Raw genomic sequence first — 42828 nt, 5'->3', positions numbered from 1 at the left:
CACCCGCACCCCCGACCGCCGCACCCGCGACGCCACCATCAACATCCAGATCCACAACTTGACCCCCGAAGCCGACACCTAACCGAACGGCGTTGGGGTTAGGGGAGGCGCCAGTCGACCGGGTCGGCGCCTTGCTCGGCGAGGAGGGCGTTGACCCGGCTGAAGGGGTGGGAGCCGAAGAATCCCCGGTCCGCGGACATCGGGCTCGGATGCGCGCTCTCGACGTACGGCGTGCTGCCCAGCATCGGCTTGAGCGTCTGGGCGTCGCGGCCCCAGAGGATCGCGACGAGCGGGCCGCCGCGGTTCACCAGCGCGTGGATGGCCTGCTCGGTGACGCTCTCCCAGCCCTTGCCGCGGTGCGCGCCGGACTTGCCCGGCTGCACGGTCAGCACCCTGTTGAGCATCAGTACGCCCTGGTCGGCCCAGGGGGTGAGGTCACCGTTGGACGGCGCCGGTACGCCGACGTCCGCCATCAGTTCGCGGTAGATGTTCGCGAGACTGCGCGGAATCGGCCGTACGTCGGGGGCCACCGAGAAACTGAGCCCGACCGGATGGCCCGGGGTCGGGTACGGGTCCTGCCCGACGACGAGCACCTTCACCTGTTGCAGCGGCCGGTGGAACGCCCGCAGCACGTTCTCCCCGGCCGGCAGGTAGGCCCGCCCCGCGGTGATCTCCCCGCGCAGGAACTCACCCATCTGCGTCACAGTGCCTTCGACCGGAGCCAACGCCTCAGCCCAGTCCGGCGCCACCAGATCCGACAACGTCTTAGGACTCACCCGCCACAGTCTCGCAGTACTGCGGCTCGCTTTGCACCTCGGGTTGTCGCCCGTTGTTTGCGTGTCGCTCAAACGTTGGTGTGGCTGCAGACGGTACAAAGGTCGCGGCCCCGCACAGGTATGAGCTCTGCGGGGCCTTTGCTATGGGCCTATGCGGCGAGGCGGCGGAGGGCTGCGGTGTAGCGGGTGGCGGCGTAGTGCTGGGCCTTGCGGGTAATGGGACCGGCCAGGCGGGTATACCAGCTGGCCGGGCGGCTGTAGGCGCGGATGGTGGCGTGGACGCCGTCTGGGTCGCGGGTGATGAGGAAGGACTCCTCGCCGGCCTCGGGGTGGCCTTCCAAGGTTCCGTACGCGAACCCGACGCGGTCCGGTTCGTTGACGACCCAGACGACGCGGCAGGGGACTGGCAGGCCTAGTTGGGTCTGCGTTCGGAGCCGTGGGATCAGCATGCCAGGTCCCAGACGGCCCAGCGAGTCGGTGCCGACCTGTGGTGGCGTGGCGGTCGCAGTCACCGGTATGCCGGCCGCGCGGTGCATGCGCCACGTCAGCAACGCGTCAGCAGCCCGCTGGAACACCTCGTCCCCGGCGCCGATCCGCTCCCGGTACTCCAACCGGTGGTATCCCTCGGGCGTCTCGTCGTACTGCGTCGACCCCACCTCGTCGTACGTGAACCGCAACCCCGCAAGGTCTTCCAGCTTCATCGGACCCCTTCCCGTCGCATCGCCAGTACGCCGCACAACGCAAACCCAACCGCATTAGCCACACCGTGCGTAGCAACCATCCACTCCAGCGGCAGGTACGGCGTGTCCACCACATGCCCCAGCGCCCAGCTCACCGCGAGCAGCATCGTCAACACGAGCACGGACCCGGACACCATCAACAGGATCGCCGTAGTCCGATCCGCGCGCCGCGACCGCTTCCACAGATTCCAGCCGACCAGCCACATACCTGCGGTCAGTACGACGGCTCCTGCGAGCTCCACCGGGTCCCCGAGGAAGAACCCGAGCAGAACGATCGCAGTACCCAGTGGAACGCTCACGGCTGCCAGACCGTCCGCAGCGAGGTAGGCCATCAGTGCGGCCGCGAAGCCCGCGAAATGGAAGTGGGCGACCGTCAGCGACAGCACGGTCAGGTTGAAGCCGAACAACTCGTACGACGAACGCTCGGCGACCAGTGCGAGTGCTGCGATCGACGGCGTGACAAGAGCGGTGTAGAGCGCCACCTGTCCCGTGCTGATGGTCCTGTGCTGGAAGAAGTGCCGCGCGGCCAGTGCGATCAGGACGAGCGTGCCTGCGAAGTAGACGGCCGCGAGGACGATCGACACAGCACCGCGTGGCAGCCAAAGAGCTACCGAACCAGGAACGGCGAACGCGAACCACCAGCGGTTGCTGGTGGTTCGCGTTGGCAGGATGGTGAGTCCGAGGGGTACGACGACGAGCATCCCCAGGCTCACCACCGCGTGGACGAGGACGGTCAACTGGCCTTGAGGCCGGTGGTGTTGTCTTCCTTGAGCGCGTTGAAGAGCGCCGTCGCCTTGGCGGTGTCCCACTTCACCGCGTCACCCCGGTTGCAGCACAGCTTGAAGTTGTCGTTGCTGGTCGGGACACTCAGTGCGACGCCGCCGCTGCCGGAGATCGCCTGCATGCCGCGGGCGAACTTGACAAAGTCGAGCAGGCTCATGTCCTTGTCGACGGTCAGCGCGTCGACACCCTTGGTCGCGACGTTGTAGTAGCGGATCGGGTTCAGGAACGTGGACGGCGAGGCGGCCTTCTTGGCGACGGCACCGACCATCTGCCGCTGCCGCTCGGTGCGGCCGAAGTCGTTCTTGCCGTCGGCGTGCCGGGACCGGACGTACCCCAGCGCGTTCACGCCGTCGAGCTGCTGGCACCCAGCCGGCAGGTTGATGTGCGCCTTGTCGTCATTCATTGCCTTCGGCAAGCACATCTTGATGCCGCCGACACTGTCGATGACGCTGGCGAAACCGCCGAAGCCGACCTCGACGTAGTGGTCGATGCGCAGTCCGGTGTTGCCCTCGATCGTCTGGATCAGCTTCGCGGGCCCCTGGTTGAAGGCGGCGTTGATCTTCTGCTTGCCCTCGACGCCGGGGATGTTGACGGCGCTGTCGCGCGGGATGCTGATCAGCACCGTCGGTCCGGACGTCGGGACGTGCATCAGCATGATCGAGTCGGTCCGCGGCGGGCCGGCGTTGCCGCCGGTGTGCAGCCGGGCGCGCTCGGCGCGGCTGAGGTTCTCGCGAGCGTCCGATCCGACCATCAGGTACGTCGTACCGGGGGTCGCGGCCGGCCGTTCGCCGGTGGGCATCGCGTCGAGCTTGTCGATCCGGCTCCAGGCGTAGAGCGGGACGGCGATCAGCATCAGAACGAACAGCAGGACGATCAGTCCGACGGTCCGGAGGAACCAGTTGCGGCGCTTCTTCGGGCGGCGCGCCGGGTTCGCTGGTCGCGGGTCGATGGGCTGCGTTTCACTCATAGCCATGACCGTATCGGTGCCCGGCCGCCGAACACGTCACCCCAGTGAATGGTTTTACACGTCGGAAAGTCGATGGCACCTCCTTCAAAGGGAGGAAATCCGCCCCGAGATCGAACCGGAGCGCCGGAACGCGATCGGCGACATCCCAACTCTGGCGGCGAACAGGCGACTGAAGTACGCCGGGTCGTCGTACCCGACCCGCCGCGCGACCGCGGCCACGGACAGGTCCTCCTCGGCGAGCAAAACCTTTGCAGAGCTGAGCCTGGTGCTCAGAACCAGCTCATGTGGAGTTGAGCCTGTCGTACGGCGTACTGCGTCGCGCAGCTGGTTCACGGTGAGTCCTAGCTCACTGGCGTAGTCCTGAATGCTCATCGGCGTACACGCGAGTTCAGCGAGCCGTGCGGCGACTCCGTCACCAGTACTCGTTCCAGCCTGACCGATCAGGTCGTAGAGCGCTCCCGTGAGCTGTACGGCGTTGTGCTGCGTGCTGACGCGGAGGAGCCGAGTGAATGCGCGGTCGATCGCACGCGGGTCGGCGTACCGGCGGACTGGTTGGCTGGGATCGAGGTGGCCGAGTGAGGTAAGTGCTGCGGTCGCAGGTCCGCTGAACAGGGTCCAGACCTGACGCCAGCGTGTTGCGGGGCGGTAGCCGTGTAGGACGCCGGGGAAGAGCCAGAGCATCGCAGGCGCGCGTACCTCGTGCAGCTGACGGTCGGGGCCGTGCAGCAGGTGGCCGCGTCCTTCTCTCAGCCAGACGAGGGCGTGACATCCGAGGGCGCGCTCCGGTGCGGGCTCTGGGCCGTGCGTCTGTTCGCCGGCGCCGAGACAGAAGAGTCCAAGTTGGCTCTCGACAGCGCCTGGTGTCAGGTAGATCGACCAGTTCTGCACGGATACAAGAGTCCAAGAAGCCGGGGCGGGTGTCCATTCTGCTGAGCGCCGTACGCGGATGGAATGGAGGTGTGCTGACGTCTAACGGATACGTGCTCGATGAGCGGCGGTTGGGTGAGCTGGTTGCGGTGCCTGAGGCGGAGCGGGGTGATCGGGCGCGGCTGCGCAGGCGGTTGCAGCTGGACGGGTACCTGTTTCTAACCGGGCTGCTGGACCCTGCGGTGGTGTCGGCGTTCCGCGAGTACTACTTCGGGTTGACGGGGGCTGCTGCGGACAGAGCGGCGTACCGGAAGGTGCTGTTCGAGGAGATCGTGCCGGGGACCGAGTACGCGGCCTTCTGTGCGCAGCCGGCGTTGAAAGGCTGGTTCGAGTGGTTCCTCGGTGATGAGCCGTTCCTGCACCGGCGGAAGATCATCCGGCAGACGGCGCCGGGCGAGAACGGCATCGGTACGGCGACGCAGGCGCACTACGACCTCGTGTACCTGCGCGGCGGCAGTGACCAGGTGCTGTCCGCGTGGATCCCACTGGGCGACTGCCCGGTCAGCCTCGGCGGACTGACCTACCTCGAGGGCAGCCACCACAGGGTGCTCGAGGAAGAGGCAGCCGGCCGACTGAAGCGCCCAGCAGCGTCCATCACCGCGGACCTGCCCGCTCTGGCGACGCAGTACGACGCCAACTGGCTGGTCACGGACTACGCGGCCGGAGACGTCGTCGTACACACCGCCCACACCGTCCACGCCGCCCTCGACAACGTGTCGACGGAGCACCGCCTCTCGACCGACATCCGCTACCAGCGCGCGGCAGACGCGATCGACACCCGCTGGCAGAACCACTGGCACGACCAGGACGGCTTGTGACGGTATGACCGGTATCCGGATGCTTCTCGCTAACGACAATCATTTCGGTTAAGGTGCGGATCGGAAGGTTGAACCGAGTCTGAGGAGAGCCGTGAACCGGAACGAACTGATCGCCGGCGTGGCGCAGAAGGCGGGGATCCCGCGGGGCCAGGCCGAGAAGGTCATCGACGCACTGGGTGACGTCGTCACCGAGGCCGTGCAGCGCGGCGACAAGGTGTCGCTGACCGGCCTGCTCAGCATCGAGCGGGTCCTGCGCGCCCCGCGCACCGGCCGCAACCCGCAGACCGGCGAGCCGCTCGACATCCCGGCAGGCTACTCCGTCCGCCTCTCCTGCGGAAGCCGCCTCAAGGCCGCAGCCCGAGGCGACCTCCGCACCGTCCGCTGACCCTCAGCGACGGACAGCCGTTGCCCAGTACGGCGTCGTCGGGGTCGGCGGCGTACTGAACCGGGCATCGACCAGATAGAGCCGGTTCCCGAACGGGGCCGCGGTCGTCGGGATGTCGAAGCCCGGATCGGTGATGGTCCGCGTCTGCGTGCCCGACGTCCCGGCCCGGTCGAGGTTCACCACCGCGACCTGGTTGGAGAAGTTCTGCACGACGTACAGCGTGCGGTCGAGCAGCAGCATGCCGTCACCGTTCGTCATCAGCGTGCCGCCGAGGTCGACGCGCTTCGTGACACCGGTCTGCGGATCGACCCGGAACAGGAATCCGGTCGACGACTGCACGAGGATCACCGCGCGACCGTCCGGCGTCAGCGTGATGCCGTTGCCGTTGAACCCGGTCGGATCGTGCACGTAGTCACCGGTCAGCGGCACGGTCCGCATCTGGTTCAGCAGCTGGCCGTTGCGGCCGATCGGCACCTGGTAGACGACGGGCCGGCTGGAGTCCGTGAACCATGCGCTGGTCTCGCCCAGCACGACATCGTTCACGAACGTCGCCGGCTCGGTGGTCAACTGGTAGCTCTTCAGGATCTTCCCGGTGCGGATGTCGACGACGCGCGCCGTACCGCTGACGCCGCCGGCGATCCACAGCCGCCCGCGTTCGTCCGCCTTCAGCCCGACCGACGGCGTACCGGGTCCCTGGCTGATCACCTTTCCGTGCCCGGTGCGCAGTGCGGCGGCGTGGATGTCGCCGTCGGCCAGCGAGCCGAAGTACGCCGTACTGCCGCTGATCGCAATGCCTTCCGGCTGGAATCCGTCCGGCAACCCGATCCGCGCCGGGAACACCTCGGACTGCTTGTCCGTTGCCGGTCCGAACCGGATGCGATCGCACGGGCTGTCGTAGACCGAGTGCTTGACGACGGCGGGTGCCTGCGCGGGCGGGGCGGTGGCCTCGGCTGCCGACGTGGTGACGAGGCCCAGCATGAGCGCCGGCAGCCCTATCAGTGCTGTGATGTTTCGGATGTTCATGATTCCTCCCGTCGGCTCACCGTAGGACGGGCGGTGGCGGTCGGGAACGGCTCAGCGTTCGATACCCGGTCCTGTGGATAGTTCGGAACGGCGGATTCGCGAACCGGGTATGTTCGCTGGCAGCAACTCGACTTGGGACAAGGGGTCAGGATGACAGCAGGAATCGAGGACTTGGGGACCGTTCGCCCGCAGGACGATCTGTACCGGTTCGTGAACGGGACGTGGCTGGCGGAGCACGAGATTCCCGCGGACAAGGCGATCTACGGTGCGTTCCACGCGCTCTGGGACACCGCCGAGCAGGACGTCCGCGCGATCGTCGAGAAGACCGTCGCCGCCGGGCACCCGGAAGGCAGCGAGCCGCGGAAGATCGCCGACCTCTACGGCAGCTTCATGGACGCCGAGACGGTCGAGCGGCTGGGCGCCGAGCCGATCGCCGAGCAGCTCGCCCTCGTCGCGGGCGTGACCGACCTGGCCGGGCTGGTGTCCGTCCTCGGGCAGCTCGAGCTGCAGGGGGTGCCGGGTGTCTTCCATTACTGGGTCGACGCCGACGCGAAGAAGTCCGACGAGAACATCGTCCACCTGACCCAGGGCGGCCTCAGCCTGCCCGACGAGTCGTACTACCGCGAGGACAACTTCGCCGAGATCCGGACGGCGTACGTCGAGCACGTGTCGACGATGCTGGAGCTCGCCGGGTTGTCCGACGGGACTGCCGCCGCCCAACGGATCCTGGAACTGGAGACCCGGATCGCCGGCGCGCACTGGGACCGGGTGAAGGAACGCGACGTCCAGCTCACCTACAACAAGCTCGACCGGGTCGGGCTCGAGGAGCTGACGCCCGGGTTCGACTGGGCGACCTGGCTGACCGGTGCCGGCGTACCGGAGAGTGCGTTCGCGCAGGTCGTGGTCCGCGAGCCGGACTTCCTGACCGCCGCCGCGGCCACGCTGCAGGAGGTCGACCTCGACCGGTGGAAGGAGTGGCTGAGCTGGCGGATCGTGCACAGCGCCGCGCCGCTGCTGAGCCAGGCGTTCGTCGACGAGAACTTTGCGTTCTACGGCAAGACCCTGACCGGCGCGCCCGAGCTGCGCGAGCGCTGGAAGCGCGGCGTCGGCGTGGTCGAGCAGGCGCTCGGTGAGGCCCTCGGCAAGCTGTACGTGGCCGAGCACTTCCCGCCGGACGCCAAGGCCCGGATGGTCGAGCTCGTGCAGAACCTGGTCGCCGCGTACCGGCAGCGGATCGAGGCGCTGGACTGGATGGGGCCGGAGACCCGGCAGCGGGCGCTCGAGAAGCTCGGCACCTTCGACCCGAAGATCGGGTACCCGGACGAGTGGAAGGACTACTCGGCCCTCGAGATCGACCCGGCCGACCTGTTCGGCAACGTCCGCCGGTCGGTCGCGGTGGAGACCGCGCGGGACCTCGCCAAACTCGGCAAGCCGGTCGACCGGAACGAGTGGCGGATGACGCCGCAGACGGTCAACGCGTACTACAACCCGCGGATGAACGAGATCGTCTTCCCGGCCGGCATTCTGCAGCCGCCGTTCTTCGACCTGGTCGCCGACGACGCCACCAACTACGGCGCGATCGGCGCGGTGATCGGTCACGAGATCGGCCACGGCTTCGACGACCAGGGCTCGCGGTACGACGCCGACGGCAACCTGAACGACTGGTGGACCGACGCGGACCGCGCCGCCTTCGAGCAGCGCACCGACAAACTCGTCGCGCAGTACGACGCACTCGAGCCGGCCGAGACTCCCGGACAGAACGTCAACGGCAAACTCACCCTGGGCGAGAACATCGGCGACCTCGGCGGCCTGTCCATCGCGTACGTCGCCTACCAGCTGTCCCTGGACGGCGCCGAGTCCGACGACGACCAGGCCGGCAGCGAACGTTTCTTCGCCGCCTGGGCGCACGCCTGGGCGAACAAGACCCGCCCCGAAGAAGCGGCCCGTCGCCTCGCCATCGACCCGCACTCACCCCCGGAGTTCCGCTGCAACGCGGTGGTGAAGAACATCGACGAGTTCCACAACACCTACAAAACAACGGACACCGACGGCATGTGGCTCGCCCCCGAGGACCGCGTCCGCATCTGGTAGCGCGAGGCCGCCCCGCACGCGTGCGGGGCGGCCTGTTCCACTTGCTCGACAGGCGGTTCGGGCGCGGCATATCGTCCGGGGATGCGTAGATCGTCGGATTTCACGGCGCGGCTCGTGCGGACTGCGGCCGCAGCGGGAGAGATGCCGCCGGTCGAGAGCGATCTGCGGCATGCCATCCTGACCGGCGATCAGCCGCCCGGGACGTCGGTGCCGATCGACGAGGTGGCGGCGTTCTTCGGTGTCAGCGCGATTCCGGTGCGTGAGGCGTTGAAGACCCTGTTCGGGGAAGGCCTGGTGGAGCATCGCCCGCACGTCGGGTACCGGGTGGCGAAGCTGACGTTCCTGGAGTTCCGCGAGCTGTACGACGTACGGCAGGCGCTGGAGTCCGCGGCCCTGCGTGCGGCCGCCGTCAACGCGACCGCGGTCGACCACAACCGGATCCGCGACGCCCACGGGTCGCTCGCCGATGCGAACGCCGCGGGTGACCGTGAGTACGCCGCCGCGACCCGGCGCTTTCACTTCGCGCTGATCGAGCCGTCGGGGATGCACCGGCTGATCCGGATGTACGAAACCGCGTGGAACATCACCGAGCCGGCCCGGCCGATGTCGCGGGTCCGGGCGCACGAGCGGGCCGGTTTCCACGCGGACCACGAGCGGCTGATCGCGGCGTACGTCGCCCGTGACGTCGAGACGCTGGTCGCCGAGTCGGAGCGGCACTACGCGCATCTGAAGAGCGCGATCTCGGAGTTCGCCGACGACCCGGAATGCTTCGCCGACCCGGCCTGACATCGGTTTCCTATATTTGCAGCGCTTTTCCTATATTTGAACGGAAACCGGCCGTTCACCATGGACGTCATTCCGCGAAACACGTTATTCCTAGCTTCGGTTCACTGGTCGCGCGATCCGCCCGCGGCCCAGGCCGGAGGAGCACAGCATGGTGACCCAACCCCGCGCGCCCGGTGACATCGTCGAAGCGGCCGGCTACCCGACGAGCCCGGCCGCCGCGCAGCGCGACTACCATCCGCGGCTGACGAACGCGGACCTCGCGCCGCTGAAGCAGCAGACCTGGCGCAGTTACAACATCTTCGCGTTCTGGATGTCCGACGTGCACAGCGTCGGCGGTTATCTCACCGCCGGTAGTTTGTTCGCGCTCGGCCTGACCAGTTGGCAGGTATTCGTCTGCCTGATCGCCGGTATCTGCATCGTGCAATTCTTCTGCAACCTGGTCGCGAAACCGAGCCAGCTCGCGGGCGTTCCGTACCCGGTGATCAGCCGAGTTTCCTTCGGCGTCCTGGGCGCGAACATCCCCGCCATCATTCGCGGCCTGATCGCCGTTGCCTGGTACGGAGTACAGACCTTCCTGGCCGCGGAGTCGCTGAACATCGTCTTCCTCAAACTCTGGCCAGGACTGGGTCCGTGGGCGGACAAGGACGTGCACGGTTTCGCCGGCCTGTCGGTGCTCGGCTATGTCAGCTTCGCGATCCTGTGGGTCGCCCAGGCCGCACTGTTCTGGCGCGGGATGGAGAGCATCCGGAAGTTCATCGACCTCGCGGGTCCGGCCGTCTACGTGACGATGCTGCTGCTCTGCGCGTACCTGCTGGTCAAGTCCGACTTCACCATCGACCTCAACCTGTCGAACCACAGCCTGTCCGGATGGGCCACGATCGGCACGATGCTGAGTGCGATCGCCCTCGTGGTCTCGTACTTTTCCGGCCCGATGCTGAACTTCGGCGACTTCGCCCGCTACGGCCGCAGCTTCAAGAGCGTGCGGAAGGGCAACTTCTGGGGTCTGCCGATCAACTTCGTCTTCTTCTCGCTGCTCACCGTGCTGACCGCAGGCGCGACGGTTCCCGTGTACGGCGAACTTCTGACAGACCCGATCAAGACGGTGGAGCGGATCGACAACACGTTCGCGATCCTGCTCGGCGCGGCGACCTTCGTCACCGCGACCGTGGGAATCAACATCGTCGCGAACTTCATCTCGCCGGCGTTCGACTTCTCGCACGTCAGCCCGCAGAAGATCAGCTGGCGGATGGGCGGCATGATCGCGGCGGTCGGCTCGGTGCTGCTGACACCGTGGAACTGGTACAACAACGACACGGCGATCCATTACACGCTGGGCATCCTCGGTGCGCTGATCGGCCCGCTGTTCGGCATCCTGATCGCGGACTTCTACCTGATCCGCCGGCAGAAGGTGATCGTGGACGACCTGTTCACGCTCGACAAGGACGGCGCGTACTACTACCGCAAGGGCTACAACCCGTCCGCCGTACAGTCCGTGATCACGGCAGGCCTGATCTCGGTCGCATCGGTCCTCGTGCCCCGCTGGGTGGGCGCCGGTCTCTGGATCAGCGACTACAGCTGGTTCATCGGCTGCGGGGTCGGCTTCGCCGTCTACACAGTCCTGGCGAGGCGAGCCGGCATAGCGGCCGAGCAGGTGGCGTGAGAGCAATGCGCATCAAGGTCATCAACCCCAACACCACAGCGTCGATGACCGCCATGATCGGCGAGTGCGCCCGGGCCGTTGCCGGTCCGGGTGTCACCGTCGACGCGGTCAGCCCTCGCCAAGGGCCGGCCGCCATCGAGAGTCATGTCGACGACGCACTCGCCGTACCGGGCCTGCTTCAAGAGATCGCGGACGGCGAATCAGCCGGGTACGACGGTTACGTCATCGCGTGCTTCGGCGATCCGGGGTTGAAGGCGGCGCGAGAGCTCGCCCGCGGGCCGGTCGTCGGGATCGCCGAGGCCGGCATGCGTACGGCGTCGTACCTTGGCCGCGGGTTCAGCGTCGTCACCACCCTGGCCCGGACCGTCGGCCACGCGCACGACCTGACCGAGGAGTACGGCGTCGCGCGGCAGTGCCGGGGGATCCACGCGTGCGAGATCCCGGTCCTCGCCCTGGAGACGGATCCGCATGCCCGGGCGACCATCCTGCGCGTCTGCGAGGAGGCGCTCGCGCTCGACGGATCGGACGCCATCGTGCTGGGCTGCGCGGGCATGGCCGACCTGTGCCACGACCTGTCGGCCGCGCTCGGGGTGAGTGTGATCGACGGCGTGGCGGCGGCGACCGCCACGGTCGAGATGCTGGTCCGGATGCGGCTCCGGACCGGCAAGCTGGGTGAGTTCGCCCCGCACCACCGCCACGAGCGCGTCGGTTAGGAAGCCATCCAGTCCTGGATGCCCTCGACGGTGCGCGGCATGGCCTCGGAGAGATTCTCCGGCGCGCCGTCGGTGATCAGGATGTCGTCCTCGATGCGGATGCCGATACCGCGGAGGTCCTCGGGGACGGTGAGATCGTCGGACTGGAAGTAGAGGCCGGGCTCGACAGTGAGGACGTACCCGGGCTGCACCGGGCCCTGGCGGTAGGTCTCGTTGCGGGCCGAGGCGCAGTCGTGGACGTCGAGGCCGAGCATGTGGCTGACGCCATGCAGCGTGTACCGCTGGTACAGGCGGCTCTCGGGGTCGAGCGCCTCCTCGGCCGACACCGGCAGCAGCTCCATCGCGTCGAGGCCGCGGACGATGACCTCCATCGCCGCCTCGTGCCCGGCGCGGAACTTCGCACCCGGCGTGAGCGCGGCGATTCCGGCGTTCTGCGCGTCCAGCACCAGCTGGTACAGGTCCCGCTGGCGCGGCGTGAACTCACCGTTCACGGGCAGCGTCCGGGTGATGTCCGCGGTGTACAGCTGCCGGTTCTCGACGCCCATGTCGAGCAGCATCAGCGTGCCGTCGTTCACCGGGCCGTCGTTCTCGATCCAGTGCAGTGTGGTCGCGTGCGGACCGGCCGCGGCGATCGACGTGTACCCGACATCGTTGCCCTCGGCACGGGCCCGGCGCCAGAACGTGCCCTCGATCCAGCGTTCGCCGTACTGCCGGACCTTGTCCATCTCGGCGAGTACGTCGGAGAACCCGCGGTGCGTGATCGCGACCGCGTCCCGCAGCTGCTCGAGCTCGTACGCGTCCTTGACCAGTCGCAGCTCGGACAGTGTCGCGGCCAGCTCGCCGTCCTTGAGCTGGTCGATCTGCGCGCCGCTCAGCAGCGACACGATCGACTCGTCCTCGCCCCGCCGTACCCGCGTCGGTACGTCGCTCTTCAGCGCGTCGGCCAACTGGTCGACGTGCCGCGTCTCGATCCCGAACTCCTTGCCGGTCTCGGTCAGCGACGGGCGCCGGCCGGCCCACAGCTCGCCGTACATCCGGTCGCGCCAGAACTCCTCGCCCTGCGAGCGGTCGGCGCGCGGGCGGAAGTACAGCACCGCGTCGTGGCCGGCGGTGCCGTTCGGCTCCAGGACGAGCACCGCGTCGGAGGTCTGGTTGCCGGTCAGCCACACGTAGTCGGTGTGCGGGCGGAAGACGTAGTCGGTGTCGTTCGAGCGGACCTTGTAGGTGCCGGCCGGGATCACCAGCCGCTCGCCCGGGAACGCCTGCGACAGCGCATCGCGGCGCTTCGCCGCCCACACACCGACGTCGCTCAGCGACAGGTCGTGCCGCTCGGAGTCCGCCCAGCCGGAGTTCATGAACGCGCGCAGCTTCGGGCTCGGCTCGTTGTCGTGCGACGCGGTCTTGGGTGCGACGGTGTCAGCAGTGTTCTCGGTCATCCTCGACCTGTCCTCGTCTCAACGCGGGGTGTGCAGTTGGTCCCCGCGGAGCGTGCCGCTGTTTGGCAGCGCCGCGGCGGGGTCGGAACCGATGCGGGTGATCGCATTGTCCTCGTCCACGAAGACTACGCTCGGCTCGAAGATCTTCGCCTCGGCGGTGTCGAACATCCCGTAGGCGATCAGGATCACCAGGTCACCCGGGTGGATCAGGTGCGCCGCGGCCCCGTTGATGCCGACGATCCCGGACCCGCGCGGCCCTTCGATCAGGTACGTCGACAATCGCTGACCGTTGGTGATGTCGACGATGTCCACCTTCTCGCCGGGCAGCAGGTCGGCCGCCTCCATCAACGCCGCGTCCAGCGTGCACGATCCGACATAGTCCAGATCCGCCTGCGTCACCGTCGCCCGGTGCACCTTCGACTTCATCATCTCGCGCCACATGGCGGCTCATGATCCTCGCACCGCCACCACCTGTCAGTGGCGGCTGTCACGGTGGCGCGGATCGCCAGGCAGGCAGAACCCACCCGATCCGCCCGTTTGATCGTTCGAATCCGGGGTTCTGCCTGCGTTCACGTTCACGAGACCAGTTCAGCCTCGCGCGGAGCCGGCCGGAGGGAGTCGCCTTCGACGTCGACGTTCGGGAGCAGGCGGTCGAGCCAGGCGGGGAGGTACCAGGCGTGCCGCCCGAGCAGCGCCATCACCGCCGGTACGACGGTCATCCGTACGACGAACGCGTCAAGAGCGACCGCGAGGGCCAGCCCGAAGCCCATCTCGCGGATCAGCGTCTCGCCGGACAGGATGAACCCGGAGAACACCGCGGTCATGATCACCGCCGCCGCGGTCACCACCCGCGCGCCGTGCGCGAACCCGTCGACCACCGCCGCCCGCGGTGCCGCGCCGTGGACGTGTTCCTCGCGCATCCGCGTGACCAGGAAGATCTGGTAGTCCATCGCGAGTCCGAACACCACCCCGATCAGGAAGATCGGCAGCATGCTGATCACGGGCCCGGTCTGTCCCGAGATCCCGAACAGCCCGGCCAGCCAGCCCCACTGGAACACCGCGACCAGTGCGCCGAACGTCGCCACGACGGTGAGCAGGAACCCGAGCGTCGCCTTCAACGGCACCATGATCGAGCGGAACACCAGCAACAGCAGCAGGAACGCGAGCCCGATGATCAGTGACAGGTACGGCAGCAATGCGCCGCCGAGCTTGGCTGAGAAGTCGATGCTGACCGCTGTCGCCCCGGTGACCGCCACCTCGGCGCGATCGCGGTCGGGCATCGACCGGATCGCTCCGACCAGGTCCTTGGTCTCCTGCGTACTCGGACCGCTCGACGGGATCACGGTCAGCAACGCCGTGTTCCCGGCCGGGTTGAAGACCGGTGGCGTCACCATCGTCACGTCCGGCAGCCCGCGTACGGCGTTCGCGGTAGCCGTGGCCGCCGTCCGCGGATCGGCGGAGGCGCCGGCGTCCACGACCACCATCAGCGGCCCGTTGAACCCAGGCCCGAAGCCCTCGGAGAGCAGTTCGTAGGCCTTGCGCTGGGTCGAGTCGGGTGCCGCGGTGCTGTCGTCGGGCAGCCCGAGCTTGAGATCGGTCGCCGGAATCGCGAGCGTGCCGAGACCGATCACGGTCACCAGCAGCACCGCCAGCGGACGCCGCGTGACGAAGCCGGCCCACCGGCGGCCGATCGTCGTCCGTCCGGCCGCTTCCGGATCGCCGCCCCGCAGACCAGGGATCCGGCCGCCAAGGACCCGCCGCCCCGCGAACCCGAGCAGCGCAGGCAGCAGCGTGAGTGCGATCGCGACCGCGATGACCACGGTGAACGCGGCAGCCAGGCCCATCTGGGTCAGGAACGGGATGTCGACGACGAACAGTCCGGCCAGCGCGATCACCACGGTCAGCCCGGCGAACACGACGGCGGATCCGGCGGTGCCGACCGCGCGGCCGACCGCCTCCTCCGGCTCCAGCCCGGAGCTCAGCTCATGCCGGTACCGCGACATGATGAACAGTGCATAGTCGATCGAGACCGCGAGGCCGATCATCAGCGCGAGGATCGGCGTACCGGATCCGATGTCGACGAAACCGCTGATGGTCGAGATCGCCGTCACTCCGAGGCCGACGCCGATGATTGCCGACAGCAACGGCAGGCCGGCCGCGATCAGCGAGCCGAAGGTGATCAGCAGTACGACGGCAGCCACCCCGATACCGATCACCTCGGTCAGCTGCTGCCCGCCCTGTGGTTGCACCGCGTCGCCGCCGTACTCGACCGTGAGTCCGGACGCGCGGGCAGGTTCGACCGCCGCGGCGACGGCTTGCTGCGCTTCCGGGGTGACCTCCTGCGCGGTGACCTTGTAGGTGACCTGCGCGTAGCCGGTGCGGCCGTCGGCGGAGATCGCCTTGGCACTGAACGGGTCGACGACGCGGGCGACCTGTGGTGCGATCGCGAGCCGGTCGAGGGTCTGTTGGACCTGCGGTGTGTCGGTGAGCTTCTGGCCGGCGGGCGCCTGGAAGACGATCCGGGCGGTCGCGGCGTCGGCGCCGGCCTGCGGGAAGCGTTCGTTGAGCAGGTCCGCGGCACGCTGCGACTCGGTGCCGGGAATCGAGAAGCCGTTGGCGGTCGGGCCGGACAGCGTCGCGGCGCCGACTGCTCCGAGAGCCAGCAGTCCGAGCCATACCAGGAGTACGAACCGGCGCCGGCGGAACGCGAATCGGCCGAGCCGATAGAGGTACGTAGCCATGCGACCGATGCTCCCGGCGCGCGGCCGTCGCTCGCGTCTGCTCCCGGTGGGCTTCTCGCCGTACCGCGTTCGCCGTACCGGCTACTACGGCTGCGGTACGCCGGGACGCACGAGGCCGGTCTGGTATGCCAGTACGACGAGCTGCGCGCGGTCGCGGCAGTCGAGTTTCACCATCGCCCGGTTCACGTGGGTCTTCGCCGTCGACGGGGAAAGCACCAGGCGTTCGGCGATCTCGTCGTTGGACAGGCCGAGGGCGACCAGGCCGACGATCTCGCGTTCGCGGTCGGTGAGGACGTCGAGGACCGTGGGCCCGATCGGGTTGCCGGGCGAGGGTTCGGCGAGGAAGCGGTTCATCAGGCCGCGGACGGCCTTCGGGGACAGCAGCGCGTCACCGCGGGCGACCACGCGGATGGCGTCGATCAGCTCGGCCGGTTCGACGCTCTTGCCGAGGAAGCCGCTGGCGCCGGCGCGGATCGCGTCGAACACGTACTCGTCCACCTCGAACGTGGTCAGGATCAGCACCTTCACGCCCGCCAGCGCCTCGTCCGCGGTGATCATCCGGGTCGCCGCGAGGCCGTCGACGTCGGGCATCCGGATGTCCATCAGCACCACGTCGGCCCGCTCGGACCGCGCCAGCTCGACCGCTTCCCGCCCGTTCGACGCCTCAGCGACAACCTGCAGGTCCGGCGCCGATCCGACCAGCACGCGGAACCCGCTCCGGATCAGCGTCTGATCGTCGGCCAGCAACACCCTGATCGTCACCAACAACTCCCGTCTCCAGAGGAAGCACAGCATGTACGGCGAACCCACGGGCGGCCTGCGGGCCCGTGTGCAGCTCTCCACCGACCGCGTTCACACGCTCCCGCATCCCCACCAACCCATGCCCACCGCCCGCGACTCCTGCCACGGGACGTAGCGCAGGTCCGTTGGTGACGGCGACCTCCAACGCGCCGGACCGGCGGATCAGCTGAACCTCCGCTGACGCGCCGGGGGCGTGTTTGAGGACGTTGGTGAGCGACTCCTGGACTATGCGGTACGCCGTGAGCTCTATGACGTCCGGGAGTACGCCCAGCGAGGCAGGTGGTGTCCAGTCGACCTGTACGCCGGCGGCGGTGAAGGAGCGGATGAGGGCGTCCAGCTCGTGCAGGGACGGAGTGGGCGCGGTAGGCAGCGGTGAACCCGAGCGACGCAGTACGCCGAGGAGGACGGTGAGCTCCTGGAGCACCGTGCGGCCGCCGGAGCGGACCAGCGAGAGGGCGCGTTCCGCTTCTTCGGGTTGAGTGCGGAGGACATGCGCCGCGACCCCGGACTGCACGTTCATCAAGGCGATGTGGTGCGCGATCACGTCGTGCAGCTCATGCGCGATCCGCAGCCGTTCTTCGATCACGCGCCGCTGGGCCTCTTCGTCCCGCGACCGCTCGGCCCGTACCGCGCGCTCCTTGAGTTCCAGCAAGTACGCCCGGCGGTTCCGTACCGCCTCGCCGATCGCGCCCGAGAACAGCACGAAGAAGACCAGACCGAGGTTGTCGAGGACGTCCCCGCTGACGAACAAGACCTCGGCGGTCAGCGTCAGCAGTGCCGTGGCAACCACCGCGACCGAGCGGGTCAGCCGGTCCTTCGACATGACGACGGTGTAGACCGCTACGCCCAGGTAGACCACGATCGGGCTCTTGGCCTGCTCGGCGATCACGAACGCGGTCGTGACCGCCGCGGTGACCACCAGCACCGCGATCGGCGCCCGCCGCCGGAACGTGAGCGCGACCGCGCCGACGACGGCCAGCACCACCACCGTCGCGTTCAGCTCGATCCGTTCACCGACGTGCTTGCCACCTGGCACCAGCAGGTTGATCAGCAGGATCGCGACGGCCAGCGCAAGGTCCATCGCCAGCGGGTGCCGCCTGCAGGCACGGCAGAACCGGATGAGCCGCTCCATCCCTTCACAGTACGTGTCCGCCCCTCGGACCGCCTCGTCCAGCGGCTGTATCCCCGCCGTACCGCAACCGCGGTATCAGATCGCCGACGCCTGCACGGCGAGCTCCCGCAACGCCCCGTAGCGTGGGCGGAGGTCGGCGACGCGGGACACCTCGTCGGGGACCGGGGTCAGGTGCTCTCCGCCGGGCTCGGGGGACAGGCCGAGGGCGACTGCTGCTGCGCCGCGGGCGCCGACCTCGGGCTCCGCGCAGACTGTGGTGGGGCGGGCGAAGGTGGCGGTCAGGCAGCGGCGCCACCAGTCGGAGGCGTCGATTCCGCCGCCGCCGAGGACGACCTCGAGCTGCTGCCCGAACAGCGCGTCGAGGATTCGCAGCCCGCGGTCGATCTCGAGTGACGCGCCTTGGAGCGCGGCCGCGAGCAGGTCGGCGGGGCTGTCGTCGAACGACAGGCCGAAGTACACACCGGATCCGCCGGGCACCACGGCCGGCGGCCTGGTGCCGGCCATGAACGGGATCGCGATCGCGTGCGTCGCCCCGATCTCGACACCGGTCGGTTCGTCGGACTCCAGCCGCAGTACGCCGGTCAGCCACGCGTGCAGGTTCCCGGCGGCGGAGAACGCCATACCGGTCACGGCCCGCTTGTCGTCGACCCGGTACCGCCACAGCTCCCACGGCAGTTCAGGCGCGTTCTCGATCGGGTGTACGACGCGTACGGCGGCCGACGTACCAACGGTCACCGCTGCGACGCCGGCGTCGTACCCGCCGGTCCCGACGTTGGACGCGGCGCCGTCGCCGGTCGGCGGGTGCACGGGTACGCCGACCAGACCGGGCCAGCGGCGTTCGTACTCCTTGGACAACGTGCCCGTCCAACCGGTCGGCACGATCGGCGGCAACCGGCCGGCCGTCACGCCTGCGATCGCCAGCGCCTCAGCGTCGTACGCACCGGTCGCGAGATCCAGCGTGCCGGTCCCGGACGCGACCGAGACGGACGTGACGCGTTCGCCGGTCAGCCGCTCCAGGACCAGGTCCGGCAGGCCGGCGAAGGCCGCCGGGGAGTCGTCCGAGAGGAGCCACGGGATCCGGCGGGTCCAGTACAGCCGGTGCAGCCAGGTGCCGGTGCGCGCGTGGAACGCCTGCTCGTCGAACGTCGGATCGAGTCCGAGGTCGACCGTTCGCGTGTCGGCCCACGTGATCACCGGTGTGCGCGCGACACCTTTGTTGTTAAGAGCAACGATCGAGTGCCACTGCGAGGACAGCACGATCGCGCCGATCCCGTCCAGGTGACCGTTCTGCTCGAGCTCGTCCAGGCAACCGAGCAAACCCTCGACGTACTCGTGCAGGTCGAGCGTCGCGGAGCCGTCGTGGCCGTACGTCGGTGCGATCTTGTGCCGCGCCAGCGCGCCGGGGATCGGTGCGGCGTCCGCCGAGGACAGGACGAGGGCCCGCGCGGACGACGTACCCAGGTCCAGCGCGAGGATGCGCCCGTCAGTCTTCGTCATGCAACGCCTTCAGGAAGTTCCGGGCCCAGACGTTCACGTCGTGCGCCGCGAGGTGCTTGCGCATCGCCTTCATCCGCCGGCCGAGCTGCCGGTCGTCGGTGTTCATCGCGTCGACGATCGTGTCCTTCATCCCGTTGATGTCGTGCGGGTTCACCAGGAACGCCTGCCGGAACTCGTCCGCCGCCCCGGCGAACTCGCTCAGCACGAGCGCGCCGGTGTCGTCGTACCGCGTCGACACGTACTCCTTGGCGACCAGGTTCATACCGTCCCGCAACGGCGTCACGACCGCAACGTCCGCGGCCCGGAGCAGCGCGGCCATCTCGGTCCGCGAGTACGTCGTGTGCAGGTAGTTGATCGCCGGCGTACCGATCCGGCCGTGCTCGCCGTTGATCCGCCCGACCAGCAGCTCGATCTCGTCGCGCAGCACGCGGTACTGCTCGACGCGCTCCCGGGACGGCGTCGCGACCTGGATGAACACCGCGTCGTCGACCGAGATCCGCTTCTCGTCCAGCAGTTCGCCGAACGCCCGCAGCCGCTGCCGGATGCCCTTGGTGTAGTCGAGCCGGTCGACGCCGAGCAGGATGTGCGTCGGGTTGCCGACCTCCTGACGCATCTCGGCCGCGCGGGCCGTGGTCTCCGGCTGCCGGGCCAGGTTCTCCAGCTCGTTGACGTCGATCGAGATCGGGAACGCCTTCGCCCGCACGATCCGGTCGTCCGGCAGGTGGATCCGGTCGCCGCGGGTCCGCAGGCCCATCCGGTTGCGGGCCAGCCGGGCGAAGTTCGACGCCGCGCCGGGCCGCTGGAAACCGACCAGGTCCGCGCCCATCAGCCCGTCCAGGATCTGCCGCCGCCACGGCATCTGCGCGAACAGCTCGGTCGGCGGGAACGGGATGTGCAGGAAGAACCCGATCCGTACGTCGGGACGCAGCCGGCGGAGCATCGCCGGGACCAATTGGAGTTGGTAGTCGTGCACCCACACGTCCGCGTTGTCGTCGGCGGCCTCCGCGGCGGCCTCCGCGAACCGCCGGTTCACCGCGACGTACGACTCCCACCACTCGCGGTGGAACTCCGGCGCCACGATCACGTCGTGGTACAGCGGCCAGAGCGTCGCGTTGGAGAAACCCTCGTAGTACAACTGCACGTCCTCGGCCGTCAGCATCACCGGGACGAGGTGCATGCCGTCGTTGTCGAACGGGTCCAGCTTCTCGTCCGGGCTCCCGGTCCAGCCGATCCAGGCCCCGTGATGTCCCTGCATCACCGGCGCCAGTGCCGTGACGAGTCCGCCTGGACTCCGGCGCCACGCCGTACTGCCGTCGGGCATCTCGGTCCGGTCGACCGGCAGCCGGTTGGCCACCACTACGAAGGAACTCCTACCGAACGGCTGTGCAGGCATGGTCAGCGTCATCCACTCAGGTCGTCGTCGTCACCGGGGTAGCGAACCCCGATCTGTCTCCGGGTCTCGTCGAGCAGGTCGAGAATCTCCAGGGTGGCGGCGTGCGGCAACGCAGGTACTTCGAGCGCCCCCGCACGCAGCGCGTCCATCACTGCGCTTGCCTCGTAGTGGTACCCACGTCCATGCGTCGGTACGTCGATCCGCTCCGCTCCGGCAGCGGTCGTACGCACGTAGTACTCGGGATGGTGGAAGCGGTGCGGGAGCTGCAGGTTGCCGTCCGGGCCGCTGATCGACGCGACCCACGGGTTCTGCGACCGCAGGCCGCAGGTCAGCGCGGCGACCGCGCCGGAGTCGTACCGCCAGGCCATCGCGACGTTCAGGTCGACGCCGTCGTCGTTGAGCGAACCGACTGCCTTCACCTCCGCCGGACGGCCGAGCGCCAGGTAGGCGAACGTCATCGGGTAGATGCCGCCGTCCATCAGCGAGCCTCCCCCGAGCGCCGGGTCGAGCAGGCGAACCGGCAAGGAAGGCTTGTAGAACGCGAAGTCCGCGACCACCTGCTGCGGCTCGCCGATCGCCCCGCTCTCCAGGTCCTTGAAGAGCGCTTGAATCACCGGGTTGGTGCGCATCCACATCGCCTCGGCGAACAACGTGTTGTTCTCGGCGGCGACCGCGATCAGGTCCCGGGCCTGCGCGGCGGTCAGCGTGACGGGTTTCTCGCACAGTACGGCGACGCCGGCCTGCAACGCCGTGCGGGCGATGGCGTAGTGCTGCGGATGCGGCGTACCGATGTAGATCACGTCGACCTCGCCGGAGTCGATCAGCCGGCGGTAGTCGTCGTACGCGTGCGGGATGCCGAACTCGGCGGCGAACTTGTTCGCGCTGTCCTGGGAACGGGACGCGACCGCGGTCGCGACGGCGTCGTCCGGGAGCAGCCCGAGATCGTGGGTGAACTGGGTCGATATGTTGCCGGTCGCAACAATTCCCCACCTGACGCGATCTATACCCACTGTCTGAACTCCGGGGTCGGGAACGGTCCGTCTGCAGCGATTCTCGCGGTTTCGAAGGCGTGCGCCAAGCGAATGAGCGTGACCTCACTTCGCGCCGTACCGCTGATCGTGAGCCCGACCGGCAGTCCGGAGACCAGTCCGGACGGGACCGAGAGCAGCGGATAGCCGGCCAGGGCCGCGTGTGACGAGGAGCTGCCGAGCACGTGATCGCCGTTCACCAGGTCGATCGCCCAGGCCGGTGAGTACGACGGGCACACCAGCGCGTCGAGCTGGTTGTCGCGGAGCAGGCCGTCGATACCGTCGCGGCCCGCCCGCAGCGCGGTCAGGCGCGAGGCGACGTACACGGGGGAGCTGAGGCCCTCAGTGGCTGCGGCGCGTTCGAACAGCTCCTGCCCGAACCACTGCAGCTCCTGGTCCGCGTGCTTCTTGTTGAACTCGATCAGGTCGTCCAGCGTCCGCGGGCCGCCCGGCGCGCGGGTAGCGAGGTACGCGGCCAGGTCGACCTTCAGCTCGTGCGAGAGCACCTGCAACTGGTCCTCGTCACCACCTGGTGACGGCAACGACAGGTGGTCGACCAGCGTGGCTCCACACTCGCTGAGGAGCTCCAGCGCGTGTTCGGTGACCTGGTCCAGCCCAGTCGAGTAGCCCCACAGGGGACCGCGCGGTACGCCGATGCGCACGTTGCTGAGGTCCGTGCCGCGGCAGGCCTCGGTGTAGTCCGTCTGGCCGCCGGTGAGGACCGTGAGCAGCGCAGCCGCCTGGGTGACCGTCTTCGTCATCGGCCCGGCGGTGTCCTGCGAGTGCGAGATCGGGACGATGCCCTGCTGCGGGACCAGCCCGACCGTGGGCTTGAGGCCGACTACGCCGTTCAGCGCGGCCGGGCAGACGATCGAGCCGTTGGTCTCGGTACCGATCGCGTAGTCGGCCAGCCCCGCGGCGACCGCGGCGCCGGAGCCGGACGAGGAGCCGCCGGCCGAGCGGTTCAGCGCGTACGGGTTGCGGGTGAGGCCGCCGTACGCGCTCCAGCCCGACGAGGACGCCGAGCCGCGGAAGTTCGCCCACTCGCTCAGGTTTGTCTTCCCCAGGATCACGCAGCCCGCCGCGCGCAACCGCCGTACCAGCGGGGCGTCCTCCGGCGGCGGTGGCTGATCGGCCAGCGCCAGCGAGCCGGCCGTGGTCGGCAGGTCGGCGGTGTCGACGTTGTCCTTGACCAGCACCGGTACGCCGTGCAGCGGTCCGCGGACCTTGCCCTCGTCACGTTCGGTGTCGAGGTGGGCGGCTTCGGTGAGCGCGGCGGGGTTCGGCGTGCAGATGGCGTTGACCAACGGGTCGACCTCACGAATCCGCCCCTGCAACTCCTCCACCACCGCCACGCTGGAAAGAGTTGAGCTCACCCCCAAGATCCTGCCAGAGTTGTCCGCGTCCGGCTGTCTCGTCAACGACACGCTTCGTGTCGTCCGAGCGGTGAATGACATCGCTGTTGTTCAGCACGTAGAGTGGCAGGCGGACGGACGATCACCGACCGCACAGGAGTCAGCTGCACATGGACAGCGCCAACGCCAGCTCTTCCGGCCCCGCCGAAGCTGCGCCGCCGGCTGTTGCCGGACTCTCGGAGCGTGACGGCCTGATCCTTGCTTTTGAGCGGCACTGGTGGAAGTACGCCGGCGCGAAGGAACAGGCGATCCGGGACCAGTTCCAGATGTCGGCGACCCGGTACTACCAGGTCCTGAACGCGCTCATCGACCGCCCCGAGGCTCTCGCTCACGACCCGCTGCTGGTCAAGCGCCTGCGCCGCCTCCGCGCGGCCCGCCAGCGCGCCCGCTCCGCACGCCGACTGGGCATCGAGGTCTGACCATGTCCCGCCGCCTCAGGGCGTGCCTCGCTTGCCCACGCCCGCGGGGCGAGCAGGGGCAGGTGCTGTCCTCGCTCGTCGCCGTGGCCGCCGTCGTCGCGATCGTGGCCGGGCTGCTGGTGCTGTTCGGGACCCGGGGGAACGACAGCAAGGCCGACGAGCCGACCGGCGCTTCGCCGAAGCCGGCTGCGAAACCCTCTTCCGGGCCGTCGACCGTCGGGGCCAGCGTGCCGAGACCGTCGACCAAGCCGACGACCGAGGCGACCAGCGCGCCGCCGCCCGTGCCCAGCAGCCAGCCGCCGTCGACCGCGCCGACCTCCCAGCCGCCTCAGACCACGCAGCCGACCCAGCCGGTGACGATCCCCGCTGAGGAGAAGCCAGCGATCGAGGTCTACAACAACACCCCGCGCAAGGGCCTCGCCGACACCGTCGCGAGCCGCGCCCGGCAGGCCGGCTGGACCGTGTCCGGGTCGCCGGACAACTGGCACGGCAAGGTCGCCGAGAGCACGGTGTACTACCCGCCGGGCATGCTCGACGCCGCCAACCAGCTCGCCCACGACCTCGGCATCGGCCGGTCCAAGGGCGCACTGGACAACATGAAGAAGGATCGCCTGACCGTGATCCTCACCTCGGACTACACCGCATGAGCGAGCGCAGCGAGCGAACAATCAAACACAGCGTGCCTCGTGCCTCATCCGCGCCCGGAGCGAAGCGAGGACGTGGATGAGCACTCCGGTCATCCAGACCGATGCGGGACGAGAAGGCTGGGAAGCCATCGTCTCGGACCCGTCGACCGCGGTGATCTCGTCCGACTTCGACGGCGTACTCTCGCCGCTCGTCGAGGACCCGGCGCGGTCCCGTCCGGTCGAAGGCGCCCTGGACGCGCTGGCCCGGCTCGCCCGGTCCGTGAACCAGGTCGCGATCGTCACCGGCCGGCCCGCACTGGTCGCCACCGAGCTGTCCGGGGTGAGCGGTCACCCGGGCCTCGGGCACCTCGTCGTACTCGGGCACTACGGGCTGGAGCGGTGGGACGCCGCGACCGGCAAGGTGACGAGCCAGCCGGTGCCGGCTGGTGTCGCGACGGCACGGGACCGGTTGCCGGGGCTGCTGCGCGAGGTCGGCGTACCGGATGCGTTCGTGGAGGACAAGGACAGCTCGCTGGCCGTGCACACCCGCCGGCTGGACGATCCGGCCGGGTCCCTCGAACTGCTGCGGGCGCCCTTGACCGCGCTGGCTCAGGAGACCGGGCTGCGGCTGGAGCCGGGCAACCTCGTGCTCGAACTGCGGCCGCCCGGCATCGACAAGGGCGTCGCACTCCGCAGCCTGATCGAGTCGACCGGCGCGCGGTCGATCCTGTACGCCGGTGACGACCTGGGCGACCTGGCGGCGTACCGGGCGATCCAGGCACAACGCGACACCGGACTCCGCGCCGTACTGCTCGCCACGCGGTCCTCGAACGCGACCGAGCTGATCGACGCCGCGGACATCGTCGTCGACGACCCGAGCGGCGTGGTGACCGTCCTCACGGCCCTTTCGGACGCGATCTCAGCCCGCTGAACGCCTGCGTCACGGTCTTCCCGATCGGCTGGATCGGGCGCTCGACGTACCCGCCCTCCTTCAGATCGGCGAGCCGTTCGAACAGGTTCCGCGACGCCGGGTCACCCGTGAGCAGGAACGAGACGACCACGGCCACGACGTACAGCGGGAGCATCGGCAGGCCGATCAGGCAGAAGTACTGCCACGAATGCCGCTCCTCGTGCCGCACCAGCGCCGGGTTGTCGAAGTACGCCCGCTCGTGCTTGCTCAGCACGACATTCCCGATCGTGAACGCCCCCGCCACCGGAAACCCCAGCTTGTACCCGTTCGCAAAGAACAACCCTCGAGGCCCCCGACTGAACGTCGCCCGCCCCAACACCCCCACCACCGCCCCGGCGAGGGTCGACAGGTTGAGGAAGTTGCCCACGAGCTTCATCCACTGCCAGCCGGTCATACCGCTCAGTATCGAGCCGATGTCCCAATGTCTCAATTCTTAGGACACGGCCCGCACGAGTTGTTCGTGCATGCAGGCAGAACCCCGAAAACCAGGGCCGAAACACCCTCGGAGGGTGGGTTCTGCCTGCGTGGAGGTTCACCATCGCGTACCGGTCCCATGCCCGGTTGTCGGTGGGGTAGGTCAGACTGGGTGGGTGAGTTCGGTGGTGCGGGTTTGGCGGGCTGGGCGAGTGGTGGATCCGCATTCGGTGATTGGGGGGTTGCGGAAGGGGCCCGGGGATCCGGCGTATGTGTTCGATGCGGGGCGGCGGACTGTGTGGCGGGCCACGCGGACTCCGGACGGGGCGGTGCTGTTGCGGTTGACGCCGTACGCCGGGTTTGTCGAGGCGGAGGCGTGGGGGCCGGGGGCGGAATGGGCGCTCGACGGGGTGCCGGAGTTGCTGGGGGAGCGGGACAGCTGGGACGGGTTCGAGCCGCTGCCGGAGCATCGGGTGCTGGTGGACGCGGCGCGGCGGTTCCCGGATGTGCGGGTGCCGCGGACGCGGGCGGTGTTCGAGGCGATGGCGGCGGCCGGGATCGAGCAGGTGGTGACCGGCAAGGAGGCGTTCCGCGCTTGGCGGCTGCTGCTGCGTGAGTACGGCGAGCCTGCGCCGGGGCCTCATCAGCAGGGCAATCGGGTCATGATGGTGCCGCCTGCGCCGGAAGAGTGGCGGCAGATCCCGTCGTGGCAATGGCTGCGGGCGGGGGTCGAGGGCCGGCGGTCGCGGGTGGTGATCACGGCGGCGACTCGGGCTCGTGCTTTGGAGCGAACGCTCGAGTTGACTGATTCGGCCGAGATCGAGCGGCGGCTGCGGTCGCTGCCGGGGGTCGGGGTGTGGACGGCGGCCGAAGTACGGCAGCGGGCTCACGGGGACGCGGACGCGTTCTCGTTCGCGGACTACCACGTGTCGCGGAACGTGTCGTACGCGCTGATCGGCGAGGAGCTGGACGACGACGGCTGCGCCGAACTGATCGAGCCGTACCGCGGCCATCGCTTCCGCGTCCAGCGCCTGATCGAACTAGCCGGCATAGGCCACCCCCGCTACGGCCCCCGCAAGTCCCTCCCAACCCACACCCCCGGCGCCACCCACCGCCTGTAACCGAACCACCCCGCGACCCATCGCCTGTGAGCGGACTGCTGCCACTCGCCACCCTGGCGCGACCCACCGCCTGTGAGCGGACCGCTGCCACTCACCAACCCATCGCGCGACGCCGATGTCACGCGTGGTGGCGGTGGCTGCCTGCCGGTTGGGAGGGGTTGGTGAGTGGCCGGCGTCCGGTCGGCGCGACGCACGCGGACGCCCAGGCCATCACAATCGCGGCCGGCAACTCGCCCGCCCGCTCAGGCGTGGGTCGGGAGGTGGATTGTGATGGCCTGGAGGTTCGGGCCGGCGCTGAGATCGGGCGTCTCGGATGGTGGGATCACATGACACAATATGGACCCGATTGGGTAATCTCGGGGGCAGCTCATCCAGAGGGACTGAGGGAAACGGCCCGTTGAAGTCCCGGCAACCCTCCCCGTCGAGCCCCCACCCGGGGCGCTTCGCGGCGGAACGGTGCCAAATCCGTCCCGCCGCCGAGATCCGGTGTTCGCGGGGAAGATGAGAGGGGAACCTCACTCATGAGCCTGACCGCCGCCACCCACACGATCCGTGAAGGTGCCTTCGGCAACGGTACGCACCTGAGCTGTCGCGCCTGTGGGGCGAAGTCGCCGCTCGGCCCGTTCTACGCCTGTATGGAGTGCTTCGGTCCGCTCGAGGTCGGGTACGAGTACCCGAACATCACCCGCGAGCAGATCGAGGCCGGACCCAAGAACATCTGGCGGTACCAGCCGCTGCTGCCCGTCCCCGTCGACGTGGCCAGCTTCCCGAACACCGAGCCCGGCTACACCCGGCTCGTCGACGCACAGAACCTGGCCCGGGAGCTCGGGCTCAAGAAGCTCTGGGTGAAGGACGACTCCGGCAATCCGACCCACTCCTTCAAGGACCGGGTGGTTGCGTCCGCGCTGAGCGCCACCCGCGAGCTGGGCATGAAGGTCTTCGCCTGCCCCTCCACCGGCAACCTGGCCAACGCGGTCGCCGCGGCCGCCGCCCGGGCCGGCATCCGCTCGGTCGTGTTCATCCCGCACGACCTCGAGCGCCCGAAGGTGATCACCACTGCCGTGTACGGCGGGACGCTGGTCGCCGTCGAGGGCAACTACGACGACGTGAACAAGCTGGCCTCCGAGATCGCCGGCGAGGAGGAGGGCTGGGCGTTCGTGAACGTGAACGTCCGCCCGTACTACTCCGAAGGCTCCAAGACGCTCGCCTTCGAGATCGCCGAGCAGCTCGGCTGGCGGATCCCGCAGCAGGTCGTGATCCCGGTCGCGTCCGGTTCGCAGCTGACCAAGATCGACAAGGGCTTCACCGAACTCGGCAAGCTCGGCCTCGTCGACGCCACCGACTACAAGATCTACGGCGCCCAGGCGACCGGTTGCTCGCCCGTTGCGCAGGCGTTCCGTGACGGCCACGACGTGGTCAAGCCGGTGAAGCCGGACACGATCGCGAAGTCGCTCGCGATCGGGAACCCGGCGGACGGGCCGTACGTCCTGGACGTCGCCCGCCGTACCGGGGGTGCGATCGAGGACGTCAGCGACGAAGAGGTCATCGAGGGCATCCAGTTGCTGGCCCGGACCGAGGGCATCTTCGCCGAGACCGCGGGCGGGGTGACCGTGGCGACGCTGAAGAAGCTGATCGCGACCGGGCAGCTCGACCCGGAGGCCGAGACCGTCATCATCAACTCCGGCGACGGGCTGAAGACGCTCGACGCCGTGGCCGACCGGGTCGGCCCCAAGGTGACCATCCCCGCGTCGTACGACGCCTTCGTGAAGGCAGGCCTGCAGTGAGTGTGAGCGTTCGCGTCCCGACCATCCTGCGGCCCTACACCCAGGGCGTGTCCGAGGTGTCCGCCGAGGGCGCGACCCTGACCGAGGTACTCGACTCGCTCGACGCGTCGTACCCGGGGATCAAGGGACGCGTGCTGGACGACTCGGGTGAGCTGCGCCGGTTCGTGAACGTGTACGTCGACGATGACGACGTACGGTTCGCCGACGGCCTCCAGACCACGATCAAGGACGGCGGCCAGGTCTCGATCATCCCGGCCGTCGCGGGCGGCTGATCAGGCTGATTCAGCCTGACTTAGGCTGCTCGAATGCGAGCGGTCGTGGTGTCGGAGTACGGCGTACTGCCTGAGGTTCGTGAGGTGCCGGAGCCTGTGGTGGCGGACGGCTCGGTGGTGTTGAAGGTTGAGGCCACCGGGCTGTGTCGTAGCGACTGGCATGGGTGGATGGGGCACGACTCCGACATCGTGCTGCCTCATGTCCCGGGGCACGAGCTTGCCGGGACGATCGCCGCGGTCGGGGCCGGAGTCTCCGGATGGGCGGTCGGGGATCGCGTCACGACGCCGTTCATTTGCGCGTGCGGTGAGTGTGAGCAGTGCCTGGAGGGGAACCAGCAGGTCTGTCCGAATCAGCTGCAGCCTGGGTTCAACTACTGGGGTTCGTTCGCCGAGTACGTCGCTGTGCCGTACGCCGAGGTGAACCTGGTGCGACTGCCCGACGACATGGACTTCGCTACCGCCGCGGGGCTGGGCTGCCGGTTCGCCACCTCGTTCCGCGCTGTCCACCAGGTAGGGCAGGTCGTCGAAGGTGAACGCGTGGCGGTTTTCGGCTGCGGCGGCGTCGGCCTGTCAGCGGTCATGATCGCGTCGGCCCTCGGCGCCGAGGTGATCGCCATCGACACCAACCCCGAGGCGCTGACCCTGGCCCGCGAGCACGGCGCCGTACACACCATCCACGCGTCCGCCGACACCGTCACGCAGGTCCATGACCTGGGCGGTGCTCACGTCACCATCGATGCGCTCGGCTCCAACGACATCGTCCAGCAAGCCCTGCAAGCTCTCCGCCCGCGCGGTCGGCACGTCCAGATCGGCCTGCTCCCGTCCGGCGTCACCCTCGACGTAGGCCGCCTCATCGGCCAAGAACTCACCTGGCTAGGCAGCCACGGCATGCCCGCCCACGCCTACCCCGAAATGCTCGCCCTAGTTGCCACCGGCAACCTAAACCCCCACCAACTCATCACCCGCACCATCACCCTCGACCAAACCCCAACCGCCCTAGCAGCCCTCACCACCGCAACCCCCGCCGGCGTAACCGTCATCACCCCCTAGGATCCTGCTCCTGAAGTTCGCGCCATAAGTTGGCGTTGGACGTACGCCAGCAATCCGCGGCAGCCCTCAGCCCTCCCCAAACCGGTTTGGGGAGCCAGACCCACCCAAATCAGCCCGTAACACTCCCCAATCGGAGCGGAATCGGCCGCAGGCGATCCGCGGGCGCATCTGCTCCGAAGGAGGCGTGGTGCGGGGCGGGGGTTTGGCGGCGCTGATGGTGGCGCACCGCCTGCCAACGATTCATGTCACGGACTTCAGAAGCAGGACACCAGCGGATCGCTCTGGACCTCGGCATCGCCCCGATGCAACGGTCGACTCCGACCCGAGGAGGCGATCGACCCGATGCCAGAGCTCACCCTGCGCCGCAACATCCGCTACGCCGACCCAGACGGGATCGCCCTCTACCTTGACGTACTAAGTCCGCTCTCCACCACCCCACTCCCGACCGTCATACGCATCGATGGATGCCCAGGCTGGGGACCCGGTGATCGCTCGTCCGCCCTGCTGCCGTTCGCGAATCCCGTGCTCGCCCGCGCAGGCTTCCTGACCGTCGCCATCTCCGTCCGCCACACCGGGCAGGCGATCTTCCCCGCGCAGCTGCACGACGTACACGCCGCCCTCGACTGGCTGCACCGCAACCCACTCGGCCTACCGGTCGATCCCGATCGCATCGGCGTCTGGGGTCAGTCCGCCGGAGGACACCTCGCAGCCCTCGCCGGCCTCAGGTTTCGGCGGAACGTCCATGCAGTAGTGACGATCAGCGGTCCGAGCGATCTCCTCCATCCCGGCGGCGCGATGCGGATCGACCGCCCTTCGCCGGTCACCGCGTTGGTTGGCGGCGATGTGTCCACGCATCGCGAACAGCTCCGCGCGGCAAGTCCCATCGCGCACGTCAGCGCCGGCGCGCCATCGTTTCTGATCGTCCACGGCACGGCCGACGAGACCGTTCCGTACGAGCAGGCGGAGCGGCTCCATCGCGCTCTGCTCGCGGTCGGGGCGCCGTCGCGTCTGGTGGCGATCGACGGAGGGCGTCACGACCTTGACTGGTACGCCGTCGCGGATGACGCCGCAGCCTTCTTTGCGGAACATTTTTCGCAGTAGGTGCAAACTTGTTTCGCAAACCCGGCCGGCTATAGGCGGATGAGGTAGACGGTGGGTGGGCGGCCGGTTCGGCCGTGTTGTTGGGTGCCGGTGGGGGCGGCTAGGCCGGCTCGTTCCAGGCGTTTGAGGACTCGGCGGGCGGTGCGGAGTTGGACGGCGAGGTGGTCGGCTACGTCCTGGGTGGTGAGGCCGTCGGGGAGGGTGGCGGTGAGTTCGCGCATGCGGGCGAGGGTTTGGGTGTTGAGGCCGACCCGGCGGGCGAGGAGCGGGAGGCTTTCGGTGCCGCGGGCGCCGGACGGCTGGTCGCCGGAGGGTTCGATGACGATCTCGACGTCGTCGGACATCGAGACGACGCCGGCGACGGAGCCGATCGAGGCGGCGCGGCTCACGGCGCGACGGGCGAGCGCCTCGGCTTCTGCCGCCGTACGGCCGACGCCGAATCCGACGTACGCCGTGCTGTGCCGGGCCGCCAGGTGGTCGAGCAGGGGCATTCGGGAGAACTGTTCGGTGGCCTGCTCGAGGAGGCCGCGGGTGGTGACGACGAGGTACCGGCCGTCGGGGAGGGCGGCGAGGCTGCCGCCGAGGGTGATGAGGTCGGCGGCGAGGGCGTCGTCCGGTTCGGGGAGGTCGATGACGCCGAGCGCGACCTGGGCGTCGCCGACGTGCTGGCCGGTCGTGGTGAGGACCAGGGCCTGCAGGGTGGAGCGGATCGAGTACCGCGACGGGGCGAGGCGCACCGACGGCATCTCGTTCTCGAGCAGGTGGAACGCCGAACCCAGGCAGCTGATCGCGACCTTCGTGCCGTGCTTCTCGCGTGCGGTGCGGTGGAATTCGACGATGTCGTCCGAGGTCAGGCCCGGGCGGTACGGCAGCACTTGGATCTGGTCCGTCGGCAGCTTCGCCTCGATCAGGGTCTCCAGTACCTCGGACCGCCGCAGCGTGTCGATCGAGAACTGGGTGACGTTGTGGCCGAGCCGCAGGAGCTCGACGAGCGCGCGCAGCAAGGTCGCCCCGTCGTACGAGACGTACATCGCAGGCCGGTCGATCACTCCGGCCTCGGTGGCGATCGTGTACGGGACGACGCCGGTGAACAGGAACGCGTCGACGTCTCCCTGCGCCTGCTGGACGAGCTCGACCGCCTCGGTTTCGTGCCGGTACGCCAGCGGCACGAGCACGGTCCCGCTCGGTGCGCCGACCACCGTCACCCGCTGAACCAGGTCCTCGGGCCCGACCACGCCGACCGCAAGCGCCATCAGTCAACCCCGCCGACAGCTGAGCAGATCCTCACGGCAGTCCTCCGACGACTTCTGGTCTGGCCCTCAAGTCGCAGAATAGCGCAGCGGGCCTCGAGATCTTGACGTTCAGGCCTTGCTCTCCTAGTTTCGGTCAAGACCACAATTACCGCCACCCCCTGAGGCGGGTCCAGGAAGCGTCGGTGTGGTGGAGCGAAGGAGGGAGCGCGCCACCTCACTGTCCGTTCTATTGGTGTAGCTCCTCCAGGCAGCGGATCACCAGGTCGCGCTCGCCCGGAGGCAGTTCCGGCCCGTACGGATCGTGCGCGGCCGCGGGCGCGATCAGGCCTTCCCATTCGGCCGCCCAGAGCATCCGTTGCACGTAGCCCTCGATCGGCGCGTAGAACGTCGCCGCCGCGAACCGGTCCAGTCGGTCCGACGCGATCAGGAACTCCGAGTGGTCGCCGGCAGTCCAGGCTCGCAGTACGGCGGCCGACAACTCGACCTGTGCCGACGCGATCCCGACGAGCGCCGTGTCCGCGCCCCACATGAACGACGGCCCGTACATCCGGTCCTCGCCGGTGATCAGCAGTTTCCCGCTGTCGCGCCCGGCCCAGATCGCGTCCTGGCACCCGATCGCGCGGTCCAGCGTCGCCGTCTTCACGCCGAGCATCGCGTCCAGCGACAGCAGTTCGCGGATCAGCTCAGGTGGGTACGGGTACCCGCCGGCCTCGCCGTGCAGGTAGAACCCGACCAGCGGCAGCCCGCTCTCGGCCGCCACTCGCTCGTGCAGGGCGACCGCCTGTGCGTCCCCGTCCGGCAGTTCGCCTAGCGCTGCTAGCGGATACACCATCACGGCATCCGCCCCACCGGCCGCAGCAGCCCGCGCCATCTCCACGGTCGCGTCCGCCGCCTCCTGCAGCGTCTGCGCCGACGAGGACTTCGGTACGCCGACACCGGCGACGATCGGTACGTCGGTAGCGGACCGCCACGTCTCGAGCACCTTGGCGCGATCGCCCGGGCTCAGGTACAGCCCGCGCCCGGTGTGCGCCCACACCGCGACGCCACCGACAGCATGCTTCGTGAGCGAGACGGCGTACGCGGACAAAGCGTCGTACGCGACGACGCCGTCCGGGTCCATCGGGGTCACGACCGCGGGGAGCAGCGTGCCGCGGAGCCGTTCGACGAGTGGATGCATCAGATGACCTCTCTCAGACGTCGTGCCCGAGACCGGGGCGCTTCGGTACGTCGATCCAGCCGTCGCAGTCGGCGAACACAGTCGGGGCCAGCGGGTCCTCGTCGACCATCAACGGCCCCACCAGGTCCGCCGCGACGGTCGCTCCGGGTACGGCGGCGGCCAGGTGTACGGCGGCCAGCGTCGCGACACCCAGCTCGGGCATCGACCCTACCTTCACCGCAAGCCCCGCGGCCTCGGCCACCGCAGCGATCTGCATCGCGCGATGGAGCCCGCCGACCTTGAGGATCTTGATGTTCAGTACGTCGGCCGCACCGCGCCGCGCGATCTCCAAGGCGTCGTGCAGCGAGTGCATGCTCTCGTCGACCATCACGCGGACGTCGAGGCGGTCCCGCAGCCGTACGAGCCCGGTCAGGTCCCAGCGCGGAAGGGGCTGCTCGAGGAGAGTGAGGCCCGCCGCGCTCATCTTGGCGAGGTACGGGAGGGCTGTCGTCGCGTCGTACCCCTCGTTGGCGTCCAGGCACAGCTCCGCGTCGGCGGGGATCGCGGCGCGGACGGCCCGGATCAGTTCGAGGTCCTTCGCCGGGTCGTGGCCGCCCTTGACCTTCAGGTGCATGAACCCGCGGCCGGCGTACTCCGCGGCCTCGGCAGCCATCTCGTCGAGGGTGCCGAGGCCGACCACCCACGTGGTCTGCACGCGGTCACGGACGCTGCCGCCGAGGATCGCGTGCACCGGCCAGCCGCTGATCCGCCCGGCGAGGTCGAACAGGGCGATGTCGAGGCCGGACTTGGCGACCTGCTGGCCGCGCAGTACGCCGTCCATCGTGACGTGAGCGCCCGCGCGGTCGAGCGGGTCCCGGCCGATCAGCGCCGGCGCGAGATGCTCCTCGATCGCCGCCTGGACGCCGGCCAGGGTCTCACCCGTGTACGCCGTCATCGGCGAGGTCTCGCCGATCCCGACGTCCCCGTCCGCGGTGTGCACCTCGACGACCAGACTGATCAACTCGGTGCTCACACCGCTGCTGATCCGGAACGGCCGGCGGTACGGCGCACTCACCACGCGGGTCTTGATCGCGCTGATCGGCGCCGATCCCCCATCCGGCAACCCCGCCGGTTGTACTGCAAGACTCATAACCGGCTCCTAGGGGTCGCAATCTGAGTTGAAACCATTTACGGTCAAGACCGTAAATACCGCAAGCGCTCCCTGTCAACGGAAGGTGGCACCCCCGATGCGGCTGGGTCTGTATCTGAACCTCTACGGCACCCCGGACGAGCGGCCCCAGCTGGCCGACGCGGTCGAGCAGGCGCGGCTGGCCGAGCAGGCCGGGTTCGAGTGGGTCGTGCTGGGCGAGCGGCATCTGCACCGGCCCGGGTACCACGAGATCCTGACGTCGATGACGTGGCTGGCCGCGCACACCTCGCGGATCGGGATCGCCACAGCCGGCATCGTGGCGCCGTTGTACGACCCCGTCGTACTCGCCGAGACGCTGGCGCACATCGACGTACTGTCGGGTGGTCGGCTGACCGCCGGGTTCGTGCTCGGGTACCGGCCGGAGGAGTTCGCCCTGTACGGCGTGACGCAGCGGGAGCGGGTCGCGCGGTTCGAGGAAGGGCTGGAGATCCTCACCCGGCTGTGGACCGAGGACGAGGTCACGTACGACGGCAAGTTCACCAGCATCACCGACGCCTTCCTGTCGCCGCGACCGGTGCAGAACCCGCGGCCGAAGCTGTGGAACGGCGGCCGGGTGTCCGCGATGCTCGAGCGAACCGCGCGGATGTGCGACGGCTGGACCACGTCGTTCAACGAACTGGACTCCGACCTCCCCGCCAAGATCGCCGAGTACCGCTCGTACCCGCGTGGTGAGGGCACGCTCGGCGCCGAGGTGATCGTCTGCCGCGAAGGCTTCTGCGCCCCCACGACCCAGGACGCGAGACAGGCCCTGGAGGAGCCGCTTCGCGACCTGTACGACGCCTACACCGGCTGGAAGCGCACGTCCGCGGACGCAGCCCGCTACACCCAGGGCTGGGACGAGATCGCCAACCGCGGCGTCATCGGCTCCCCAGCCGAATGCGCCGACCGCCTGGCCCACTACGAGTCCCTGGGCGCCGACGGCATCATCCTGCGCATTCAACCGCCTGGGATGCCCCAGTCCGACGCCCTCAAAGCCATCGAGGCGTTCGGCGAACTGGTGTGAGGGTCCCGCCACGCAGGCAGAACCCCTTCGGCAAGCGATTGCTGGTGCGCCGAGGATGGGTTGTGCCTGCGTAGCGGTTCAGGCCTTCAGGCCGGACATCGCGATGGAGTCGGTGAGGTAGCGCTGCAGCAAGCCGAAGACCAGGAGGCTCGGGACCACTGTGATGGTGGCGCCGGCCATGACCTGGTTGATGGGGACGGCTTGGGTTTGGAGGGTGGCGAGGCCGACGGTGAGGGTTTGCATCTGGCCGGACTGGCCGATGACCAAGGGCCACAGGAAGTCGTTCCAGTGCCAGAGGAAGACGAAGATGCCCAGCGTCGCCAGCACCGGGCGGATCAGGGGCAGGACGATCATGGTGAAGATCCGCCACTCGGGGGCGCCGTCGATCTCGGCGGCCTCGAAGAGTTCGTCGGGGAGTTGCAGGATGAACTGGCGCATCAGGAACACCGCCTGCGAGTTCGCCAGCGTCGGCACGATCAGGCCCCAGTAGCTGTCCACCCAGTCCAGTTTCGCGACCAGGATGTACGACGGGATCAGCGTCGCCTGGAACGGGACCATCAGCGTGGCGAGGAACGCCCAGAACATGAGCTCCCGGCCGGGGAACTTCTTCTTGGCGAACGCGTACCCGGCCATCGACGCGAACAACAGCACGCACGCCACGGACACCAGCGAGTAGAGCAACGAGTTCACCGTCCAGCGCGGGATGTCCGAGCTGGACAGCACCTTCGAGAAGTTCTCGAGGGTGAAATGAGCCGGATTCAGCGCGCCTGGGAACGTCTGACCGCTCGGCGGCGCGAACGCGACGAGCACCATCGCCGCGAACGGTACGACGGTCACGATCGCCGTCAGCGCCAGCAAGGTCGGCAACGTCAACCGGCCCGCCGTACGCCGGCCCGCTGCCTGTGTGTCCACTACCGGGCGGACCGGTGGCCGGTCGAGTACCTGAGCCATCTAGTCGTCCCTCCCGACGAGCCGGCGCTGGACGAGCGAGACGATCAGCACGATCAGGAACAGCACCAGACCGATCGCGCTGGCGTAACCGAAGTCGAAGTACTTGAAACCGCTGTCGTACAGGAAGTACACGAGCGAGTAGCTGGACCGCACCGGTCCGCCGCCGGTCATCACGAACATCGCGTCGAAGACCTGGAAGGCGCCGATGGTCTCGATCACCAGCACGAAGAACAGCACCGGCCGCAGCTGCGGCAGCGTCACGTACCGGAACCGCTGCCAGGTCCCCGCGCCGTCGATCATCGCGGCCTCCAGGTACGACTTCGGCACCGCCTGCAGGCCCGCGAGCAGGATCAGCATCGAGTACCCGAAACCCTTCCACGCCGACGTGACCGCGATCGACGGCAGCACGGTGTTCGACTGGCTGAGGAAGTCGATCGGGCCGATGTTCACCAGCCCGAGGACCGAGTTCAGCAGCCCGTCCTGTGCGTCGTAGATCCACTTCCAGATCACCGCGGCCAGCACGATGCTGGTCACGTACGGCAGGAAGAACACTCCGCGGAAGAAGCCGCGCTTCCACACCACCTGGTGCAGCAGTACGGCGGTACCGAGCGACAGCAGGACCGTCAGCGGGACGAAGATCACCGTGTAGGTGATCGTCACCAGCAGCGCCTCGTGGAACACCTTGTCCGACAACAGTCGCGTGTAGTTGTCGAGCGCGATGAAGTCCCATTTGCCACTGATCCGGTAGTCGGTCAAGGACAGCAGGAAAGCGCCAAGCGCCGGTAAGAACCGGAACAGCAAGAACAGAACGAGCATGGGGGCGACGAACAGCAGACCAACCCATGGCCGACGGCGCGGTCCGCCCCGCTGCGAGAAGAGCGAGGTGATGCGAGAGCGCTGACCGGACACGGGTCCCGCCCGACCCGTGCCCGGCATCTGCTGCGCCTTGGTCAACGCTGCCTCGAGAGCAGGTCGTTGGCCTGCTTGGCGGCGTCGTCCAGGGCCTGCTGCGGCTGCTTCTTACCGGTCAGCACGGCCTGGATCTCCGGGCTCAGGAACGACATGATCTGCCGCGCCGCCGGGTTCGGCTCACCCGGGATCGCGTACTGCAACGCGTCCCGGAACTTCGCCGCGTTCGGGTCGGTGGACTCGGACTTGGCGTCGGTGCGCGGCGAGTAGAACCCGGACGCCTTGCTGAGCGCGTCCAGCTGCGCCGCCTGGGTCATGAACGACAGGAACTTCTTCGCGCCGTCGACGTTCTCGGAGGCCGCGTTCACGACCAGACCGCCCGGGAGCCCGAACCCGACCTGCTTCTTGCCGGTCAGCGGCGTACCGAGCTCGACGTTCGCCGCGCCCCAGGTCTTCGTCACCGTGGCGACGTCGGCCGGCACGCTGGTCATCGCCATCGCGACCTGACCCTTGCCGAATGGCGAGTCGGCGACCACGTTGCCGGCGGTGAGCGCGGTCTTCGGGATCGCGCCCCCGTCCCACAGGCTCTTCAGGAAGGTCAGCGCCTCCAGGCCGGGCGCCTGGTTGAAGGTGACGCTCTTGCCGTCGTCGGCGAACACCTTCCCGCCGGCCTGCCACAGCAGCGGGTAGAAGTTCAGGTTCAGCGTCGCCTCCGGCGAGGCCGAGTAGTCCAGCGTGGAGAACCCGGCGGCCTTGAGCTTCGGCGCGGCGGCCTTGATCTCGTCCCAGGTCTCCGGCGGCTTGGCGATCCCGGCCTTGGCCAGGACCGTCTTGTTGTACATCGTGGTCGTGACCGTGTGGTAGATCGGGGCGCCGTACACCTTGCCGTCGACCGTCAGGCCCGGGATCGCGGCCGGCAGGAACTTGTCCTTCTCCGGCGTGACCACGTCGTCGACCGGCTCCAGCGAGCCGCTCTTCACGTATTGCGGGATCTGGTCCGGGATCATCAGCAGGACGTCCGGACCCTTCTTGCCGGAGAACGCGGCCGCGACCTTCTCCTCGCGATTCGCCCACGGCTGGGCCTCGACCTTGAGGTCGAACCCGGAGTTGGCCGCCTCGAAGTCGGTCTCGACCTTCTTCCAGTAGGTGTCGCTGGCCGCCTGGTCGGCGATCACCGGGTACATCCAGAGCGTGACGCTCTTCTTGCTGGTCGAGCCGCCGTCGTCGCCTCCGCCGCACGAGCTGAGCGCGGCGGCGAGGACGAGCGCGGTAAGTGGTGCCGCGATGCGGCGGACGGTCGATTTCATCGCACCCCCAGGGTGTGTCCGGAAGTCAGGGCCGGAAGTTGTTCAAAAGGCTAGAACCGAATAACGGTCAGGACCGAAAGTAGCCGGGGTGAATTTCGGCTGTCAACGGCTGATATCAATCCGGAACAGCTCGGAGCCGCTCGTCATCAGCAGTTGGTGATCCCCGCGGACGCCGAGCCGCCGGTGGGCGTGCGCGACGAACAGCGTCGGGACGGCATTCCGCCCCGGCGCGATCCGGTAGATCTTGTTCAGGTCGATGCTCACGTAAACGGCCTCCGGCGTGGCGACGATGTCGCCGCTGGAGTTCGTCGTCCCGAGCGTGGAGGACCTCTTCAGCCTGCCGCTGTCCGGCGCCACCGCGAACACGGTCTTCCCGGCCACGCCCCAGAGCAGCCCGTCCGGGCCGATCGTGACCGACGAGACCGTCGCGCGGCCCGGCACCGGCACGGTTTCCCAGAGTTTCTTCTTCTTGGCCACGTCCCACGCGAATACTGTGCCCGCTTCCCGGGTCGGCGGGGTGGTCGTCAGGCCACCGGCGATCGACGTTCCGCCGTACACGATGCCGCAGTGCGAGGTGAGGCCGAAGACGGACTCGTCCTGGACGACGTTGCGGTACTTCTCCGCGGTGTTCGTCGTCGGGTCGTAGATCACCAGCGCGCCGCCGAGCCGATCACCGTCGGGGACGGTGCCGACCGCGATCTTGCCGTTCACCTCGGTCAGCGCGCGGGCGCGGGTCTGCAGGAGATCCGGTTTCAGGTTGAGCAGCTTCTTCGGGTTGTCCGGCGTACCGGGTGGTCCGGGGGAGTACTCCGGGCTGCTCCAGGGCTGCGTGGTGTCGTAGGAGTAGAGGCGGGCCTCCGGATAGGCGCCGACCCAGACGGTGCCGTCCGAGCCCTCCATCAGGGCCTCGACCTGCGAGAACCGGTTGAACTTCGCCTCGCCGGTGGCCGGGTTGACCACGGACACGCCGCCGTTCAGGAAGCCGCCGGCGTAGATGGTGTTCTTGCCGCCCGCGACGGACAGGATCTCGATCGGCTCCCGCCGGACCTTGGTGGTGAAGATCTCGGACTTGCCGGTCTGCGGGTTGTACCGGAACTCCTCGCCGCGCCACAGGGTGCCGACGACGCTGGTACCCGGATAGTCGGGGAGGTTCAGGTCGGCGTACCCGATCGAGCGGGCGTTCTGGATCCGGCCGGTGAACGTCAGCCCGGTGCCGGTCAGGGTCTTGGTGGCCGGGTCGTACCTCTTCAGTTCGCTGCCCTGGATCAGGTACAGCGTGCCGTCCGCGCCGATCGGGGAGATGTCCAGGCCGTGCGCGTTCGGGATCTCGTCCACCCAGGTCCGCGAAGCGATGTCCCAGACGTAGAGCGGGCCGGGGAACGCCGTGCTGATCCGCGCGTACACGCGGCCGCCGCGGGCGTTCAGGTCGTACACGACCTTGTCGGACGGGTCGCCGAGACCGGGCGGCGATGGCACCTCGCTGATCGCACCGCTGGCGGCGTCGACCTCCATGATGTGCGCGTCGGGCATCGTGCCGGCGTACACCTTGCCGCCCGCGTAGTCGATGCTCTTCACGTACGTCTGGCCCGCCAGGACGGTGCCGTAGTCGCGGATCGCTCCGGTCTTGTCGTCGTAGGAGAACACCTTGCCGTTCGGGAACGTCCCGCCGTACACGTTGCCCTGGTCGTCGGTGGTGATCCGCCAGATGAACGACTCGGACGCGATCGGCCGGCCGAGGTCCTCGACGGTGCCGCCCGGCCGCAGCCGGTACAGGTGGCCGTTGTTGTAGGTGCCGACGTAGATCGTGCCGTCCGGCGTCGCGGCAACCGCGTAGCTGCCGTCCGCGCCGGGCAGCGCCGCGGAGAGCAGGCTGTCGCCGGTGGCCGGGTCGATCGCGTTCAGGTACGCCGGACTTCCGGTGGACACGTTCCAGATCGCGGTCCTGCCGTTCGGGCCAGGTGCGACGGTGCCGCCGATGAGCAGTACGTCGGACAGCGGCGTACCGAGTGAGACGACCGTGCCGACCGGTGGTTGATGACCGGCCTGCGCCGGTGAGGTCAGGGACGTGCCGAGCAGAGCGACGAGCGCCAGTGCGAGAAGGGAGCGGACTGATCGCATGCGAGTTGCCTCCGGGGTGCCGTATTTACGGTCCTGTCCGAAAGTGAAGCTCTCGCGGCGTGGCCAAGTCAACGGCTCGGGACAATTTGCAGCTAGTGACAGGAACGGTCCGGTTACGGCCTCGGCCGTTAAAGCTGTTTCATAGTTGGGAGAGCGCGTCGAGCAGGTTCTGCAGCTTCTCGCGGGTGGCCGCGAAGTAGCTGTTCTCGCGGTGCAGCGCGCGATGGAAGCCGGCCAGCTCGGCCTCGGAGATGGTGTTCGAGAAGGTACTGATCTCGGTCAGGTCGAGGCGCCGGTTGAACAGGTGCACGGTGTCCCGCCAACGATGCAGCAGGTCGACGAGCGCGGCGTCCCGGTGCAGACCGAGCGCGCCGGACACCAGCGCGAGATCGACCGCGGACACCACCAGCCGCGGGTACACCTGCCGGGTGCTCGGCGCGTCGGGCGAGAACCGCTCGTCGTTCAGCAGCCTGGTGTTCTCGTGCAGCTCGTTCGCGACGGCCCGCAGGACCCCGGTACGGCGTTCCGCTTCGGCCGTCAGCCGTTCGACGAAGATGCCGGTCAGCCCGGCCACCAGGGTAAGTGAGTTGACCGCCGGCTCCCAGCGCGAGCCCTTCGGCCAGAAGAACCAGAGGACGCCGAGAACGAACGCCAGTGCGAGCAGACCGTACGTCACCAGACTGACGACGGTCCGTCTCATGCGGACCAGATGTCGTCGGCGAGGCTGCGTGCGCTCTCGCCGGCTGCCTCCGGTGCGAGCAGCAGCAGCTCCAGGCCGAACGGGTTCGGGCGGCGGGCGTACCGGAACTGGGACTGGATCGCCTCGACCGGCGTCAGCTGACAGGCCTCGGTGAGCCGCTTCAGCCGGGTCGTGGAGTACTTGCGGGTGGTGTAGAGCCGGATCGTGTCGCCGATCGGCAGCACCGCCTCGGTGTGGTCCGGCAGCTCCATGCGGATCTCTTCGCCGGTGTCGTTCTGCCAGAAGATCTTCACCAGCAGCGCATCCTCGTCCTCGACCTCGCCGATGAACTTGACCAGATCGTTGTGGATCTTGAGGTCGGTGTTGTACCGCAGGGTGCTGGTGACGAACTCCGCGAACGCGCGGGTCTGGTGGTACTCGTCCGCGGCCGCGTCGGCGGCCTCCTGATCGAGTCGCGTCGTACTGGCCACCTCGAGCAGCAACCGGTCCTGCGGCCGCAGCACCCGGGTGAGGGTGCCGAGCAGCTCCTCGTCGCTCTCGAAGTTGGCCAGCGTGTTGCCGGTCAGCGTGAACAGGATCGGCTCGTCGTCGACCAGCCGGGCCAGCATCTGCCCGAGCTCCTCCATGTTGTCGGCGATCGAGAAGTCCAGTTGTACCGGGAGCACCTGGGCCACCGGGAACCGGGCGTCGCGGACCGGCTGGGTGCCCATCCGGAGCATCTCGGAGCTCATGTCGACCGGGATGTAGTACATGTTCCGGTTCTGCCGGTGCATGTCACCGAGGATCGTCCGGTCCTTCACACCGGTGCCGACGCCGAGGCTGACCAGGTGGAATCCGCCGTTCTCGACATGCGGCCGGACCTTGCGCCAGTGCCGCTGGAACGACTCCGCGCCGGCCTTCATGACCAGGTAGAACGGGTCGTTCGTCGCGTTCGCCCAGGCGATCGTCGGGCCGATCCCCCAGTACGAGAAGCCGGAGGTGATCTGCTTGCCGTCGCCGGTCGTCGAGAACGGCCCGCGCAGGTCGCCGGTCAGCGTCGCGAGCTTGTCCGTCTGGTCCTCACCGGTCAGTACCAGCGACCAGGCGAAGTCGTCGTCCGCCAGCGCGTGCTCGAGCTTCCGGATCACGGGTACCGGCTCTGTCACGTCTCACCCCTCACACGATGAGAGGTCAGGTTATCGGTTACTCCCGACTACTGCCTTGGAGGACGTCTGGGGACTCTGCGCCTACTGCGCGGCACTCGGCGGGCACCTCGCCGAGCGGGAGCGAAGGGAACGATGAAACCACATCGACCCCTCCGCTCCCGCTCGCCGAGGCACTCCGCCGAGCACCTGCTCGCTACGGCGCAGAGT

At 68.5% G+C, this 42828-nt stretch carries 40 protein-coding genes and 1 riboswitch; of the genes, 15 read left to right on the top strand and 25 right to left on the bottom strand.

The window, feature by feature from the left end; genetic code table 11:
- Window positions 1-98: 98 nt before the first annotated feature.
- From ACWF0M_RS35835 to ACWF0M_RS35815, 5 genes are all read right to left on the bottom strand, one after another.
- Window positions 99-776 carry a uracil-DNA glycosylase gene (locus ACWF0M_RS35835; protein WP_452240203.1) on the bottom strand — a complete coding sequence of 226 codons (678 nt, stop codon included), beginning with the start codon at window positions 774-776 and terminating at the stop codon, window positions 99-101.
- 149 nt (window positions 777-925) lie between these two features.
- Window positions 926-1477 (bottom strand): DUF1990 family protein, encoded by a 552-nt coding sequence (locus tag ACWF0M_RS35830; RefSeq protein ID WP_452240202.1) that lies wholly within the window; start codon window positions 1475-1477, stop codon window positions 926-928.
- Window positions 1474-2253, bottom strand: a complete 780-nt coding sequence (locus ACWF0M_RS35825; RefSeq protein ID WP_452240201.1) for a YndJ family protein — start codon at window positions 2251-2253, stop codon at window positions 1474-1476. Before ACWF0M_RS35825 ends, ACWF0M_RS35830 begins: the two co-directional genes overlap by 4 nt.
- Window positions 2250-3266 carry an LCP family protein gene (locus tag ACWF0M_RS35820; protein WP_452240200.1) on the bottom strand — a complete coding sequence of 339 codons (1017 nt, stop codon included), beginning with the start codon at window positions 3264-3266 and terminating at the stop codon, window positions 2250-2252. The genes ACWF0M_RS35825 and ACWF0M_RS35820 overlap by 4 nt, the downstream gene beginning before the upstream one ends.
- A gap of 84 nt (window positions 3267-3350) precedes the next feature.
- Window positions 3351-4154 (bottom strand): helix-turn-helix domain-containing protein, encoded by an 804-nt coding sequence (locus ACWF0M_RS35815; protein WP_452240199.1) that lies wholly within the window; start codon window positions 4152-4154, stop codon window positions 3351-3353.
- 71 nt (window positions 4155-4225) lie between these two features.
- On the opposite strand from ACWF0M_RS35815, the gene ACWF0M_RS35810 reads away from it, so the two are divergent.
- Window positions 4226-5011 (top strand): phytanoyl-CoA dioxygenase family protein, encoded by a 786-nt coding sequence (locus ACWF0M_RS35810; RefSeq protein ID WP_452240198.1) that lies wholly within the window; start codon window positions 4226-4228, stop codon window positions 5009-5011.
- A gap of 91 nt (window positions 5012-5102) precedes the next feature.
- On the top strand, window positions 5103-5396 hold the full coding sequence (locus ACWF0M_RS35805) for an HU family DNA-binding protein (protein WP_452240197.1): 294 nt from the start codon (window positions 5103-5105) through the stop codon (window positions 5394-5396).
- Window positions 5397-5399: 3 nt separating this feature from the next.
- On the opposite strand, the gene ACWF0M_RS35800 is transcribed toward ACWF0M_RS35805, so the two are convergent.
- The gene (locus tag ACWF0M_RS35800) at window positions 5400-6419 is read right to left on the bottom strand and encodes an SMP-30/gluconolactonase/LRE family protein (RefSeq protein ID WP_452240196.1); all 1020 of its coding nucleotides are present in this window, start codon (window positions 6417-6419) and stop codon (window positions 5400-5402) included.
- A 150-nt stretch (window positions 6420-6569) separates the two neighbouring features.
- On the opposite strand from ACWF0M_RS35800, the gene ACWF0M_RS35795 reads away from it, so the two are divergent.
- The 4 genes from ACWF0M_RS35795 to ACWF0M_RS35780 all read left to right on the top strand — a co-directional run bounded on the left by ACWF0M_RS35795 (window position 6570) and on the right by ACWF0M_RS35780 (window position 11669).
- A complete protein-coding gene (locus tag ACWF0M_RS35795) occupies window positions 6570-8510 on the top strand; it encodes a M13 family metallopeptidase (RefSeq protein ID WP_452240195.1) in 1941 nt (646 codons plus the stop codon).
- An 81-nt stretch (window positions 8511-8591) separates the two neighbouring features.
- A complete protein-coding gene (locus ACWF0M_RS35790; protein WP_452240194.1) occupies window positions 8592-9296 on the top strand; it encodes a GntR family transcriptional regulator in 705 nt (234 codons plus the stop codon).
- A 148-nt stretch (window positions 9297-9444) separates the two neighbouring features.
- Window positions 9445-10956, top strand: coding sequence for an NCS1 family nucleobase:cation symporter-1 (locus ACWF0M_RS35785; protein ID WP_452240193.1), 1512 nt, complete (start codon window positions 9445-9447; stop codon window positions 10954-10956).
- A gap of 5 nt (window positions 10957-10961) precedes the next feature.
- Entirely contained in the window at window positions 10962-11669 is a 708-nt protein-coding gene (locus ACWF0M_RS35780; RefSeq protein WP_452240205.1) for an aspartate/glutamate racemase family protein, read from the top strand.
- On the opposite strand, the gene ACWF0M_RS35775 is transcribed toward ACWF0M_RS35780, so the two are convergent.
- The 9 genes from ACWF0M_RS35775 to ACWF0M_RS35735 form a co-directional block, all read right to left on the bottom strand.
- Window positions 11666-13105, bottom strand: a complete 1440-nt coding sequence (locus tag ACWF0M_RS35775) for an aminopeptidase P family protein (RefSeq protein ID WP_452240192.1) — start codon at window positions 13103-13105, stop codon at window positions 11666-11668. The genes ACWF0M_RS35780 and ACWF0M_RS35775 overlap by 4 nt on opposite strands.
- Before the next feature lie 18 nt (window positions 13106-13123).
- A complete protein-coding gene (panD, locus tag ACWF0M_RS35770; RefSeq protein WP_452240191.1) occupies window positions 13124-13546 on the bottom strand; it encodes an aspartate 1-decarboxylase in 423 nt (140 codons plus the stop codon).
- Between the two features lie 134 nt (window positions 13547-13680).
- A complete protein-coding gene (locus ACWF0M_RS35765; protein ID WP_452240190.1) occupies window positions 13681-15846 on the bottom strand; it encodes an MMPL family transporter in 2166 nt (721 codons plus the stop codon).
- 84 nt (window positions 15847-15930) lie between these two features.
- The gene (locus tag ACWF0M_RS35760; protein ID WP_452240189.1) at window positions 15931-16608 is read right to left on the bottom strand and encodes a response regulator transcription factor; all 678 of its coding nucleotides are present in this window, start codon (window positions 16606-16608) and stop codon (window positions 15931-15933) included.
- Complete coding sequence (locus ACWF0M_RS35755; RefSeq protein WP_452240188.1) at window positions 16511-17779, bottom strand: sensor histidine kinase; 1269 nt, start codon at window positions 17777-17779, stop codon at window positions 16511-16513. Before ACWF0M_RS35755 ends, ACWF0M_RS35760 begins: the two co-directional genes overlap by 98 nt.
- Window positions 17780-17854: 75 nt before the next feature.
- Window positions 17855-19276, bottom strand: coding sequence for an FGGY family carbohydrate kinase (locus ACWF0M_RS35750; protein ID WP_452240187.1), 1422 nt, complete (start codon window positions 19274-19276; stop codon window positions 17855-17857).
- A complete protein-coding gene (locus ACWF0M_RS35745) occupies window positions 19263-20669 on the bottom strand; it encodes an alpha,alpha-trehalose-phosphate synthase (UDP-forming) (RefSeq protein WP_452240204.1) in 1407 nt (468 codons plus the stop codon). Before ACWF0M_RS35745 ends, ACWF0M_RS35750 begins: the two co-directional genes overlap by 14 nt.
- A gap of 8 nt (window positions 20670-20677) precedes the next feature.
- The gene (locus ACWF0M_RS35740) at window positions 20678-21679 is read right to left on the bottom strand and encodes a Gfo/Idh/MocA family protein (RefSeq protein WP_452240186.1); all 1002 of its coding nucleotides are present in this window, start codon (window positions 21677-21679) and stop codon (window positions 20678-20680) included.
- Window positions 21670-23073: an amidase gene (locus ACWF0M_RS35735; protein ID WP_452240185.1), complete on the bottom strand. Its 1404-nt coding sequence runs from the start codon at window positions 23071-23073 to the stop codon at window positions 21670-21672. Before ACWF0M_RS35735 ends, ACWF0M_RS35740 begins: the two co-directional genes overlap by 10 nt.
- Before the next feature lie 149 nt (window positions 23074-23222).
- Between ACWF0M_RS35735 and ACWF0M_RS35730 the strand changes: the two genes are divergently transcribed.
- The 3 genes from ACWF0M_RS35730 to otsB all read left to right on the top strand — a co-directional run bounded on the left by ACWF0M_RS35730 (window position 23223) and on the right by otsB (window position 25088).
- A complete protein-coding gene (locus tag ACWF0M_RS35730; RefSeq protein ID WP_452240184.1) occupies window positions 23223-23531 on the top strand; it encodes a DUF3263 domain-containing protein in 309 nt (102 codons plus the stop codon).
- Between the two features lie 62 nt (window positions 23532-23593).
- Window positions 23594-24178 (top strand): LytR C-terminal domain-containing protein, encoded by a 585-nt coding sequence (locus ACWF0M_RS35725; protein WP_452240183.1) that lies wholly within the window; start codon window positions 23594-23596, stop codon window positions 24176-24178.
- A gap of 76 nt (window positions 24179-24254) precedes the next feature.
- Window positions 24255-25088 carry a trehalose-phosphatase gene (gene otsB, locus ACWF0M_RS35720; protein ID WP_452240182.1) on the top strand — a complete coding sequence of 278 codons (834 nt, stop codon included), beginning with the start codon at window positions 24255-24257 and terminating at the stop codon, window positions 25086-25088.
- Here the strand turns inward: otsB and ACWF0M_RS35715 are convergent.
- Complete coding sequence (locus ACWF0M_RS35715) at window positions 25054-25521, bottom strand: hypothetical protein (protein WP_452240181.1); 468 nt, start codon at window positions 25519-25521, stop codon at window positions 25054-25056. The two genes, otsB and ACWF0M_RS35715, sit on opposite strands and share 35 nt — an antisense overlap.
- A 292-nt stretch (window positions 25522-25813) precedes the next feature.
- Here ACWF0M_RS35715 and ACWF0M_RS35710 point away from each other — a divergent pair, with 292 nt between their 5' ends.
- From ACWF0M_RS35710 to ACWF0M_RS35690, 5 genes are all read left to right on the top strand, one after another.
- Window positions 25814-26662 carry a DNA-3-methyladenine glycosylase family protein gene (locus ACWF0M_RS35710; RefSeq protein ID WP_452240180.1) on the top strand — a complete coding sequence of 283 codons (849 nt, stop codon included), beginning with the start codon at window positions 25814-25816 and terminating at the stop codon, window positions 26660-26662.
- 364 nt (window positions 26663-27026) lie between these two features.
- A riboswitch (SAM riboswitch) is annotated at window positions 27027-27170 on the top strand.
- A 13-nt stretch (window positions 27171-27183) separates the two neighbouring features.
- Window positions 27184-28446 carry a threonine synthase gene (gene thrC, locus ACWF0M_RS35705; protein WP_452240179.1) on the top strand — a complete coding sequence of 421 codons (1263 nt, stop codon included), beginning with the start codon at window positions 27184-27186 and terminating at the stop codon, window positions 28444-28446.
- Window positions 28443-28718: a ubiquitin-like small modifier protein 1 gene (locus tag ACWF0M_RS35700; RefSeq protein WP_130383007.1), complete on the top strand. Its 276-nt coding sequence runs from the start codon at window positions 28443-28445 to the stop codon at window positions 28716-28718. Before thrC ends, ACWF0M_RS35700 begins: the two co-directional genes overlap by 4 nt.
- Before the next feature lie 33 nt (window positions 28719-28751).
- Window positions 28752-29768 carry a zinc-dependent alcohol dehydrogenase family protein gene (locus ACWF0M_RS35695; RefSeq protein WP_452240178.1) on the top strand — a complete coding sequence of 339 codons (1017 nt, stop codon included), beginning with the start codon at window positions 28752-28754 and terminating at the stop codon, window positions 29766-29768.
- 342 nt (window positions 29769-30110) lie between these two features.
- On the top strand, window positions 30111-30869 hold the full coding sequence (locus ACWF0M_RS35690) for an alpha/beta fold hydrolase (RefSeq protein ID WP_452240177.1): 759 nt from the start codon (window positions 30111-30113) through the stop codon (window positions 30867-30869).
- A 29-nt stretch (window positions 30870-30898) separates the two neighbouring features.
- Here ACWF0M_RS35690 and ACWF0M_RS35685 read toward each other — a convergent pair whose 3' ends face one another.
- The 3 genes from ACWF0M_RS35685 to ACWF0M_RS35675 all read right to left on the bottom strand — a co-directional run bounded on the left by ACWF0M_RS35685 (window position 30899) and on the right by ACWF0M_RS35675 (window position 34428).
- Complete coding sequence (locus tag ACWF0M_RS35685) at window positions 30899-32122, bottom strand: hypothetical protein (protein ID WP_452240176.1); 1224 nt, start codon at window positions 32120-32122, stop codon at window positions 30899-30901.
- Window positions 32123-32348: 226 nt separating this feature from the next.
- Complete coding sequence (locus ACWF0M_RS35680) at window positions 32349-33299, bottom strand: dihydrodipicolinate synthase family protein (protein WP_452240175.1); 951 nt, start codon at window positions 33297-33299, stop codon at window positions 32349-32351.
- Window positions 33300-33312: 13 nt separating this feature from the next.
- Window positions 33313-34428, bottom strand: a complete 1116-nt coding sequence (locus ACWF0M_RS35675) for a mandelate racemase/muconate lactonizing enzyme family protein (protein WP_452240174.1) — start codon at window positions 34426-34428, stop codon at window positions 33313-33315.
- Between the two features lie 97 nt (window positions 34429-34525).
- Between ACWF0M_RS35675 and ACWF0M_RS35670 the strand changes: the two genes are divergently transcribed.
- Entirely contained in the window at window positions 34526-35491 is a 966-nt protein-coding gene (locus ACWF0M_RS35670; RefSeq protein WP_452240173.1) for an LLM class flavin-dependent oxidoreductase, read from the top strand.
- A 78-nt stretch (window positions 35492-35569) separates the two neighbouring features.
- On the opposite strand, the gene ACWF0M_RS35665 is transcribed toward ACWF0M_RS35670, so the two are convergent.
- From ACWF0M_RS35665 to ACWF0M_RS35640, 6 genes are all read right to left on the bottom strand, one after another.
- Complete coding sequence (locus tag ACWF0M_RS35665) at window positions 35570-36442, bottom strand: carbohydrate ABC transporter permease (protein ID WP_452240172.1); 873 nt, start codon at window positions 36440-36442, stop codon at window positions 35570-35572.
- Window positions 36443-37258, bottom strand: coding sequence for a carbohydrate ABC transporter permease (locus tag ACWF0M_RS35660; protein ID WP_452240171.1), 816 nt, complete (start codon window positions 37256-37258; stop codon window positions 36443-36445).
- Between the two features lie 134 nt (window positions 37259-37392).
- Window positions 37393-38658, bottom strand: a complete 1266-nt coding sequence (locus ACWF0M_RS35655; RefSeq protein WP_452240170.1) for an extracellular solute-binding protein — start codon at window positions 38656-38658, stop codon at window positions 37393-37395.
- A gap of 102 nt (window positions 38659-38760) precedes the next feature.
- Entirely contained in the window at window positions 38761-40776 is a 2016-nt protein-coding gene (locus ACWF0M_RS35650) for a hypothetical protein (protein ID WP_452240169.1), read from the bottom strand.
- 139 nt (window positions 40777-40915) lie between these two features.
- Complete coding sequence (locus ACWF0M_RS35645; protein ID WP_452240168.1) at window positions 40916-41476, bottom strand: hypothetical protein; 561 nt, start codon at window positions 41474-41476, stop codon at window positions 40916-40918.
- On the bottom strand, window positions 41473-42621 hold the full coding sequence (locus ACWF0M_RS35640; protein ID WP_452240167.1) for an L-histidine N(alpha)-methyltransferase: 1149 nt from the start codon (window positions 42619-42621) through the stop codon (window positions 41473-41475). The genes ACWF0M_RS35645 and ACWF0M_RS35640 overlap by 4 nt, the downstream gene beginning before the upstream one ends.
- Between the last annotated feature and the right edge of the window lie 207 nt (window positions 42622-42828).

The sequence above is a fragment of the Kribbella sp. NPDC055110 genome (genome assembly GCF_053607525.1).
The sequence above is the reverse complement of the archived record's forward strand: the minus strand, read 5'-3'. Positions and strand labels throughout refer to the sequence as shown.

Bases quoted from the DNA above. Each gene is read 5' to 3' on its own strand.
- ACWF0M_RS35785 (WP_452240193.1), top strand. From the start codon at position 9,445: ATGGTGACCCAACCCCGCGCGCCCGGTGACATCGTCGAAGCGGCCGGC.
- ACWF0M_RS35685 (WP_452240176.1), bottom strand. From the start codon at position 32,122: ATGGCGCTTGCGGTCGGCGTGGTCGGGCCCGAGGACCTGGTTCAGCGG.
- ACWF0M_RS35775 (WP_452240192.1), bottom strand. From the start codon at position 13,105: ATGACCGAGAACACTGCTGACACCGTCGCACCCAAGACCGCGTCGCAC.
- ACWF0M_RS35800 (WP_452240196.1), bottom strand. From the start codon at position 6,419: ATGAACATCCGAAACATCACAGCACTGATAGGGCTGCCGGCGCTCATG.
- ACWF0M_RS35680 (WP_452240175.1), bottom strand. From the start codon at position 33,299: ATGCATCCACTCGTCGAACGGCTCCGCGGCACGCTGCTCCCCGCGGTC.
- ACWF0M_RS35665 (WP_452240172.1), bottom strand. From the start codon at position 36,442: ATGGCTCAGGTACTCGACCGGCCACCGGTCCGCCCGGTAGTGGACACA.
- ACWF0M_RS35820 (WP_452240200.1), bottom strand. From the start codon at position 3,266: ATGAGTGAAACGCAGCCCATCGACCCGCGACCAGCGAACCCGGCGCGC.
- panD (WP_452240191.1), bottom strand. From the start codon at position 13,546: ATGTGGCGCGAGATGATGAAGTCGAAGGTGCACCGGGCGACGGTGACG.
- ACWF0M_RS35780 (WP_452240205.1), top strand. From the start codon at position 10,962: ATGCGCATCAAGGTCATCAACCCCAACACCACAGCGTCGATGACCGCC.
- ACWF0M_RS35655 (WP_452240170.1), bottom strand. From the start codon at position 38,658: ATGAAATCGACCGTCCGCCGCATCGCGGCACCACTTACCGCGCTCGTC.
- ACWF0M_RS35795 (WP_452240195.1), top strand. From the start codon at position 6,570: ATGACAGCAGGAATCGAGGACTTGGGGACCGTTCGCCCGCAGGACGAT.
- ACWF0M_RS35690 (WP_452240177.1), top strand. From the start codon at position 30,111: ATGCCAGAGCTCACCCTGCGCCGCAACATCCGCTACGCCGACCCAGAC.
- ACWF0M_RS35675 (WP_452240174.1), bottom strand. From the start codon at position 34,428: ATGAGTCTTGCAGTACAACCGGCGGGGTTGCCGGATGGGGGATCGGCG.
- ACWF0M_RS35645 (WP_452240168.1), bottom strand. From the start codon at position 41,476: ATGAGACGGACCGTCGTCAGTCTGGTGACGTACGGTCTGCTCGCACTG.
- ACWF0M_RS35790 (WP_452240194.1), top strand. From the start codon at position 8,592: ATGCGTAGATCGTCGGATTTCACGGCGCGGCTCGTGCGGACTGCGGCC.
- ACWF0M_RS35670 (WP_452240173.1), top strand. From the start codon at position 34,526: ATGCGGCTGGGTCTGTATCTGAACCTCTACGGCACCCCGGACGAGCGG.
- ACWF0M_RS35765 (WP_452240190.1), bottom strand. From the start codon at position 15,846: ATGGCTACGTACCTCTATCGGCTCGGCCGATTCGCGTTCCGCCGGCGC.
- otsB (WP_452240182.1), top strand. From the start codon at position 24,255: ATGAGCACTCCGGTCATCCAGACCGATGCGGGACGAGAAGGCTGGGAA.
- ACWF0M_RS35830 (WP_452240202.1), bottom strand. From the start codon at position 1,477: ATGAAGCTGGAAGACCTTGCGGGGTTGCGGTTCACGTACGACGAGGTG.
- ACWF0M_RS35660 (WP_452240171.1), bottom strand. From the start codon at position 37,258: ATGCTCGTTCTGTTCTTGCTGTTCCGGTTCTTACCGGCGCTTGGCGCT.
- ACWF0M_RS35650 (WP_452240169.1), bottom strand. From the start codon at position 40,776: ATGCGATCAGTCCGCTCCCTTCTCGCACTGGCGCTCGTCGCTCTGCTC.
- ACWF0M_RS35750 (WP_452240187.1), bottom strand. From the start codon at position 19,276: ATGACGAAGACTGACGGGCGCATCCTCGCGCTGGACCTGGGTACGTCG.
- ACWF0M_RS35730 (WP_452240184.1), top strand. From the start codon at position 23,223: ATGGACAGCGCCAACGCCAGCTCTTCCGGCCCCGCCGAAGCTGCGCCG.
- ACWF0M_RS35715 (WP_452240181.1), bottom strand. From the start codon at position 25,521: ATGACCGGCTGGCAGTGGATGAAGCTCGTGGGCAACTTCCTCAACCTG.
- ACWF0M_RS35755 (WP_452240188.1), bottom strand. From the start codon at position 17,779: ATGGAGCGGCTCATCCGGTTCTGCCGTGCCTGCAGGCGGCACCCGCTG.
- ACWF0M_RS35745 (WP_452240204.1), bottom strand. From the start codon at position 20,669: ATGCCTGCACAGCCGTTCGGTAGGAGTTCCTTCGTAGTGGTGGCCAAC.
- ACWF0M_RS35695 (WP_452240178.1), top strand. From the start codon at position 28,752: ATGCGAGCGGTCGTGGTGTCGGAGTACGGCGTACTGCCTGAGGTTCGT.
- thrC (WP_452240179.1), top strand. From the start codon at position 27,184: ATGAGCCTGACCGCCGCCACCCACACGATCCGTGAAGGTGCCTTCGGC.